Origin of the sequence: Nocardioides halotolerans DSM 19273, from assembly GCF_000422805.1 — a bacterium.
GTDB classification, from domain to species: domain Bacteria; phylum Actinomycetota; class Actinomycetes; order Propionibacteriales; family Nocardioidaceae; genus Nocardioides; species Nocardioides halotolerans.
Genome location: NZ_AUGT01000028.1, coordinates 1 through 57410, shown reverse-complemented (window position 1 = coordinate 57410; position 57410 = coordinate 1). Strand labels below are relative to the sequence as shown.

Sequence of the window (57410 nt, the reverse complement as noted above, 5' to 3'; positions counted from 1 at the left end):
CTTCAGCTCCACGCAGAGCCCGTGCGGGAGGCCGATCGAGCGCACCGGGTCGGGCGTCGTGCGGATCTCCCACTCGTAGGCCTTGGTGAACACGAAGTCGGGCCCGATGGGGAAGCCCCACTCCTCGGCGTTGCGCAGGCCGAGGTCGAGGTAGCCCTTGGAGTCGCTCTCGAGGTAGAGCCCGTGGCGAGGCACCCGGATGATCGACTGCACGTCGCCGACCTGCCAGCCCAGGTCGCCGATCGAGACCTCGCCCTCGGTGGTGAGGACCATGTCGCCGTCCCACTTCCAGGAGTAGCGGGTCTGCACCTGGGCGAAGCACCAGTTGTAGAAGTAGGCCAGCGAGTGCACCGAATGCTCCGGCTGGGCGAGGTGCTCGGCACCCGCGCGCGCGACGCTGAAGGGGTACGTCGCCTGGCTCAGCTTGTCGGCGAGCCCGGCTGCGGCGGCGGTCTCGGCGGTCACCTCGGGCGTGCCGTCGGTCGAGCCGTTGTCGACGACCAGCACGTGGTCGCAGGCGCGCAGCAGCGGCGGCAGCACCCACGGCATGCTGCGGGCCTCGTCCTTGACGCGGAGCACCGCGGTCGCTCCGGGCCGGAGGCCGCCCGGCCTGGTCCACGGCCAGGCGATGTCGAACTCGGCGTGCCCCTCGAGGTTCTGGATGCCGGTCGCGCTCACTGCGTCAACCACGGTCACTCACCGGCGGGCCGCTCGCGGCCGGCCATCCGGCGCAGCCCGCGGCGCACCGACGGCGGGATCGCGGCCCGCACGCCGTGGGGGATGAGGTCGGCACCGCGCGGCTCGACCGCGGCACCGGCCCCGCGCTGGCGCTTGAGCCGCTGCTCGGCCGCCACCACCGAGGAGCGCGAGATGGCCGCGGACTCCTCGTAGAGGTCGACGTACGCCTCGCGGAGCTGGTCGAGCGCCTCGTGCACGGCGGGGGTGTCACCTCCCGGGTCGGCGAGCTTGTTGAGCTCCTCCCACGTGGCGGCGGTGAGCTCGTGGAGCTGCTTCGGGAGGTTGAGGTCCTCGAGGGTCTGGCTCATCCGGCGCAGCCCGGGGTCGACGAACCGGTGGCCCTCGCGGATCTGCTCGCTGTCGGCGTGCAGCACGTGCTGGAGCTGCAGCGTCTCGGCCACGTGCATGGAGGCCTTCACCCAGTCGTCGAGCAGGTCGCCGTAGCGGACGAAGACGCGGCCGCCGTCGGCGACCGACTCGCGGGTGCCGCGCTCGGTGTGCAGCATCATGTTCAGCCAGCTGGCGGCCAGGTGGGCCGAGCCGAGCCGGTTGGCGTAGTAGGTCTGCTTGCTGCCGACCACCTCGCTCGGCGGCCGGAGCATCGTCGCGAAGACAGGCGTCGCGCCGGTGCGGACCGCGGCGACCCGCCACAGGCCGAGGAACCACCCCAGCCGCGGGTCCTTCACCACCAGCTCGGTGCTGACCCGGAAGTGGCTCTCGAGCCACTCTGCGGTCGCGATCCGCTCGTGCTCGCGGGTGGCGACCCGGCCGGTCTCGAACCACGCCTCGGGCCGGGAGTCGCTGACCTGGACCAGCGCCTCCTTGAGCAGCCGGTCGTGGTGGTCGACCACCCAGCGCGGCTCGCCGAAGCCCTTGGGGTTCGTCTCGTCGGCGACGACCTCGGGCTGCGGCACGTGCAGGCCCATGATGCGCATCAGCCCGGCCATCGTGGAGGTGCCGCTGCGCCCCGCCCCGGCGACGAACAGGACCTTGCGCGGGTACGTCGACGCGTCGGTCAGGCTGAGCTCGGTCACGGCGCGCAAGCCTATCCGTCACGGGCGCCGATGGCGGGATCGCTCCGCCCGGTCGGGGGGGTAGTCCGTGACGTTGGGGCCCCGGTTGTGGATGAACTGGGGCCCCAGCGTCACGGACTACCCCCGGACTAGCGTGGCGTCCATGTTCGCGAGGGGCCGACCGTCGCTGCTGAGCGTGGTCGTGCCGGCGTACGACGTCGCGGCGTACCTCCCGGCCTGCCTCGACTCGGTGCTCGCGCAGGCCGGCACCCTCGGGCGCACCGCGCTCGAGGTCGTCGTCGTCGACGACGGGTCGCCCGACGACTCCGGTGAGATCGCGGAGGGCTACGCCGCGCGGGACCCGCGGGTGCGGGTGGTGCACACCGAGAACCGCGGACTCGGCGCCGCCCGCAACGAGGGGCTGCGGCACGTCGGTGGCGACCTGCTCGCGTTCGCGGACTCCGACGACGTGGTGCCGCCCGGCGCCTACGCCACGCTGCTGCGCCAGCTGACCCGCACGGGCGCGGACTTCGTGACCGGCTCCGTGGCGCGGTGGGAGGTCGGGCCGGAGGGCGAGGCGCTGGTCGAGCCGCCGTGGATGAGGCGCCTGCACCGGCAGCGGACCGACGTGGTGGTCGACGACCTGCCGGAGATCCTCGGCGACGTCTTCGCCTGGAACAAGCTCTGGCGCACCGACTTCTGGCGTGCGACCGGGCTGGCGTGGCCCGAGGGCGTGCGCTACGAGGACCAGCCCGCGACGACGCTGGCCTACCTGCGGGCGCGGAGGTTCGGGATCGTCCCGGAGGTCGTCTACCACTGGCGCATCCGCACCGACGGCACGTCGATCACCCAGCAGCGCTCCTCGCTGCGCGACCTGGCCGACCGCTGGTCGACGAAGCTCGACTCGCTGCGCTCGGTCGAGGAGTACGGCGCGCCGAAGGTCACGGCGGTGATGCGCGACCGGGTGCTGGCCGGCGACCTGCACCGCTACTTCGCGGAGATCCCAGGCTGCGACGACGAGTGGTGGGACCTGCTGCGCGAGGGTGTCCTGTCGATCTGGGGCTCCCGCTCGCTCACCCACAGCGGCCTGCTGCCGGTCGACCGGCTGGTCGGCTGGCTGGTCGAGCAGGACCGCCGTGACGACGCTGCCGCGGTGGTGACCTACGCGCGCGAGCTCGGCCGCCCGGTCGACCGGGTCGAGACCCCGGCCGGGCGGCGGATCGACGTACCGGTCATCGACTTGGCGACGGTGGCTCCCGAGGCGCTGGCGTTGCGGGAGCATGAGCGCTGACGTGCGCGGCAGTTTTGTCCGGGAAGCGGCAGTTTCGTATGGGAAGCGGCAGTTTCACCGGGTACCCGGTGAAACTGCACCTGACCGGCTGGAGTTCCTTACGGGAAGGGCCAGTTTCACCGGGTACCCGGTGAAACTGGCCCGCCCGTGAGACGTGACTAGAGCAGCCCGTTCTCGCTGAGGAAGTCGGCGGCGACGTCCTCGGGCTTCTCGCGGTCGACGGCGACCCGGCCGTTGAGCTCGGTGAGGTTCTCCGTCGTGAGCGCGGCCATCAGCGGGCCCAGGACGTCGGCGATGTCGGGGTGGGCCGTGAGGAACTCGGTGGAGACGGCCGGCACGAGGTTCTGGGCCGGCTGGATGTGCTTGTCGTCCTCGAGGACCACGAGGCCCTGGGACTCCAGCGTGCCGTCGGTCGTGCTGGTCTCGCCGAGCTCGGACTCGCCGCTCAGCACCGACTGGTAGGTCTGGTCGCTGGCGTAGCCGAGCGGCAGTACCTCGGTGATGTCGATGCCGTACTGGTCGGACAGGCCGCCCTCGCAGTCGAGCCGGCCCTCGCAGTCGGGGGCGGCGGCGAGCTTGACGCTCACGCCCTCGAGGTCGGAGAGCTTGGTGACGCCGTTGGAGTCGGAGTAGTCCTGCGTGACCATGAACGCGTTGGTGTCGGTCGCGGCCGACTGGTCGAGCAGGGTGATGCCGGCCTCGTCGAGCAGGGCCTTGCCCGCCTCGGCGAGCTCGTCGCCGTCGCCCGCCTCGAACGGCGAGGCGTTCTCGCCGTTCTTCTGGCTGTTGAGGAAGTTGACGATGCCGCCGACGTACTCCGGCACGACGTCGACGCCGCCCGGGAAGTCGGCCATGTAGCCGTCGCGCGAGTCGACGAGCTTGGTCGTCACGTCGTAGCCGGCGCTTTCCAGGAGCTGTTCGTACATCGAGGCGACCAGCGCCGCCTCGGGGAAGCTCTGCCCGGCCAGCGTGAGCGGGCCGCCGGCGGCGGTGTCGCCACCGGTCTCGGAGGTCTGCGCGGACGGGGACGTGGTGGCGTCGTCGTCCTTGGCCCCCCCGGAGCTGAGGTCGTCATCGGCGCACGCCGTGGCGAGGAGGAGGGTGCCGACGGAGAGCACCGCGGCGAGAGATCGTCTGATCGACCGTTGCATGGTCATCGTGTCCTTCTGTGTCCCGTGGCCGACGGCCACGCGTGTCCGGAGGTGCAGGAGCGGTGCTGGGCTGTGCTGGGCCGGCGTCCGAGCGTCAACCGGCCTCCACGGCAACGCTAGAGCCCGTCACCGACATTCCGGGGTCACGGTTGGGTGACGATCCGTGGTGCGACGGTGCCACGAGACGCTGCAGGCCCGCCGCGAGCAGCTCCAGCACGAGCGCGACGAGGCCCACCACGACCGCGCCCGCGATGCCCTTGCCGTAGTTGGTGCGGAAGAACCCGTCGGTGATCACCCGGCCCAGCCCGGGGCCGGCCACCAGCGCGGCGATGGTGGCGGTGGCCCAGACCTGGACGAGCGCGAGGCGTACGCCGCTGGCGATCAGCGGGAGCGCGAGCGGGAGCTCGACCCGGAAGAACTTCTGCGCGCCCGTCATGCCCATGCCGTCGGCCGCCTGCTTCACGTCGGCCGGCACCTCGCGCACGGCGACGTAGGAGTTGGTGATGATCGGCGGCAGCGCGAACAGCGCCAGCGCGAGCAGCGTGGCCAGCCCGGCCCGGCCGTACGGTCCGAACTCGCGGACGCCCGGGAAGTCGGCGGTCACGAACAGCGCCAGCAGCGCGAACGTCGGCACCGCACGACCGATGTTGCTGATGTTGATGGCCAGGAAGCCACCCCTGCCGAGGTGCCCGAGCCACAGCGCGAGCGGCAGCCCGACGACCATGGCCATCAGCAGCGCCGTGACCGTGAGCAGCAGCTGCTGCTCGAGCAGGTGGAGCATCCCGCGGTCGCCGGTCCAGTTCGCGGCGGTCGTGAGGTAGTGCCAGGTGTCGCGGAACGCGGTCATGTCTTCCGGGGTCCCCGCGGAGGCGAGAGAGCCTCCGCGCGCAGCGCCCCTTTCGAGCGCCTTCCTGGGGTGATCATGCGCGCACCCCCCTGCTCCACGGGGTGAGCAGCCGCTGGGCGGCGACGATGACCACGTCGAGCACGACGGCGAGGACGACGCACAGCACCGAGGCGGTGAACAGCTCGGCGCGGAAGTTGGAGTTGACGCCGTCCTTGATGAGGTTGCCGAGGCCGCCGTACGCCACCAGGGAGCCGATGGTGGTGAGCGCGACGGTCGAGACGGTCGCCACCCGCAGCCCGGCCATGATCACCGGGATCGCCAGCGGCACCTCGACCCGGACCAGCAGCCGGGTGGCGCCGTAGCCGAGCCCGCGCGCGGACTCCACGACCTCGTCGGGCACGCCGCGCAGGCCCTCCAGGATCGCGCGGACCAGGATCGTGAGCGCGTAGAGCGCCAGCGCGATCACCACGGTGGTCTTCGAGAGCCCGGTGAACGGCACCATCAGCGGCAGCAGGGCCAGCGACGGGATCGTGTAGATCGCGGTCGCGAGGCCCACCACCGTCGACTCCAGGCGGGTGAAGCGCCGGGCGACCAGCGCCAGCGGGAATGCGATCACCAGGCCGAGCAGCACCGCGAGCGCCGTGATCTGGAGGTGCTCGACCGTCGCGTGCTGGATCTCGGGGCGGAAGTCCTCGACGTACTGCCGGCAGATCCACTCGTTGGTCAGCCGGCTGTAGCAGCTCGGGCCGTCCGCCGGAGCGGCCGCGAGCGCCGCCGCCGCCGGTAGGGTCACGCGCATGGAGGCTACCCCTTCGGGTGTCCGGTCCGGCCGGGCGATGATCCGCCTGTCGGGTGTCGGCAAGACCTACGACGACGGGACCGTCGCCGTCCACGAGCTCGACCTCGAGGTCGCCGAGGGCGAGCTGGTCGTCCTGGTCGGCCCGTCGGGATGCGGGAAGTCGACGACCCTGAAGATGATCAACCGCCTGATCGAGCCCACGACCGGCGCCATCGAGATCGACGGTGCCGACGTGACCCGCTCCGACCCGGTGAAGCTGCGCCGCGGGATCGGCTACGTGATCCAGCAGATCGGGCTGTTCCCGCACCAGACGATCGTCGCCAACGTGATGACCGTGCCGCTGCTGTACGGCGAGTCGCGGTCGGTCGCGCGGCAGCGCGCACACGAGCTGCTCGACCTCGTGGGGCTCGACCCGGCGACGTACGGCGACCGCTACCCGCACCAGCTCTCCGGTGGGCAGCAGCAGCGGGTCGGCGTGGCCCGCGCGCTCGCCGCGAACCCGCCGGTGCTGCTGATGGACGAGCCGTTCGGGGCGGTCGACCCGGTGGTGCGGATCCGGCTTCAGGACGAGTTCCTGCGGCTGCAGTCCGAGCTCGCCAAGACCGTCGTGATGGTCACCCACGACATCGACGAGGCGGTGCGCATGGGTGACCGGGTCGCCGTGTTCGCGACCGGTGGGCGGCTGGCGCAGTACGGCACGCCCGCCGAGCTGCTGGGCCACCCGGCCGACGAGTTCGTCGAGGACTTCGTCGGCGCCACCAAAGGCCTGCGGCGGCTGACCGTCACCCAGATCGACCCCTCGCACCTCGAGTCCATCGACGGCGTCAGCACCGGCGACCTGGCCGACACCGTCGACGTCACGGCGACGCTCGAGGAGGCGCTGACCATGATCCTGCGCAGCGACAAGGGCGTGGTCGGCGTGCGCGACGGAGCGCAGTTCGTCGGCGTGCTGACCCCCAACGGGATCCACAAGGCGCTGCGGGCGTCGCTGGCCGAGCCGGCCGCCTGAGCCGTCCCGGGGTAACTCGGCGGCCGCCTGAGCCGTCCCCGGGGTAACTCACCGTTCGGTCGGCTTCCCGACCGTCCTGCCGGTGCACAAGCTGACCGAACGGTGAGTTACCCCGGACGCGCAGGGGCGACCCGGGCAGCCGGGGACGACCCGGCGACCCCGGGGCGACTCACGCTTCGCGGGCGGCCCGCTCCCCGGGCGCCAGCACCACGGCCTCGACCCCCGAGCCGGCGAGCGCGGCGGCGAAGCGCGGGCCGGGCGACACGAACAGCCGCTCGTGGTTGGTGCGGGCGACGTGCTGCAGGCCGGCGGGCCAGAACGTGCCCCAGTGCACCGGCACCGCCCAGCGCGCGCCCACGCGGCGTACGGCGACCGCGGCCTCGTCGGGGTCGAGGTGACCCTCCTCCAGCGTCGGTCCCCAGCCGCCCGCGGGCACCAGCGCGAGGTCGACCGGGTCGACGTCGGCCATGTCGTCGCGGAGCTCGGTGTCGCCGGGGTACCAGCACGCGCCCGCGTCGTTGCCGAAGCGGAAGCCGAGCGCGGGCGGCCGGTCGCGCGACAGGGGGTGCCGGCGCCCGTCGTGGGTGGCGGCCAGCACCTCCACGCGTACGCCGGCCCGCTCGACGACGTCGCCGGGCTCGACCAGCAGCAGGCGGTCCCCCGCCAGCCGGGCGAGCAGGCGCTCCGCCCCGCGCGGGGCGACGATCGGCACGTCGGCCCCGTAGCGGGCCAGCGAGGCCCGGTGGCAGTGGTCGTGGTGCAGGTGCGAGACGAGCACGAGGTCGGCCTGCGCCGCCGCCGCGCCGGGCGCCGCGCTGTGCCGGACCAGGTGCAGCAGCCGGTCGGTGAGCAGCGGGTCCGTGACGACCCGGCTGCCGCCCAGCTCCACGGTGGCGGTCGAGTGGCCCCACCACGTGCAGGCGATCACCCGACGGTCACGTCACGGTGCCACGACTCGGTGACGTACGACGTCTCCCAGCCCATGCCCCGGTAGAGCCGGTCCGCGCCGGTCGGGGAGTCGGCGTCGACCTCCAGGCCGACGTTGTCGCGGCCGCGCGCGGCGGCGTCCGCGATCACGGTCCGCAGCAGGCCCTTGGCGACGCCCCGCCCGCGCGCCAGCTCGACGACGCCGATGTAGGCGACGTAGGACCCCGACCCCGACTCGGTGCCGACCAGCGCCCCCGCAGGCTCTCCGTCGACCTCGGCCAGCCACCAGTGGTCCCAGCGGTGGCCGGGGTCGAGCCGCAGGCGGAACAGGAACTCGTCGAACGTCTCCGGCTTGGAGTTGAAGTGGTCGGTGAACGCCGCCTCGAGCACGTCGTGCACGGCACGCAGGTCGGCCTCGATCGGCTCGCCGCCGTCGCGCTCGCACTCGACGCGCCGGACCACCACGCCGTCGCGCTCCCAGCGCGCGGGGTCCTCGACCAGCCCGACCTCGTCGGGGGTGACCGGTCGCGTCATCTGCCACCAGGTGCGGACCTTGGTGAACCCGGACGCCGCCAGCCACCGGTGCTGGCGCTCGTCGTCGGCGTACGCGCCGGTGTCGATCTGCTGCACCTCGAGACCCCGGGCGGCGCCGACCTCGCGGGCCTGGCCGACCGCCCACTCCACCAGCACGTCGGAGCACGCCCGCCCCACCTGCTCCACGAGCCCGCGCTCCACGACGTGCGTGAACAGCATCCGGCCGCTGGCCCGGTCGTGCACGCTCCCCCACGCCCGGACCACGCCGGCCCCGTCGCGGACGACGACGTTCTGCCGGGTGCGCAGCCCGTGCTCGGACACCTCGACGAGCACGTCGGCCTTGCCGGCCCCGGCCCACCCCCGGCCCGCGCTCTCGTGGGCGCGCAGCAGCTCGGTCAGGCGGCGTACGTCGCCCGGGTCGTCGGGGTCCGGCGTGCCGACCCGCCAGCCGTCGGGAAGCCCGGGCGGCGGCTCGACGAGCGCGTCGGGGTCGGGCTCGAACCGGCTCTCGTCGGGCATCACGACCCGCCATCCTGCCGCACGCGCTCCGTTGACCCGGCGCGAAGTTCGCGCCGGGTCAACGACTCAAGCGTGCTTGCGGAGGTTCTCGGCGGCGTGCCAGGCACTCGTGACGGTCTCGAGCTCGGCGCGCAGGGCGAGCACCTCCTGCTCGAGCTCGACGACGCGGAGCTGGGCGATGGCGGCACGCTCCTCGGCTCCGCTGAGGCGCACCTGGAGGCTCGCGGCACGGCGGCCCTCGGCGTTGCGCTTGCGGGTCGAGGTGGCGGCACGTCGCTGCGAGAGCGACAGCGCCAGCTCGAGCTCGTCGAGCGCCTGCTCGCGCTCGGCGAGCCGGGCGCGCACGTCCTCGACGTACGACGCGTGCTCGGCGGTGCGCTCCTCGGTGAGCGCGTTGTAGGCCGCGGCCTGGGCGGCCCGGTCGCGCGCGGCCTCGACCCTCGACTCGACGAGCTCGCTGTAGGTGATCCGGGTGGCCGCGGCTCCGAGGAGCACTCCGAGGCCGGCGGCGAGGGTGACCAGGAGCCACGACCCGCTCAGGGCTGCGCCGGCGACGGCCAGCGCAGCGAGCACGATCAGGCCCACGGCAGTGGTCACGCGGACGGACCGCTGACGCCTCCGTGTTGCCTGTGTTACTGGTGGGGAAGCCATGCAGGCAGGCTATTGCCCTTTCGGGCCCTGGCGGACGCGACACGCACGTTCGAGCAGGAGGGCTCCGACGACCGTCAGCACGCCCGCCACCACCGCGACGGCGCACCGCAGGATCCGCTGGGCGGCCAGCTCGGCGGGATCTCCGACCCAGCTGAGGGCGTAGCCGGCGTACCCGCCGGCGGCCAGCGCACCCACCAGCGCGCCGGCGCGGCCCAGCACCAACCGGTTGACCGCGCGGTGCGGCTCCAGCCGCTCGCGACGCACCTGGACCGCCCGGTGCGTCTGCCACCAAGTGCTGCCGATGACCACGGCCACCAGCCAGAGCGCGGCCGGCTGGGCCCACGAGATCACCGGCGCGGTGTCGGCGAGCCGCTCGGACACCGGGTGCCAGAGCCAGCCCAGCACCAGCCCGGCCACCGCCCAGCCCACCACGACGGCGAACGCCAGCGGCCGGAGCGTGCCCTCGGGCTCCGGAGGCTCGGGAGCGTCGTCCGGGTCGTCGGGCTCGGGGCCGAGAGGGTCTCTCGTCACTCCAGCTCGAGCACCAGGTCGTCGCGCCGCGCGATCCCGCTCTCGCCGACCGCGGACAGCAGTTCCGCCACCCGGCCCCGGTCGGGGAACTCCGCGTCGGGGTCGACGTCGAGCCATGGCCGGAGCACGAACGCCCGCTCGGCGGCCCGCGGGTGCGGCAGCCGGAGCTGGTCGTCGTCGGCCCGCCGGTCGCCGACCACGATCAGGTCGACGTCGAGGGTGCGCGGCGCGTTCTTGACCTCGCTGCGCTCGCGGTCGAAGGCGTCCTCGATCGCCAGCGCGCGGTCGAGCAGCCGTGACGCGGCGAGCGTCGTGTCGGCCATGACCACGGCGTTGAGGAACATCTCGGACCCGTCGGGTGCGTCGACCGGCTCGGTCTCGTAGACCGGCGAGACGCTGGTGACCCACACGTCGGGGGTGTCCGCGAGCGCCCGGACGGCGCCCTGCAGGTTGTCCATCCGCTCGCCGAGGTTGGACCCCAGCGACAGGACGGCCCGGCGGATCGGGCGCATCTCGCCGGTGAGCGTGTCGGCGTCGATGATGTTCGGGTTCGGCGTCTCGGTCACGGGCGGCCCTCCTGGGTCCGGGTGATCGTCAATGCGACGTCCGAGAACGTCGCGTCGATGGGTGCATCCGGCTTGTGGACCGTGACGCGCACCCATTGAACACGGCTGTCCAAGAGGCAGACCTCCGCGATCCGGTGGGCGAGCGTCTCGATCAGGTCGACCGGATCCTGCTCCACGGCGGCTTTGACCGACAACGCGAGACTTCCGTAGTCGACGGTCTCTGACAAGTCGTCCGACGCCGCCGCGGAGGCGGTGTCGAGGCCCAGGACGAGGTCGACGACGAAGGCCTGTCCCTCGCGGCGCTCGTGCTCGAAGACGCCGTGGTGGCCCCAGCACTCCAGCCCGGTCAGGGCGAGCTCGTCCGTCAAGGTGTACGGCGTCGCCGCGATGTGCGTGCGATCGGTGCGCGGAGCACTGAGATCTCCCGTGGGGGACACCTGCATCTAGCCCTCCTCCCGAGCGGTGTCGAGTGCGCGAAGCACTCTCAGGGCGTCGCAGGTGGACCTTACGTCGTGCACCCGCAGCCCCCACACCCCCTCCTGCGCGAGCAGCACGCTGAGCGCCGTCGTCGCGTCGTCGCGGCCGTCGATCCCGCGCGGGGTGCCGTCGGGGTCGGCCAGCAGCGTGCCGAGGAACGACTTGCGGCTCGCGCCGACCAGGAGCGGGTAGCCGAGGGCCTTGACCGGCCCCAGGTCGGCGAGGAGCTGCCAGTTGTGCGCGCCGTGCTTGGCGAACCCGAGCCCGGGGTCGAGCACCAGCCGCTCGGGGGCGACCCCGGCGGCCAGCACCGCCTCCACCCGCCGGGCGAGCTCGTCGCGCACGGCGGCCACCACGCCTCCGGGGTTGTGGTACGTCGCGAAGTCGGTCATGTGGTCGGCGTGCGCCCGCCAGTGCATGGCGACGTAGGTGACGTCCGACTCGGCCACGACGCGGAGGATCTCCGGGTCCGCCAGACCGCCGGAGACGTCGTTGACGATCCGCGCGCCCGCCGCCACCGCGGCGGCGGCGACCTGAGACCGCATCGTATCGACCGACACGGTCGCGCCGTCCGCCGCCAGCGCGGTGATCACCGGCACGACGCGGTCGAGCTCCTCCTCGACCAGCGGCCGGGTCGCGCCCGGCCGGGTCGACTCGCCGCCGACGTCGAGGATGTCGGCGCCGTCGGCCAGCAGCCGCCGGCCGTGCGCGATCGCGCTGTCCGCGTCGGCGTACAGACCGCCGTCGCTGAAGGAGTCGGGCGTGACGTTGACGACGCCCATGACCACCGGCGGGTCGCCGCTCATGCCTGCTCCGTCGCAGCGGGTCGCTCGCGCCCGACCCGGCGGCGGTGCACCGACAGCTCCTGCCGGGCGCGCCACAGCACGGTCGCGCAGTCCTCCGCGCCGGCGAGGGCCTCGTCGAGCTCCGGGACCACCGCCTCGCGCCGGCTGATCGCGGCGTACCACTCCGGCGGCGCCTGGTCGCGCCAGTCCTCCAGCGCCCCGTGGGGGTCGACGACCTCCACTCCCTCGCCTGCCGCCGCGCCGCCCAGCCACGCAGCCTCCTCGGCGGCGAGCCGCCCGAAGTCGGCGGGCAGCGCATAGCGGGGCGCCAGCGACTCCTCGTCGCGGTGGGCGAAGCCCGCCCCGCGCCACCGCTCGAGCAGCGCGCGACCCGGGCGCGAGGTGCCGAGCGCGAGGCCGGCGCGGTTCATCCGCAGCACGACCTCGGTGTCGGTGCCCAGCGAGGCGTTGCGGGCGCCCTGCCCGGCGGCGCGCTCCGGGTCGGGCAGCCCGAGCGCCGCCGCGAGACCAGCGGCGAGGTTGGGCTCGGGAGGCACGGTGCGGACCAGGCGCACGACCCGGCGCGCGGCGGGGAGCAGGCCGGCAAGGTCGCGCAGCCGGCCGGGCCGCAGGGCGGCGAAGTCGAGCACGTGCACGCCGGCGTCGGCGGGGTACTGCGCCATCCCCTGCTTGACCAGGGTCTGCCAGCCCGAGCACCAGCGATGCACCGGCCGGGTGGCGGTCAGGACGACGGTCAGCTCGTGGCCGCCCAGCGCCTCGACCAGCCGCGGCCGGTCCTCCTCGACCGCGCGGTCCAGGCTCTCGCTGGACAGCAGCAGCGTGCCGGTGCCGCGCCCGGCGGCGTCGGCCACGACCTCGGCGAGCCCTGGCCCCCGGTCGCCGCCCAGCGCGTGCCGCGTGCGGGCCGCCTCGAGGTCGGCCGCGCGCCCATCGGTGAACGCCGCGAGCAGCGGGCGGAACAGCGCGTGGTGCCCGGGCGGCCCCGACCCACGGCGCGGGTAGGACACGTCGGGGTGGTCGGCGTAGGCGGCACTCCAGGCCGCCTGCACCGACGTCGTGCCGGACTTGTGCAGTCCCGCGTGGAGGATGATCCGCACCCGGCGACCCTATTGGTCCCGGTCCCCCGCGAGCACCGCTCGGAGGAACTCGCCCTCGCGCTCCGGGCGGTAGACGAAGTCGGAGTGGAAGCTCTCGCGGCTGAAGTGCCCGTCGACACGCGGCACCAGCGGCTCGCACACCACGACGTCGAGACGGTGGCCGAGCAGCATCGACATGAGGTACTCGTTGTGGGCGGGATAGGCCTCCGAGACCACCAGCACGACGTGCTTGGGAGCGCCGGCGAGGGCGACGTGGAACATCGCGCTGCCGGCGTAGCCCGCCACCACCTCCGCCCGGCGGACGAGCTCCACCTGGTCGGCCAGCGGGTGGTCCTCCATGAACACGACCTCGAAGCCCGCCGACCTGAACTCGGCCTCGAGCTCGGCGGCGTTGACGCAGGCTCGCTTGGTGCCGCGGCGGCCGAGGAAGACCCGGCTGGGCCACGGGCCCGCGCCGGCCTGAGCCGACAGCGCGACGCTCAGTGCGTCGTAGGTGTCGAGCATCGCGGGGTGGACGTACGCCGGGCGGCTGAACATCGGCGTGCAGCCGACCAGGCGCTCGACCCGGACCGGGCCGGTCGCGACGTGTACCGCGCCGGCCGGGACGCCGCCCGCCGCGAGCAGGTCGCGCTGCCACTCGGCGAGCTCACCGGAGTCAGCGAAGAGGAGCGCCCCGAGCGACGGGTCGTCCTGCCGCGCGCGCTGCCAGCCCCAGAGGTGCGAGACCTGCTCGCTGACGGCGTGCCCGAAGTGCCACCCGAGGTGGTTGTCGAGGTGGAACCACCGGCCCGGGAGGAGCGGCGGCTCGGCGTCGGGCAGCGGCGACCGGGCGAAGTCGGCGCCCAGCTTGTCGAGCGCGACGTTGCGGCGCCGACGGTCCTCGACGGTCGTGAACGTCTCCGGCAGGACGACGTGCCGACCGACCACGACCTGCTGCGGGAGGCAGACGGCGTTGGGGTACTCGCGGAGGAACATCGGCGGGGCGTCGTAGTGGTCCGGCGTGGGGTTGGCCGGCATCGGGCCGCTGGTCCGGAGGCGGCCGCGCACCGGCCAGCTCGCGCCGGGCACCACGTCGAGCACGCGGCCGCGGCCGGGGTCGAGGGCCAGCAGGTCGCTCGTCTCGGCGTCGCCGACGATCGCGCAGGCGTCGTCCTCGGCGGTGACGGCCTCGACCCGGCCACCGGCGGTGCGGCGTACCCAGACGCCCCCTGGCCGGACGTGCGGCAGCAGCCGGGCCGCGCGCCCGTCGCTCCCGCGCGGCACGAGGTCGGCCACGGCGTCGTAGCGGCCCTGCGCCGCCAGACGGACGTGGAGGCGGGTGCCCCCGGACCGGACGTCGTGCCGCACGACGCAGCCCGGCCGCCACGCCTCGATCGCGGCCACCGCCGGCCGCTCCTTGCCGTCGACGAGCACCGCGACCCGCGTCGCCGCCAGGTGTCCGATCGACCGCTCCAGCTCCGCGAGCACGGGGTGCTCAGTCGAAGGCATAGCCGAAGGCGCGCAGGTCGGTCTCGAAGAGGTCGGCGACCCGCTGGCGCATGGCGGGCGTGAAGTGCGCCCGGAAGTCACCCCCGCCGCCGGCGTTGCGCTGGTCGAGCTCGGGCTCGAAGCCGAGCCGCTCCCCGACCCTCGCGATGTCGTCGGACAGCGTCTCGGTGCGGCCGATGAAGTCGACCCGGCGCTCGCCGTCGCGCAGGTAGTCGAGCTGGGGGCGGCGCAGCCGGTCGAACCGCTCGGTGCCATCCATGACGAAGCTCTCGAAGTCGGGGCAGTGCTCGAGGACCCCCGCCCAGAAGTCGTTGCGCTCGATCCGGGTGGCGACCCACGTGTTGCCCCGGTCGGCGGCCGCCTTGCGGCGCTCGATCATCTGGTACCACGACCACAGCCGCGCCCACGGGTTGCGGACGAACCCGAAGGACCAGTGGTCCGTTAGCTCGGGGTGGGCGCGCAGGGCGTCGGCGTACGTCGCGTGCTTGGCGCCCGGCAGGCCGGTCACCTTGCGGACGTCGGGCACGTGCCGGCGCAGCAGGTGCTCGATGCTCTGGCCGCCGGTCTTCTGGACGTGCACGAACAGGACGCGCTGCGCCTCGGACGCCATCATCGGCCGCGACCGCGGAACAGCCTGGCGACCAGACCGTCGTCGTCCTGCTGCTCGGATCCCTGCCCGGACCCGAGCCTGGCCTCGGCGCTCCGGCGCCGCTCGCGCTCCTCGCGCAGCCGGCCGCGGATCTTGTCGGCGCCGGCGGCGGTGCCACGGCGCTCGCGGTGCCGGGCCTCGTCGAGGGAGACCGCGACCGCCTCGGCGTAGTGCGCGTCGTAGAGACCTCGCAGCTCGTCCATCCGGGCCGCGGCCGCGGCGTCGCCGGGGTCGGCGACCAGCAGGCCGAGCTGCTGCCACGCGTCGTCGGCCAGGTCGCGCAGCCAGTCGGGGAGCACGATGTCGTCCCAGGTCAGGGTGGACCGGCGCATGCCCGGGTCGAGGAAGGCGTCGAGGCCGCGCTCCTCGGCCAGCGGCAGGTCGAGGGCGAGCTGGGTGTCGACCCGCCCGAGCGCGGTCCGCCAGTCGGCGAGCAGGTCGTCGTAGCGGATGAAGGCGCGGCGCGCGCCCCGCGAGCGGGCCTCGGTGACCAGCGCGACGTTGAGCCAGGCCGCGGTGTTGGACGTCTCCTTGACCCGGCGCTCGGCGTCGGTGCGCCGGCCCTCGCCCCAGGTGCGGTCCTGGGAGCCGACGACCTCGGCGGGGTGCCGCAGCGCGGTGAGGATCCGCAGGTCGCGGCCGGCCTGCTCGGCCGCGCGCAGCCACAGCGGCAGCACCCAGGCGGCGTGGGGGTCCTTGACGACGACGTGCGGCTCCTTCTGCCGGCCCAGCCAGTCGCGGAGCTCGGCCTCGACCGCGCCGTCCTCGAGCAGCGCGGCGACCCGCGCCTCGGCGCGCGGGCTGCCGTCGCTCGGGCGCACCAGCGCGCTGCGCATCAGGCGCTTGTGGAACTCGATGACCCACCGCGGCTCGAAGTGGCCCTTGGCGTTGCGCTCGGAAGCCGGGACCTCGGGCTGCGGCACGTGCCAGCCGAGGTGCTTCAGGCTGCCGGCCAGGGAGCTGGTGCCGCTCCGCATGGAGCCGGTCACGAGCACCACCGTGTGGCCGGACTGTTCGCTGGTCATCTCAGCGGAAGCCTAGGACGTGTCTATGTTGGGCCGGTGATCGTCTCCCACGAGCACGGGTTCGTGTTCATGAAGACCCGCAAGACCGCGGGCACGTCCGTCGAGATCGCGCTGTCGCGGGTCTGCGGCGCGGACGACGTGATCACGCCCGTGATCGACGAGGACGAGGAGCTCCGCCGCGCGCACGGCGGCCGGGGTCCGCAGCACTACGAGTCGCCGCCGCACCTGGAGCGCAGCGCGTTCAACCACATGCCGGTCTCGATGGTTCGCAAGATGCTGGGGCGCAAGAAGTTCGAGTCCTACCTCTCCTTCGCCGTCGAGCGGAACCCCTGGGACGCCGTGGTCTCGCTCTACCACTGGCGCAACCGCGACGCCGCGCCCGGCGCGGAGGTGCCGTTCGGCTTGTACGTCGCCTCGGAGGCGGTCACGACGTTCGCGACGAAGAACCAGCGGATCTACCGCATCAAGGGCGAGGTCGCCGTCGACCGCGTGCTGCGCTACGAGGCGCTCGACGCCGAGCTGGCGGTGCTGTGGTCCGAGCTCGGCCTCCCCGGCGCACCCGACCTGCCGCACGCCAAGGGCGGCACCCGGCCGCGCGCGGCGTCGTACCGCTCCTACTACGACGACGCGTCCCGCGAGCGGGTGGCCGAGCTGTTCGCGGCGCCGATCGCGGAGCTGGGCTACGAGTTCTGAGGTGCGTCGTTTGGCGTCGAGTGACCCCAGGTGGTCCCCGGGAGCGCTCCCAGACGTGCAGAACGGGTCACTCGACGGGAGCCGACCCGTCCACCACCGGCATCGGCAGCCCGTCGGGCACGTCGTCAGGCGACGCGAAGTGGTGGTTGACGTACTCGTTGGCGCCGCGGAACCAGCTCACCAGCGCCTCGCGGTGCTGGTCGGGCACGCCGGCGTCCTCGAGCGCCCGCGCGAAGCACTCGACCGCGCGCCGGTCCATCTCCGCGTGGGGGCCGTTGCCGCTGTGCCGACGCACGACATCGGCCTCGGTGCCCATGGACGCCGAGAACGTCGTCGGCCCGCCGAGGACCTCGGCCCAGTACGCCGCCAGCCGCTCGGTGTGGTCGTCGCGGAACCCGTGGCGAAACGCGTGGCTCACCACCGGGTCGGCGAGCACCCGCTCGTGCCAGTGGTGCGCGACCGCCAGCACGGCGTCGGCCCCGCCCATCGCGTCGTACAGCGTGGTCATGATGGCCAGCCTCGCCGAGGTGGCGGTGGGTGGGCAACGGGTGTGCACAGGGACGGACGTTGCTACGCCATCGCCCCGCTGTGGAGACCGGTTGCTCACCCACCGCTCCCCCTGACGTGCGGCGGTCGACCTTCAGCCGTTGCGGTGGATGAGCGCCATGGCCTCGTTGCGGGTGGTGGCGTTGGTGCGGAAGGAGCCGCGGACCGCGGAGGTGATGGTGCGGGCGCCGGCCTTCTTGACCCCGCGCATGGTCATGCAGAGGTGCTCGGCCTCGATCACCACGATCACGCCGCGGGCCTGGAGGATCTCCATCAGGGCGTCGGCGACCTGGGTCGTCAGCCGCTCCTGGACCTGAGGGCGCTTGGCGTAGACGTCGACGAGCCGGGCCAGCTTGGACAGGCCGGTGATCCGGCCGGTGCCGGAGGGGATGTAGCCGACGTGGGCCACGCCGGTGAACGGCACCAGGTGGTGCTCGCACATCGACCAGAGCTCGATGTCGCGGACCAGCACCATCTCGTCGTGGCCGAGGTCGAAGACGGTGGTCAGCACGTCCTCGGGTGCCTGGCGCAGCCCGGCGGTCAGCTCCTCGTAGGCGCGTGCGACGCGGGCCGGGGTGTCGCGGAGCCCCTCGCGGTCGGGGTCCTCGCCGATCGCGATGAGCAGCTCGCGGACGGCGGCCGCCGCGCGCTCGTGGTCGAACGCCGGTACGTCGGCAGGCGCGCGGGAAGCCTCGGTCACGTCGGTCCGGAGCCGCCAGGTGCAGGAGGCGTGGGGGCCTCGCCGCCGCCGACCGGGGGGGCGCCGTGGACGTCGCCGCCGGCGCCGGGCGGGGTGACCACGACGCCACCCTCGCTCTCGGGGCCGGAGCCGTTGGCGCCGTTCGACCCGGGTGCGTAGCCGTTGACCGCCGCCCGCGCCCGGATCTCCTCGGGGATCTCGACCGCCGGGATCGTGGAGGGACGCCGGTCGGGCGAGCCCGTCCACGCGGGCCGCTCGGGGCGGCGCCGCAGCGGCTCGAAGACCTTCGCGATCTGCTCCTTGTCGAGCGTCTCCTTGTCGAGCAGCTCGAGGACCAGCGCGTCGAGGACGTCGCGGTTCTCCTCGAGGATGTCGAAGGCCTCCTGGTGCGCCGTGTTGAGGAGCTTCTTGGTCTCCTCGTCGACGATGCCGGCGACCTCCTCGGAGTAGTTGCGCGCGTGGCCGAGGTCGCGGCCGAGGAACGGCTCGGAGTTGGAGTCGCCCAGCTTGATCGCGCCGAGCCGCTCGGTCATGCCGTACTGGGTGACCATCGCCCGCGCCACCGACGTGGCCTTCTCGATGTCGTTGCCGGCACCCGTGGTCGGGTCGTGGAAGATCAGCTCCTCCGCTGCCCGGCCGCCGAGCATGTAGGCGAGCTGGTCGAGCATCTGCGAGCGCGGCTGGGAGTACTTGTCGGAGTCGGGCAGCACCATCGTGTAGCCCAGCGCCCGCCCACGCGGCAGGATCGTCACCTTGTGCACCGGGTCGTTGCCCGGGAGCGCCGCCGCGACGAGCGCGTGGCCGCCCTCGTGGTAGGCCGTGATGAGCTTCTCCTTCTCGCTCATCAGGCGGGTGCGGCGCTGCGGGCCGGCGATCACGCGGTCGATGGCCTCGTCGAGGGTCTCCATCGTGATCTGCTTCTGGTTGGTGCGCGCGGTGAGCAGCGCGGCCTCGTTGAGCACGTTGGCGAGGTCGGCGCCGCTGAAGCCGGGGGTACGCCGAGCGACCGAGATCAGCTGGACGTCCTTGGCGAGCGGCTTGCCGCGCGAGTGGACCTTGAGGATCTGCTCGCGGCCGGCCAGGTCGGGCGCGTCGACCTGGATCTGCCGGTCGAAGCGGCCCGGGCGCAGCAGCGCCGGGTCGAGGACGTCGGGACGGTTGGTGGCCGCGATGAGGATCACGCCGCCGCGCACGTCGAAGCCGTCCATCTCGACCAGCAGCTGGTTGAGCGTCTGCTCGCGCTCGTCGTGGCCGCCGCCCATGCCGGTGCCGCGGTGGCGACCGACCGCGTCGATCTCGTCGATGAACACGATCGCCGGGGCGTTCTCCTTGGCCTGCTCGAACAGGTCGCGCACCCGCGAGGCGCCGACGCCGACGAACATCTCGACGAAGTCGGAGCCGGAGATCGAGTAGAACGGCACGCCGGCCTCGCCGGCCACGGCGCGGGCGAGCAGCGTCTTGCCGGTGCCCGGGGCGCCGTACAGCAGCACGCCCTTGGGGATCTTGGCGCCGACCGCCTGGAACTTCGCGGGCTCCTGGAGGAACTCCTTGATCTCGCCGAGCTCCTCGATCGCCTCGTCGCAGCCGGCGACGTCGGCGAACGTCGTCTTCGGCATGTCCTTGGAGATCAGCTTGGCCTTGGACTTGGCGAACTGCATGACGCCGCGGCCGCCGCCGCCCTGCATGGAGTTCATCAGCCAGATGAAGATCACGATCAGCACGATGATCGGCAGGATCGAGAACAGCAGCGAGCTCAGCAGGCCCGGCCGCGAGACGTCGACGGTGACCTTCTCGATGTTGCCGTCGCGGAACTGCTTCTGGGCGGCGTTGAACAGCCCGCGCTGGGTGCCGCTGAGGTACTTCGTGGTGACCTCGCGCCCGCCGTCGCGGTCGACGCTGTCGTCGAGCGTGGCCTTGATGACCTGGTCACCGTCGACGAAGGTGATGTCCTTGACCTCGCCGCTGGAGATGTACTCGCTCATCTGCGACGAGCTGATCTCGTCGCCGCCACCTGAGCTGATCAGGAACTGCATGGCGATGAGCACGCCGACCACCGCGACGACGATCCAGATCAGTGGACCCTTGAAGATGCGCTTCACGGACTTCTCTCAACGACGGACACCTGGAGGTACGACGGTACAGACCGCCGCGAATGTCAAGTGTCTCAGGTGACTCGCGATCCGGCGAGGCGACGACGACCCGTTCGCTGAGCGCGGACGGATCCTCAGGCTGCGTTCAGGCTCGCGCCTCAGCCAGCCCCAGCCGGCCTCAGGCGGCCTCAGCCGGCCTCAACCCCCGTAGACGTGGGGGGCGAGCGTGCCGATGTCGCGCAGGTTGCGGTAGCGCTCGCGGTAGTCGAGGCCGTAGCCGACGACGAACTCGTTGGGGATGTCCCAGCCGACGTACTTCACGTCGACGGGCATGGTGAGCGCCTCGGGCTTGCGCAGCAGGGTGCAGATCTCGACGCTGGCGGGGTCGCGCGAGCCGAGGTTGGACGTCAGCCACGACAGGGTCAGGCCGGTGTCGATGATCTCGTCGACGATGATCACGTCGCGGCCGCTGATGTCGGTGTCGAGGTCCTTGAGGATCCGCACGACGCCGCTCGACTTGGTGCCGGAGCCGTAGGACGAGATCGCCATCCAGTCCATCTCGACGTGCCGCGAGAACGAGCGCGCCAGGTCCGCCATCACCATCACCGCACCGCGCAGGATCCCGACGATGAGCAGGTCCCTGCCCTCGTAGTCGGCCTCGATCTGACGGGCGAGCTCGCCGAGCCGCTCCTGGATCTGGGCCTCGGTGTAGAGAACCTCGACGAGATCGGACTCCACGTCGGCTGCGTGCATGGCGGTCAGCCTTGCACAGCCGTCGGCCGGAACCGCAGCCGACCGTTCCGTCCCCCGGAGGAGAGGTACGCCGTCACGTGACCGGGCAGCTGGGTCTCCGCGCCGCCGGTGTGGGAGGCCACCAGGTGGCCGAGGGCGGCGACGTGGACGTGGAACAGCTCGGCGCCCGTCGCACCCGCGTCGAGCGCGGCCAGCCGGAGCACCCGCGACCGGGTCGCCCGGGGCAGCTCGGCCAGCGCCGCGACCTCGATGCCCTCGGGGTCGACGAGGTCGGCGTACGCCTCCTCGGCGAGCCGGTCGAGGAGCTCCATGTCGGCGCGCAGCTGGTCGGCGGTGCGGGCCAGGGCACCGGTCACGCCGGGCCCGAGCTCGTCCTCGAGGAGGGGGAGCACCTTGCGGCGCACGCGCACCCGGGCGTACGCCGGGTCGAGGTTGTGCGGGTCGTTCCAGTACTCGATGCCCTCGACCTGGCAGGCGGTCACCGTGTCGGTGCGGGTCACGTCGAGCAGCGGCCGGCGATAGGGGCCGAAGCTGCGCCGCATGCCCGCCAGCGAGCGCCCGCCCGAGCCCCGGGTGAGACCCAGCAGCACGGTCTCCGCCTGGTCGTCGAGCGTGTGACCGAGCAGCACCCCGATCGCGCCGAAGTGCTCGGCCAGCTGGTCGAGCACGGCGTACCTCGCCTCGCGGGCCGCGGCCTCGGGCCCCTGCCCGCCGCCCTGCACCTCGACCCGCGCCGTCGCGGTCTCGTCGGCTCCGAGACCGGCCATCTGCTCGACGACCCGCGCGGCGTGCGCCGCCGAGTCGTCCTGGAGGCCGTGGTCGACGGTCGCCCCGATCACGCGCAGGCCCAGCTTGTGGCCCTCGAACACGGTCGCGGACAGCAGCGCCAGGGAGTCGGGCCCGCCCGAGCAGGCCACCAGCACGGCGGCCTCCGGGGCCGGCGCGCCGCCCGGTTGCTCGGCGAGCAGAGCCGCGAGGGTCCGGCGTACGGCGACCCGGACCGCCGCCAGCGACGGGTGGAGGCTCACGCTCGCGCCGCCTCCGCGCGGGGGTAACTCACCGTTCGGTCAGCTCCCCTGCCGTCGTGACGGTGCACAAGCTGACCGAACGGTGAGTTACCCCGACGGGTCCGAGCCACGGTCACGTCCGCAGCACGCGCGCCATCCAGGCGTCGGGATCGGAGATCTCGGCACGGGTCGGCAGGTGCTCGGGCTGCTCCCAGACCACGTTGAAGCCGGACATCCCGGCCTTGTCGGCGACCGAGCGGACGAACGCCGCGCCGTCGCGGTACTGCGCCATCTTGGCGTCGAGCCCGAGCACCCGGCGAAGGAAGCGGTCGAGCACGCCGACGCCCTTGCGGCGCTCGGTGAACTTGGCCCGGATCTGGGCGACGGACGGGATGACGGTCGGGCCCACGCCGTCCATGACGACGTCGGCGTGGCCCTCGAGCAGCGACATCACGCCGGTGAGCCCGTCGAGCAGCGCCTTCTGCTCCGGCGTCCCGACCACGTCGAGGAGGCTGCCGCCGCCGGAGCCCCCCGAGCGGGCGTTCCTGAGCCCCTCGAGCACCCGGCCGAGGCCGTCCTCGAGCAGGCCCGAGGGCTCCATGGTCTCGGCGAACTCCTGGATCTTGCCGAACAGGTGGCCGCGCATCCACGGGACGGCGGTGAACTGGACTCGGTGGGTCTCCTCGTGCAGGCAGACCCAGAGGCGGAAGTCGTGCGGGTCGGCCCCGAGCTCGCGCTCGACGTGCACGATGTTGGGGGCGACGAGCAGGAGCCGGCCGTCGGGCTCGTGGAACGGGTCGAACTGGCCCAGCACCTTCGAGGCCAGGAAGCCCAGCACCCCGCCGACCTCGGCGCCGGTGATCTTGGAGCCGACGGCCGCGCTGAGCCCGGTCGGCGGCTTCTTCTGCGTGAGCTTGTCGACGACGGGCGCCAGCAGGGTCGAGAACGCGTCGGCGTTCGCCTGCACCCAGCCGGCCCGGTCGACGACCAGCACCGGCGCGGAGTGCTCGCGCGCGGTCAGTCCGGTGAACTCGCGCACCAGCCCGGTCGACCGCTCCGCGCCCGCCCGGAGCTCCTCGACGATGGCAGGTGCCTCGTCGCGCCCGACGCTCGGCCCCTCGCCGGCGAGCCGGCCGCCGATCCGCACGGCGAGGTCCCAGTCGACCATCTCGGCTCGGTCACCCGCGCCGCCGTCGGCGCGATAGGCCTGCGTCATACGTGCCAACCTAACCGGCGGGCCGAAGCCCGGTGCCGCGTCAGGGGCAGCCGAGCCCCTCGCGGTACCAGTCCGGGACCTTTCCTGCGGCCACGCCGTCGCCCAGCTCCCAGACCACCTCGGGGTAGTCGCCCTCGGCGTCCATCTCGACGAGGATCGGCCACTGCCGCGAAGTGCCGAGCACCCGGGCCGCCTCGTCCGCGAGCGCCGGCTGGTGGTGGGTGACGGCGTTCTCGAACGCTTCGATCCAGGCACACGCGTAGGCGCCGGCCACCTCGACGCCGAACTGGTAGCGGTCCTCCGCCTCGCCGTCCACGAACGACGCGAACCGGCCGGGCGGGAGCGCGGCTCCGGAGACGCCCTCGATGTCCTGCAGGATCCGTTCGGCGGTGGCCTGCCGCTCCGCCACGGTGACGTAGCCGTCGGGGAGCGAGGCGTCGAACTCCGCGTCCGTGGTCAGGCGGAGCTTGCCGAGGAGCGCGAGGTAGCCGGCGCGGTCGACACCGTCGGCGCGCAGCTCCATCCAGCGGCCGTTGACGACCTCGCGGATGGCGGTGTGGTCGGTTGGGGAGTAGGCCCACATCTGGGCGGGCCGGCCGAGCACCTCGATCGGGTCGCCGGGCGCGGGCGGGTCGACGATGTACTCGCGGTCCCTCACGTAGGAGTCGTAGTCCTTCGCGGCGTACGTCGTGATCTCGAGCGAGGCGTCGCCGTTGCTCCAGCGCACGCCGTCGCCCAGCCCGTCGTAGTGCCACCCGGGCGCGTCGAGCACCACCGCCTGGCCCTCGCCGAGGCCGAGCCGGGCGGCCATGGAGGTCTCGCGGCCCGGCGGCTCGGTGGTGCCGTGCTGCTGCCACCACACCGTGCCGCCGGCGAGGCCGGCGACGACCGCCGCGGCGGCCAGCGGCGCCGTCCAGCGGGTACGGCGCGAGGCGCGCGGGGGCGTGGCTTCGGTCCGGCGGTCGGGTGCGACGGTGGTCATGATCTCCTCCAGGAGCTCGGCCCGCCCGGACCCGAGCGGGAGCCTGGAGACCGCGTCGTCGGTCAGCTTCGGGATCATGGCTAGCGCTCCTTCCGGGTGAGCTCGATCGGTCTGTCGGAGTGGTGATGTCCGGGCGGTCCCGGGTCGTTGCAGGCGTCGTTGCACGCGTGGCCGCAGGGATCGTGGCCCAGCAGCTCGCGCAGGCGGGTCCGCGCGCGCGAGAGCCGGGGTCGGACGACGGCGCCGCTCAGCCCGAGCACCTCGGCGATCTCGCGCGACTCGAGCCCCTCCCACAGGTGCAGCTCGAGCACCTCCTGGTCGCGGGCGCTGAGCCGCCCCATCGCCGCGGTGACGTCCTCCCGCTGCACCACCTCGTTGCTCGCGTCGGGGACGTGGGCGCTCAGCTCGCGGCGGAGCCGTTCGCCCAGCGCGGTGCGGCGGCGCTCACCGCGGCGATGGTTGGCGAGCACCCGGCGGGCAACGCCGTACAGCCACGGGCGCACGTCCGGGCCTTGCGGCGCGTACGCCAGCCTCCGCCACGCGACGAGGAACGTGTCGGCGGTGACGTCACCGGCGTCCGCGGCCCGCTCGACGCGGCGCAGCGCATAGCCGAGCACCGCGTCGAAGTGGGCGGCGTACAGCTCCCGGAACGCGCGCTCGCGCTCGTCGAGACTCGGTCGCTCGGGAGGAGGGCCCACGTCAGTCACATGTCCGGCAGCGCGGGGTGCGTTGCACGGTCATCGGGTCATCCTCCCGCACGGCGCACCGGCCCGGGATCGCGCGAAGACCGGCCCGCACGGGGCACCGTGTACCCATGACCAGCACCGCCGCCGCACCGGGGAGGGGCTCGCACGCGCGCTCGTCCTCGACGCGGCGCACGGCCGCCCTCGCGGTGCTGCTGGCCGTGGTGTTCACCGCCGTGGCGTGGCTGCGGCTCGACGGCACCACGCGCGGGACCGGCTGGGCCGACGACCGGCAGTTCGTCCAGGACGGGGTGGAGCAGGGCCTGTGGTCGAGCCTGTTCGACCCGTACGCCGGCTACCTGCACGTCGTCCCGCGCCTGGTCACCCAGGTGGTGCTCTGGGTGGCGCCGTTCCCCGACGTCGTCATCGGGATCACGCTCGCGTCGTGCGTGGTGGCCGGGCTGGTCGGCGCCCTCGTGTTCGTCTGCAGCGGCTCGGTGGTCGACCACCTCGCAGCCAGGCTGGTGCTGGCCGCGATCACGGTGCTGGTGCCGGCGGCGCCGATCGAGGTGGCCGGCAACGCGGCGAACCTGCACTGGTACTTCCTGTGGCTCGCGCCGTGGCTGCTGATGGCCGCGCCCACCCGGTGGCTGAGCGGCTTCGCGCTCGGCGTGGTCGCGCTCCTCGCCGGGCTCACCGAGATCCAGGTCGCGATGTTCGTCCCGCTGGTGCTGGTCGACGCGCGCAGCAGGTACCGCCTCCCGGTGGTGGCCGGGCTGTTGCTGGGGGTGGCCGCCCAGGTCGTCGCCACCGTGACCAGCCCGCGCACCGAGCCCTACGGCCGCCCGCCCGACCTCCACGACCTCGTCCAGGCCTACCCGGTGCACGTCGTGGTCCCGGCGTGGCTGCCCAAGTTCCACGGCATCCGGGCCACGGCCTTCGACACCTGGCCGATGGTGGTGCTCGCCTGCGTGCCGTTCGTGCTGATCGCGGGCGCGCTCGTCGCCACGACGATCGTCCGGCTGCGCCGGGGGCGACCGAGCGCTCGGCGCGACCTGGTGGTGGTCGCCTTCTGCCTGGTCGGGGCCGTGGTGCCGTTCGTGATCGGCTACTGGCTCAACCACGTCGCGCAGCCGGGCACCGTCACCCTGCACCGGCTCGGCAAGCAGGCGCCGCTGCGCTACGGGCTCGTGTCGACGATGTTCCTCCTCGCCACCGCGGTCGTCGGGGCCGACCGCCTGCCCACGCGGCTCCCCTGCCGCCGGCTGGTGGTGCCCGCTCTCGTGGTCGCGGTGGCCGTGCTCTGCCTTGCGCACTTCGACGTCGGCCGGACCTACCGGTCGCACGGACCGGCGTTCAAGCCCGGCTACGAGCGCGCCAGCGCCTCGTGCCGCGCGGGTGCGTCGTTCGGCGCGATCTACTTCGCGCCCAAGTCGCACTTCTGGCTGCTGCGCCTCGACTGCGAGGACTTCCGGAGGGTCGAGGGCGGCTAGGCCGTGGCCTAGACGATGCTGCCCGGCACGTACGCCGCGGCCTCGGGGTGCCGGCTCGTCACCTCGGCCACCCGGCGGACGACCTCCTGGGTCTGCGCGACCGCCGCTCCGGTGAACGAGATCGGCTCGGCGACGAGGACGTCGAGCTGGTCCTCGGTCAGGCCGAGCCGGGCGTCGGCGGCGAGGCGGGCGAGCACGTCGTTGTCGGCGGCGCCCTGCCGCAGGTCGAGCGCGACCCCGACCGCGGCCTCCTTGATGGCCTCGTGGGCGACCTCGCGGCCCACGCCGTTGCGAACCGCCGCCATCAGCACCTTGGTGGTCGCGAGGAACGGCAGGTAGCGGTCGAGCTCGCGCTGCACCACCGCCGGGAAGACCCCGAACTCGTCGAGCACGGTGAGGAAGGTCTGGAACAGGCCGTCGGTCGCGAAGAACGCGTCGGGCAGGGCGACCCGGCGTACGACCGAGTCGGAGACGTCACCCTCGTTCCACTGGTCGCCGGCCAGCTCGCTCACCATCGACAGGTGGCCGCGGAGCACCACGGCGAGGCCGTTGACCCGCTCGCAGGAGCGGGTGTTCATCTTGTGCGGCATCGCGGACGAGCCGACCTGGCCCTCCGCGAACCCCTCGGTGACGAGCTCCTGGCCGGCCATCAGCCGGATCGTGGTGGCGAGGTTGGACGGCGCCGAGACCAGCTGGACGAGCGCCGAGACGACGTCGAGGTCGAGCGAGCGCGGGTAGACCTGACCCACGCTGGTCAGCACCCGGTCGAAGCCGAGGTGGTCGGCCACCCGCTGCTCGAGCTCGGCCAGCCGGTCGCTGTCGCCGCCGAGCAGGTCGAGCATGTCCTGCGCGGTGCCCATCGGGCCCTTGATGCCACGGAGCGGGTAGCGCGTGAGCAGCTCCTCGAGCCGCTGCAGCGCGATGAGCAGCTCGTCGGCGACGGTCGCGAACCGCTTGCCGAGCGTGGTCGCCTGCGCGGCGACGTTGTGGCTGCGGCCGGCCATCACGAGCGTCTCGTGCTCGGCCGCGAGCCGAGCGAGCCGGGCCAGCGCCGCCACGGTGCGGTCGCGCAGCAGGACCAGCGACTGGCGGACCTGGAGCTGCTCGACGTTCTCGGTGAGGTCGCGGCTGGTCATGCCCTTGTGGATGTGCTCGTGTCCGGCCAGGGCGCTGAACTCCTCGATCCGCGCCTTCACGTCGTGGCGGGTCACCCGCTCGCGGGCGGCGATCGAGTCGAGGTCGACCTTGTCGACGACGTCCTCGTAGGCCTCGACCACCCCGTCGGGCACGTCGACCCCGAGGTCGCGCTGCGCCCTCAGCACCGCGATCCACAGCCGCCGCTCGAGCACGATCTTGTGCTGGGGCGACCAGATCTCGGCGAGATCGGCGCCGGCGTACCTCGTGGCGAGGACGTTGGGGACGGTCACGGCTCCATTCTCCCGCATGGAGCCGACCCGGCCAGTTTCACCGGGTACCCGGTGAAACTGGTCCTGGCCGGGTGGAGTTCCTTACGGGAAGCGGCAGTTTCACCGGGTACCCGGTGAAACTGCCGCCGCGCCGGCGATGTCGGTGCGGTGCTGGGCGCCCGCGAAGGAGATGCGGTCGACGCCGGCGTACGCCGTGGTGCGGGCGGTCGCGACGTCGGGGCCGGTGCCGACCACGGCCAGCACGCGGCCGCCCGCCGTGACGAGCTCACCCTCGTGCAGGGCCGTGCCGGCGTGGAAGACGTGGACGCCGTCGAGGGACTCGGCGGCCTCGACGCCGGTGATGACGTCGCCTGACGACGAGGTCACGGGGTAGCCGCGGCTGGCCATCACGACGGCCACCGCCGCGCCGTCGGCGAACACCGGCGGCGGCACCTCGGCCAGCCGGCCGGTGGCGGCGGCCAGGAGCAGCTCACCGAGCGGCGACTCGAGCAGCGCCAGCAGCGGCTGGGTCTCCGGGTCGCCGAACCTGGCGTTGAACTCCACGACCTGGAGGCCTCGGGAGGTCAGGGCGAGGCCGGCGTAGAGGAGCCCGGTGAACGGAGTGCCTCGACGGGCCAGCTCGTCGACCGTGGGCTGCAGGACGGTCGCGACCAGCTGGTCGACGAGGCCTGCCGGCGCCCACGGCAGGGGGGTGTAGGCACCCATGCCACCGGTGTTGGGGCCCTCGTCGCCGTCGTGGATGCGCTTGAAGTCCTGGGCCGGCTGCAGCGGACGGACGGTCGCGCCGTCGGCCTCGTTCCAGCCGCACAGCGCGAACAGCGAGACCTCCGGGCCGTCGAGGTACTCCTCCACCACCAGCCGCTCGCAGGCCGCCGCGTGCGCGAGCGCCTCCTCGCGCGACTCGGTCACCACGACGCCCTTGCCGGCCGCGAGGCCGTCGTCCTTCACGACGTACGGCGCACCGAGCTCGTCGAGCGCGGCGGCAGCCTCGTCGAGCGTCCGGCACACGAACGCCCGGGCCGTCGGGACGCCCGCGGCGTCCATGACCTCCTTGGCGAACGCCTTGGAGCCCTCGAGCTGGGCGGCCTGCGCCGACGGCCCGAACGCCGCGATGCCGGCGGCGCGGACCGCATCTGCCACGCCGGCCACCAGCGGGGCCTCCGGACCGACCACGACCAGGTCGACGCCCAGCGACGCGGCGAGCGCGGCGACCGCCGCGCCGTCCAGCGGGTCGACCTCGTGGAGCGTGGCGACCGCGGCCATCCCGGGGTTGCCGGGGGCGGCGTGCACCTCGCTCACCCCGGGGTCGCGCGCCAGCGCCCACGCGAGGGCGTGCTCGCGCCCACCGGTCCCGATCACGAGGGTCTTCACGGGTGAAGGCTAGGAGGTCGGACTAGGAGGTCGGGCTAGGAGGTCGGGCGGGCCCTCCGGGACACGGACTCGGAGTAGGCGCCGGTCCGGTAGCGCAGGATCGGGTCGTCGGAGAGCTCGATGCCGTCGACCACCCGGGTCGGGTCGAAGACGGTCGGCACGCCGCCGACCTCAGGGTCGGGCAGCTCGCCGGTCACCTCGATCCGGCCGGCGAGGAGCTCGCGGCAGCCCTTCCACTCCGAGGTCGCGGAGTGCGGGTCGTGGCCCCCGCCCGCCACCTGGACCCACAGCTCGTGGACGACCGGACCACGGCGCAGCCGGGCCGCCATCTCCTCGGCCAGCCGGTCGCGCCCCGCGAAGTCCTCGTCGAGGCGGTCGGCCTTCGACGCGGTCGCCCGCAGGACGTAGCGCACCCACGACCTGCGCCCCTCGGCGTCGAGCCAGCCGTAGGCGTGGATCGGGTAGAAGGTCACCTCGGCGAAGCTGACGGGTGAGCTGACCGCGCGGGCGCGGGCCCCGGCGAGGAGCGCACCGAGGGTCCCCGGGTGCCGCGCGAGGAACACCGGCAGCCGCAGCGGCGCCAGCCTGGGGTTGGCCGCCGCCTCGGTGAGCTGCACGAAGACCTCGGGGTCGTCGGTCGGGAATCGCGGCGAGGTCTGGCCGAGCAGGTCGGTGGCGGTGCCGTCGGGCTGGCGGAACTTGACCGCCATGCCGCGGATGTCGGGCGCGGGGTCGGGGACCCGCGCGTTCCCGCCGGCGTTCGACCACCGGACCACGACCTCGTGCGGCCGGCCGTCGAGGTGCGCCGCCCGGCACAGGGTGGTCGCCTCGGGGGTCGCGGTGAACGTGCCGGTGTAGAACCGGCCCTTCGCGTGGAGCGTGCGGTGCCCGTCCGGCCCACCGAACGTCGCACGGAGCCGGTCGACGGCCCGCTGAGGGCTCAGGGGGGTCACCACGACGCCAATCTAGTGACGCGGGTCGGGCCGGAGACGCCGAGCGCCCCGGCCCGCACGTGGCGGACCGGGGCGCTCGTGAGCAGCTGGGCTGCGAGGACTACTTCTTCTTCTTGTGGTTCTTGACCTTCACGACCACCGACGCCTCGGAGGTGAGGGTCGAGCCGGTCCCGGCGAAGACCGCCGTGATCGTGTGCTTGCCCTTGGCCAGCGTGGAGGTCACCTTGATCTTGACCATGCCGTTGGCGCCGAGGACGCCGGTGCCGATCTTGGTGTCACCGTCGAACAGGTCGACCGTGCCGCCGGTCGCCACACCGGTCGAGGTCACGGAGACCTTGCCGCGGACGTGCTTGCTCTTGGTCGTCACCTTGCGGGGGCTCACCTTGAGCGTGGTCGTCGAGGCGGCCTTGGTGACCGTCACGGTGACGGTGCCGTGGGTGCTGCCGCCGTTGCCGTCGGTGACCGTGTAGCCCAGCACCTTGGTGCCGACGAAGTCCTTCGGCGCCGCGTAGGTCAGCTTGTTGCCGGCCACGGTGCCGTCGGTCGAGGTGAAGGTGAGGGCGTCACCGTCGGGGTCGGTCGCCGCCAGCGTCACCTGGACGCTGGTGCCGGCCGCGGTCGTCGCCGCCTGGTCGGGCGCGACCGGGGCGCGGTTGGCGCCGGAGAAGGTGAACCGGCTCAGGCCGACGGTGATCGAGTTGATGACGCCGTCACCCTGGACGCCCGAGCCGAGCGACCAGCCGGCCAGCACGATCTTGGCGTTCGGGAAGTTGGCGCGCCACTCGGAGAGCAGCCCGTGGTTCTCCGAGCCGGAGCCGCCGGTGTGCGACGGGGCGCCGTCCTTGACGAACTGCGCCGAGCCGTTGCTGAGCCACCAGTCGTGGCCGTAGATGGTCTCGCCCACGAGGATGCCGTCGGACGTGCCGTCGCCGTTGAAGTCGGTGACGAGCTGGACGCTCGGCTTGGTGCCGCTGTAGTAGGTGTGGTCCATGCTCGGCTCACCCGCGTCGGCCAGGGCCACCGGCGCCGGGAAGTAGCCCGCCGCCTTGTCCTGGGAGGTGTTGCTGTCGGTGTGGACCCGGACCCCGCCGATGGCGCGGAAGTCGTTGTGGCCGCCCGGGCGCGTCTCGGACAGGTCGACGTCGCTCTCGTACTTCACGATGGTGGTCGGCTCGTCGGACTTCACGAAGTAGTAGGGCTGGCCGCCGATGACGAAGGCGTGGATGACGCCGTCGCCCTTGACGCCGGACCCGAGGGACCAGCCGGCCTGGATCACGTCGGCGTTGGGGAACGCCGTGCGCCACTCGGCGAGGGTGCCGTGGTTGTCCGAGCCGAAGCCGCCGGTGTGCGAGGGTGCGGCGTCCTTGACGAACTGGGCGGCGGCGTTGTTGAGCCACCAGTCGTTGCCGTAGAGGACCGAGCCGTCGGGCTTGGTGGGCTCACCGACGAGGATGCCGTCGATGGTGCCGTCGTTGTCGAAGTCGACCTTGAGCTGCTTGCCGGGGACGACGGTGTTGGCGCCGTTGGGCGTCCAGGTCATCGACGGCTCGCCGATGGCGGCCAGCGGCTTGTGGGCGTCGAAGTAGCCCGCGGCCTTGTCGGTGGAGGTGGCACCCTCGGTCCAGACCCGGACGCCCGAGCCGTCGGTGCGGAACTCGTTGTGACCGGTGGCGCGGGTGTCGGTCAGGTCGACCGTGTGCGAGGCGACCGCGACCTCGTCGGCGGCGTGGGCCGACGGCGCGGCCAGGAACAGGCCACCCGTGACGAGCGCGCCGACGGCGGTGCCGGCGCTGAGACGGCCGAGCCGTCGATGGTGGTGAGACATGACTGATGAAGCCCTTCGAGGAGGAGGGATGAGACCTTTCCGGCTCCCTCACCGGAAGGTCGGCCGCCCGAGCGGGCCGTAGCGAAGGTAACTGTTGTCGCCGACAACGACTAACCAACGACGGCCCCTTGGGTCGAAATGACCCAGGTGGGCTACGTCGCCTGGCCCGTCTCGGGGGTGCGGTGGTGCGGGCGCGCGGGCTAGAGGAGAGCGTGGACGACGATCGTCGCGTCACGGGCCGGGCCGACCCCGATCGCCGAGATCCGCGCGCCCGAGAGCTCCTCGACGCGCTCGACGTAGGCCCGCGCGTTGGCCGGCAGGTCCTCGACGGTGCGCGCCTCGGAGATGTCCTCCCACCAGCCCGGCAGGTACTCGTAGACGGGGACGGCGTGGTGGAAGTCGGACTGGTTGACCGGCATCTCGTCGTGGCGGGTGCCGTCGACGTCGTAGGCCACGCAGACCGGCACCTGCTCGAGGCCGGTGAGCACGTCGAGCTTGGTCAGCACGAAGTCGGTGACGCCGTTGACGCGCGCGGCGTAGCGCGCGATGACCGCGTCGTACCACCCGCAGCGCCGTGGCCGGCCGGTCGTCGTGCCGTACTCCTGGCCGACCTTGCGCAGGTGCTCGCCGGCGTCGTCGTCGAGCTCGGTCGGGAACGGCCCCTCGCCGACCCGCGTCGTGTACGCCTTCACGATGCCGATCACGCGGTCGAGCCGGGTCGGCGGGATGCCCGAGCCGGTGCACGCCCCGCCCGCCGTCGCCGACGACGAGGTCACGAACGGATAGGTGCCGTGGTCGACGTCGAGGAGCGTGGCCTGGCCGGCCTCGAGCAGGACGGTCTCGCCGCGGTCGAGCGCCTGGTTGAGCAGGAGCCCGCTGTCGACGACGTACGGCGCGAGCCGGTCGGCGTACGACGCCAGCTCGTCGACGATCTCGTCGACCTCGGGCGCGCGGCGGTTGTAGACCTTGGTCAGGATCTGCCCCTTGAGCTCGAGGACGCCCTCGACCTTGGCGCGCAGGATCTTGTCGTCGAAGAGGTCCTGGACGCGGATCCCGATGCGGTTCATCTTGTCGGCGTAGGTCGGCCCGATCCCGCGGCCGGTGGTGCCGAGCCGGCGCGAGCCGAGGAAGCGCTCGGTGACCTTGTCGAGGGTCTTGTTGTAACTCGCGATCACATGGGCGCTCGCGGAGATCCTGAGCAGCGAGGTGTCCACCCCGCGCTCCTCGAGCCCGTCGATCTCCTCGAAGAGCACGCCGAGGTCGACCACGACGCCGTTGCCGATCACCGGCGTGCAGCCCGGGGTGAGGATCCCGCTGGGCAGCAGGTGGAGGGCGTACTTCTCCTCCGTGTCGCCCAACCGGATGACGACGGTGTGGCCGGCGTTGTTGCCGCCGTTGAACTTCACGACGAAGTCGACGCGGCTGCCGAGGACGTCGGTCGCCTTGCCCTTGCCCTCGTCGCCCCACTGGGCGCCGATGATCGCGATGGCTGGCACGTGTCGAAAGGATAGTGTCACCGCCGATGGATCCCCTTCTCGTGATCACCAACAGCGACGCCGGCACCGCCGACGACGAATCGCTGCAGACGGCCCTGGGCGTGCTGCGCGCGCACACCTCGGTCGAAGTGCAGGCGACCTCCGACCCGGGCGAGCTCAACAGCGCCCTGCACCGCGCCGGCTCGCGGCGGATCGTGGTCGCGGGCGGTGACGGGAGCCTGCACGCGGTGGTGACCACGCTCTACCGCCGCAACGACCTCAAGAACGCCGTGCTCGGCATCCTGCCGCTCGGCACCGGCAACGACTTCGCCCGCGCCAACGACATCCCGCTCGACATCGAGGAGGCCGCGCAGGTCCTCGTCGAGGGCAGCCCGCGCCCGATGGACCTCATCGTCGACGAGGTGGGCGAGATCGTGGTCAACCACGTCCACGCCGGCGCGGGCGCCCAGGCCAGCCGGCGCGGCGCGAAGTGGAAGGACCGGCTGCACGCGATCGGCGTCGGCAAGGTCAACCTCGGCAGGCTCGGCTACCCCATCGGCGCGCTCTCGGCCGCGGTCAAGCCGCCGTTCATCCGGGTGCGGGTGGAGGTCGACGGCGAGGTCGTGGTCGACCTCGACCAGCCCGTGCTCATGGTCGCTGTCGGCAACGGCGCCAACGTCGGCGGTGGCACGGAGCTCACGCCGTACGCCGACCCGGGCGACGGCAAGGTCGACGTGATGGTCTCGCGCGCGATCGGCCCGATCGCCCGACTCGGCTACGGCGCGAAGCTGGTCAGCGGCCGGCACCCGGAGCGCGACGACGTGACCTACCTGCGCGCGTCGACGGTGTCGGTGTCGGGCGAGGAGTTCTGGTGCAGCGCCGACGGCGAGATCTACGGGCCCGAGCGGCACCGCTCGTGGCGGGTCGAGCCCGCGGCGTACTCCCTGGTCGTGCCCCGATAGCGTTTGCGGGTGCCCAGGACCACCGACGGCGAGCCCCACGACTGGGTGACGCGCGCCGCTGACGACGCGATCCGGCACGCCGGCGAAGGTGCGTCCCTCGTCACCGTGTCGTCGGGGGCGAGCCCGTCGGGCCGGGTCCACCTCGGCAACCTGCGCGAGTTCCTCACCGTGCACTTCGTCGCCGAGGAGCTGCGCCGGCGCGGCGTGGCGACCCGGCACCTCCACGTGTGGGACGACTACGACCGCTTCCGCAAGGTGCCGGTCGGCGTGGACCCGTCGTGGAGCGAGCACATCGGGCGGCCGTTGACGAAGGTGCCCGACCCCGAGGGCTGCCACGACTCGTGGGCCGCGCACTTCAAGCAGCCGCTGCACGACGCGCTGCACGACATGGGCGTCGAGATGGACGAGGTGTCGCAGACCGAGCGCTACGAGTCCGGCCTCTACCGCGACGCCGTGCTGACCGCCGTCGCCGCGCGCGACCGGATCGAGGAGGTGCTCGCGCGGCACCGCACCAAGGCCGCCGCCGCCACCGACCCCGCCGCCGCGGAGAGCGAGCAGGAGGCCGCTGCGCTGGCGGAGTCGGTCGCGTCGGACGACGACGAGCCGGTCGGCAGCGGCGACCTGGCGCGGTTCCCCTACAAGCCCTACTGCCGCGACTGCGGCCGCGACACGGTGACGCTCACGTCGTACGACGACGCGACCCACGAGCTCGCCTACAGGTGCGACGTCAACGGCTACGAGGGCACCACCAACCTGGCCACGGACTTCGAGGGCAAGCTGGTCTGGAAGGTCGACTGGCCGATGCGCTGGGCCTTCGAGCACGTCGACTTCGAGCCGGCGGGCATGGACCACGCGACGCCCGGCTCGTCGTTCACGGTCGGGCACACGCTCGTGGAGGACATCTTCGAGATGCCCCGGCCGGCGTGGTTCGGCTACGGGTTCGTCGGGTTCGCCGGCGTGCAGAAGATGTCGTCGTCGGCCGGCGGCGCCCCGACCGCCGCCGAGGCGCTGCAGGTCCTCGAGGCGCCAATCCTGCGCTGGCTCTACGTGCGCCGCAACCCGCGCCAGACCTTCAACATCGACTTCGGCCCCGAGGTGCTCCGCCTCTACGACGAGTGGGACGCCCTGGGCCGCAAGGCCGCCGACCCCGCACGGCGCGACGCGCAGGTGCTGGCCTTCGAGCGGGCCTCGGCCACGGCCTCGGCGGGCCGGCTGCCGACGCCGGAGCGGGTCGAGTCGTTCCGGCTGCTCTCCTCGGTCGCCGACATCACGAACGGAGACGAGGCCCAGATCAGCCGCATCGTCGGCGCCCCGGTCGAGAGCCTGGAGCCGCGGCTCTCCCGGGCGTGGACGTGGATGCGCGAGTACGGCGACCGCACCACGATCCGCGACGTCCCCGACGCCGACCGGCTCGCGAGCCTGACCGACGACGAGCGCCGCTGGCTGGCCGAGCTCCTCGACCGCCTGCCCGAGCCGCTCGACCTCGAGTCGACCACGACGCTGGTCTACGGCGTGCCGAAGCTGGCTCGCGGCCTCGGCCTCGACGACCCGCCGACCGACGAGGTCAAGGCCGACCAGAAGGCGTTCTTCCGCCTGCTCTACAACCTGCTCGTCGACGCCGACCGCGGCCCGCGCCTGCCGACGCTGTTCGTCGCCCTCGGCTCCGACCGGGTCCGGTCGCTGCTAACCCCGCCTGCCTGAGGGCGGGCCTACCGGCGTACCTGGGTCGAGTCTGGCGGGGTCGGGCTGTCAGGACGACCTTGCCGGGGTAACTCACCGTTCGGTTCGCTCCCATGCCGTCCTGCCGGTGCACAAGCGAACCGAACGGTGAGTTACCCCGAACGACCCGGCCGGCCCCGAACGACCCCGACGGCCCCGAACAAGCCCGCCAGGCCCGAACAAGCCCGGACGACAGCAACGCGCTCATCCACAGATCGGCTCAGGGGCGGGTGCCGGACCAGCACTCCGGGGCAGGACACCGCCATGAAGAACGCCAAGGCCCGAGCCATCATGGCCGCCAACCACGGGCTCATCACCCGCACCCAGGCCCTCGACGCCGGGCTCTCACCCCTCGACATCCGCCATCTCCTGCACGCCGGCATCCTGGTCGTGGTGCGGCGCGGGGTGTACGCCGACGCGGAGATCTGGAACGCCCTCGACGAGCACGTCGGGCGCCCTCGGCTGCAGACCCGCGCTGCGCTGGCGACCATGCGCCGGGCCTGGGTCGTCAGCCACGACTCGGCGGCGCACGAGCACGGCCTGGAGGTGCTGCGGCCGCCCGATCCGCACGTGCACATCACCCGACCGGGCACCACGGGAGCCTGGACCAAGTTCGGGGTGAAGCACCACCTGGCGAGGTTCAGGGACGAGCAGGTCGTCGAGGCCAGCGAGCTGCGGGTGCTGGACCTGGCGAGGACCGCCGTGGACATCGCCCGGGAGCACGGGACGCCGTACGGCGAGGTTGCGTGCGACTCCGCCATGCGCATGGGCGTCACCCGCGCCGCGCTCGAGGAGGCGGTGGCGCCGATGACGTACTGGCCCTACTCCCGCGCCGCTCGCGCTGCCGTCGACTTCGCCGACCCTCGGGCCGAGAGTCTCCTGGAGACCTTGGCGCGGATCCTGGTCAAGGCCCTGTCCGTGGGCGACGTCGACCTGCAGTTCCCGGTCGAGGTCGACGACGGGCGGGTGATCTGGGGCGACATCCGGGTCGGGCGCCACATCTTCGAGGCGCACGGGAAGATCAAGTACCTGCCCCCGTCCCTCGGCGGCGTGGCGCACCGCGCCGCCGCGGAGGTCGTGTGGGACGAGAAGAAGCGCGAGCGCAAGCTGCACCGCCAGGGCCTCGGCACGTCGTCGATCCTGTTCGAGGACTACTGGAACCCCCGCCGCAACGAGGTGCTCGCGCGCATGCGCGCCGAGTACGACGACACGGTGGCGCGCTTCGGCACGGAGCTGCCGGAGCACCTGGTGCGCAACGCCCGGGAGCTCCGGTCCCGGTTCGGCGTCCGTCGGCTCCGGGGAGCGTGAGCGAACCTCCGGGGTAACTCACCGTTCGGTCCGCTTGCGTGCCGGCAGGACGGCATGAGAGCTGACCGAACGGTGAGTTACCCCGACTCGGGGCCCGCGAGCAGCACGTCGTAGGCGGCCGGGCTCGAGTCCCGCAGGAAGTCGCGGCAGCGCTCGTACTCGCTCGTCTCCCCGATCTGCCTCGCGGCGAGCGCGAGCAGCGCGAGGCACGTGAGGAAGCCGCGGTTGGGCTCGTGCTCCCACGGGACCGGGCCGTGGCCCTTCCAGCCGTTGCGGCGGAGCAGGTCGAGGGAGCGGTGGTAGCCGACCCGGGCGTAGGCGTAGACCGTCACCACGTCGCCGTCGCGCTCGCGCTCGGCGGCCGCGAGCGCGGCCCAGGCCACGGGCGAGGCGGGGTGGCGGCGTACGACGTCGGTCGGCGCGGTGCCGGAGTCGAGCTCCGCCTGGGCCGGGTCGACGGGGAGGTGGGTGGGCGGGGGGCCGGCCATGAGGTCGGCGCCCAGGTCAGGAGGGGTCACGGAGCCATTGTCCCCGTCAGGGTGTTGGCTGAGGTCATGACCCAGCCGTCCCCGCCGGTCGAGCCCGTCGAGGAGAAGGACCCCTGGCCCGCGCTGTTCGCGCTCTGCCTCGGCTTCTTCATGATCCTGGTCGACTCGACGATCGTGTCGGTGGCGACCCCGGCGATCATCAGCGACCTCCACGCCGACGTCAACGACGTGGTGTGGGTGACCAGCGCCTACCTGCTCGCCTACGCCGTGCCGGTCCTCATCACCGGCCGGCTCGGCGACCGGGTCGGGCCGAAGAAGATCTACATGACCGGTCTCACCGTCTTCACGCTCGCCTCCCTGTGGTGCGGGCTCACCGGCTCGGTCGAGATGCTGATCCTCGCGAGGGTGGTGCAGGGGCTCGGGGCCTCGATGATGACCCCGCAGACGATGGCGATCATCACCCGCATCTTCCCTGCCGTACGCCGCGGCAAGGCGATGGCCCTGTGGGGCGCGACCGCGGGCGTGGCGACGCTGGTCGGCCCGATCGTCGGTGGCGTCCTGGTCGACGGTCTCGGCTGGGAGTGGATCTTCTTCATCAACGTCCCTGTCGGGATCATCGGCCTGGTCCTCGCTGTCCGGCTGGTGCCGACCCTGGAGACGCACAGCCACCGGTTCGACTGGCTCGGGGTCGCGCTCAGCGGCGCCGGCATGTTCCTGCTGGTCTTCGGCATCCAGGAGGGCCACCAGTACCACTGGTCCACCACCATCTGGGCGCTGATCGTGGCGGGCGTCGTGGTGTTCGCGGCGTTCGTGCTCTGGCAGGCGCGCAACCGCCAGGAGCCGCTAGTGCCGCTCGGGCTGTTCCGCGACCGCAACTACTCCCTGGCCAACGTCGCGATCTCGGTCATGGGCTTCGCGATCACCGCGATGGCGATCCCGATGATGCTCTGGGCCCAGGTCGTCCGCGGGCTGAGCCCGACGCGGTCGGCGCTGCTCCTGGTGCCGATGGCGGTAATGACGATCCTGCTGGCCCGGCCGGTCGGCAACCTGACCGACCGCACCCACCCGCGCAACCTCACGGGGTTCGGGTTCGCGGCGACGATCGTCTCTCTCGTGTGGCTGTCCTTCGAGATGACGCCCGACGTCTCGATCCTCGCCATCATCGGCCCGATGGTGCTGCTCGGCGTCGGCAACGCCTTCATCTGGGCCCCCAACTCCGCGACGGCGACCCGCAACCTGCCGATCCCGCAGGCCGGCGCGGGGGCGGGTGTCTACAACGCCACCCGCCAGGTCGGCGCCGTGCTCGGCTCGGCGGCCATCGCGGTGCTGATCGACGCGCGGCTCTCGGCCGAGGGGCTGCCGCCGTTCGAGGGCACCGGCGGGGGCGGGCGGCTGCCGTCGTCGTTCGCCGACGGCTTCAGCCAGGCGATGGCGACCTCGATGCTGCTGCCGGCCGCGGTGCTCGTGCTCGGCCTCGTCGCGGCGCTGCTCCTCGAGCGGCCGCGCCACGACGGCTACGCCGGCCCGGGGGCTAGTGCATCCGCTTCGGCCGACGCCGGATCCGCACCAGCAGCGTCAGCAGGCTGAGCATCATCACCGGCCCCCAGACGAACGCCCCGCGCAGGGTGAACGGCGCGGTGGTCGTGAAGGGTCCGGCGGCGCTGTCCTGACGCGGCGGGTCCGAGCTGGGCGTCGGGGTCTCCTCGGCGCCCGGCGAGGCGGAGGAGGTCGGCCCGGGCGTGGGCTGCGCCGACGGCGATGAGGGGAGTGGAGGCCGGTTGGTCGGCTCGACCACCGACGTCGCGGTCGGGGTGGACTCCGGCGTGCTCGGCGGCGGGGCCGGGGGCTCCGGCGCCGACTCGGTGGGAGTCGGGGGCGCCGTGGGGGTCGGCTGGGTGGTCGGCTGCGACGTGGGCGGCGGCGTCGTCGCGGCCTTCTTCACCCGGTTGGTCACCGTCACGCCGAGCTCGTGGCGCTTCGCGGCGACCAGCACGTCGGGCGTGATCTCGGGTGCGGCCCAGGCGCGCAGCGGCGCGGGCGGGAAGTCGAGCCGCTCCACGACGGAGCAGACGGCGCCGGACGGGATCTCGTCGGACAGCACGCGCGGGGCGTTGCCGGCCCGCATCCGCCACGAGTGGTCGGGCGGGGTGACGTCGACGTCGCCCAGCAGGCACGCGAACTCGCCCTCGAAGAACCGGTCGTGGTCGACGATCGCCTCCGGGTCATCGAGCACGACGGCGAGCTTGAGAGACGTGAGGTGCACCGGGTCGGCCCCGCAGGCGAGCCGGGGGTCGGCGGGGTAGGGGTAGGCGTGCAGCTCGCCGGTCCCGGTGTGCACCAGGTCGCCACCCACGAGGACGCGGCCGTTGGTGCCGGCTCCGGACAGCGTCGTGGTGCTGGGGGCAGTCGGGACCAGGAGCGACCCGGGCAGCTGGGCCCGCCCGCTGACGTCGACGGTGGCCGCGGACGGCGCGTTCCACAGCAGGTGCGTGGCCAGGCTCGCGAAGTACGGGTCGGCCTGCGGGTCGACGGGCGACCCGTCGGGCGAGCGCAGCTCGTCGATGTCGAGGCGGACGGCCGTGCCGGTGAGGTTGACGACCACCGCGGCGTCCTGGGGGACGTCGCGCAGCTGCAGGGCCCGGCCGCCGTCCTCGGGCGTGGGCAGGGAGGACCCGTCGACCGTGAAGACCTGGACCGGGGAGACACCGTCGCCGACCAGCGTGAGGGTCTCGTCGGTGACCTCGACGGCACCGGTCAGGGGGAAGCCGGCGTAGCCCGCCGACATCGGGGCGAGCTGCGCGGCGAGGTCGAGGTAGGGACCGGTCGCGCCGGCCACCGCCTGGTCGATGCTCTCGCCGTGCGGGTCGAGGTCGGTGCCGTCGACCACTCCACCACCGACGACGACGTCGCCGCCGAGGCCGGCGCCCACGTCGAGGTGGGTGCCGGCGGTGGCGCCGAGGTTGCCGCCGACCACCAGCATGTCGCTGCCGGCGTACGGCGGGACCTGCGAGCCGAGCGCGGTGACGCCGATGGCGTAGCTGCCCGGCTCGGTGCGCGCGAAGAGCGCGTCGCCGAGCGCGACGACCGTGCCCTCGGCGCCGGTGGCGGTGCCGGTGACCTGGAGGTTGCCGCCCACCAGGACCGAGACGTTGCCGTCGAAGCCCCCCGACGGGGGTCCGGCGTGCAGCGCCGGCCAGGCAGGCGGGCAGGCGTCAGGGGCGAGGGCCGGAGGGCTCGTCGCCTGCGCTGCTGTCGCTGCCTGCACCCCCCCGAACGCCGCTGACGCAGCAACAAGGCATGCGGCAGCAAGAGTCCCCGAGAAGGTGTGGCGGCATGGGGTCGCCACACAGCGAGCCTTACATCCGCCGAGGCGTCTTCGCAGCAGAACCGCAGAACTCGTCGAAACTGGTCGACGGGACGGCGGGATCACCGTCCGATCATGACACCCCGGGGGGTATCAATTCACGTCGGGCTCAGCCGATCGAGTGACCTGCGGCACGCAGGTGCTCGCAGGCCTCGACCACCCGCGCGGCCATGCCCGCCTCCGCCGCCTTGCCCCAGGCACGGGGGTCGTAGGCCTTCTTGTTGCCGACCTCGCCGTCGACCTTCAGGACGCCGTCGTAGTTGCTGAACATGTGGGCGGCGACGGGCCGGGTGAAGGCGTACTGCGTGTCGGTGTCGACGTTCATCTTGACCACGCCGTAGTCGACCGCCGCGCTGATCTCCTCGGCGGTCGAGCCGGAGCCGCCGTGGAAGACGAGGTCGAACGGCCGCGAGCCCTCGGGCAGGCCGAGCTCCTTGACGACGGCCTCCTGGGCGTTCTTGAGGATCTCGGGGCGGAGCTTGACGTTGCCCGGCTTGTAGACGCCGTGCACGTTGCCGAAGGTCAGCGCGGTGAGGTAGCGGCCGTTCTCGCCGGTGCCGAGCGCCCGCACCGTGGCGATGGCGTCCTCGGGGGTGCTGTAGAGCTTGTCGTCGATCGCGCCCTCGACGCCGTCCTCCTCGCCGCCGACCACGCCGACCTCGATCTCGAGGACGATGTTGGCCTTGCGGCAGGTCGCGAGGAGCTCCTCGGCGATGGCGAGGTTCTCGTCGAGCGGCACCGCCGAGCCGTCCCACATGTGCGACTGGAACAGCGGCTGCTCGCCGCGCGCCACCCGCTCGACGGAGATGTCGAGCAGCGGCCGCACGAAGCCGTCGAGCTTGTCCTTGGGGCAGTGGTCGGTGTGCAGCGCGATGTTGACGGGGTAGTTCTTCGCGACCTCGTGGGCGTACGCCGCGAACGCGACCGAGCCGGCCACCATGTCCTTCACCGTCGGGCCGGAGAGGTAGTCCGCACCGCCGGTCGACACCTGCACGATCCCGTCCGCGCCGGCCTCGGCGAACCCCTGGAGCGCGGCGTTGAGCGTCTGGGACGACGAGACGTTGATGGCCGGGAACGCGTAGTTGCCCTTCTGGGCCGCGTCGAGCATCTCGGCGTACTTCTCATGGGTGGCGATCGGCATGACCAGAACCCTAGTCGTGGCCAGACCCCGCTCTCGAACCGTGGACACCGCCCTTCCTCGCCGCGGGGTAGTCCGTGACGCACGGGCCCCTGTTCGTCCACCAGAGGGGCCCACACGTCACGGACTATCCCTCCGGGGGAGGGTCACCCGCGCCAGGCGTCCACGCCGGACAGGTCGGCATGAGCCCGCACCCACGCGTGCATCGCGATCGCAGCGGCGGCCGAGGCGTTGATCGACCGCGTCGAGCCGAACTGCGCGATCGAGAAGGTCGCGTCGCACGCCTCGCGGGCGGGGCCGGAGAGGCCGGGACCCTCCTGCCCGAACAGGAAGCAGACGCGGCGCGGCACGTCGGTCGTCTCCAGGGGCAGCGACCCGGGCAGGTTGTCGATCCCCCAGAGCGCGACCGGCCCGCCCGGCTGCTCGCGCAGGTGGGCGGCGAGCGCGGGCACGTCCGGGTGGTGCACGACGTGCTGGTAGCGGTCGGTGACCATCGCGCCGCGCCGGTTCCAGCGCCGGTTGCCCACGATGTGCACCTCGCGGGCGAGGAACGCGTTGGCCGAGCGGACGATCGTGCCGATGTTGAAGTCGTGCTGCCAGTTCTCGATCGCGACGTGGAAGTCGTGGCGGCGCAGGTCGAGGTCGGCCACGATCGCCTCGAGAGTCCAGTAGCGGTAGCGGTCGACCACGTTGCGGCGGTCGCCCTCGGCGAGCAGCGCTGCGTCGTACTGCTCACCCTCCGGCCACGGGCCCTCCCACGGACCCACGCCCACCTCGGCCGGGCCGTGCGGCATCGGGTCGTACGGCGCCCGCTCGTCGTCGGCGCGATCAGGATCCACGACGTGACAGTAGACAGCGCCCCGGCGCCGCGGAACTGCGTCGTCGCGTGTCACCCCGGCAGGTACCGTGTGCGCCGTGACCGTGCTCCCGGACCTTCACGTGATCGTGGAGCCGATGCTGCTCGGCATCAAGTGGCTCGACCCCGCCTGGCTGCTCGCGGAGTTCGGCGGCGCCTTCCTCTGGGTGAGCCTGGTCATCGTCTTCGTCGAGTGCGGGCTGTTCTTCCCCTTCCTGCCCGGTGACACCCTGCTGTTCGCCCTCGGGCTCTTCATCGCCGGCGGCGACTACCACGTGCTCGGCATCGACAACAAGGCCGCCGGGCTCACGATCGCCATCACGCTGCTCACGGTCGCGGCCTTCGTGGGCAACGTGGCCGGCTACGAGATCGGGCGACGGATCGGCCCACCGCTCTACCAGCGCGACGGACGGTTCATCAAGCGCGCCCACCTCGACAAGACCAGCGCGTTCTTCGAGCGGCACGGCAACAAGGCGCTCGTGATCGGCCGCTTCGTGCCCTTCGTCCGGACCTACATCACGGTCGTGGCCGGCGTCACGCAGATGCAGCGGCGCCGCTTCTTCGTCTGGAGCGCGGTCGGCGCGGTGCTGTGGGTGATCAGCATCGTGCTGCTCGGCTACTTCCTGGGCGAGACCTTCCCGGCGCTCGGCGAGAACATCGACTACGCCGTCCTGGCGATCCTCGCGTTCTCGGTCGTGCCGTTCACCTACGAGTACGTCAAGCACCGCCGCAACGCCCGCCGCCGCGAGCAGGAGCGGAGGGCCGCCGAGGCCGCATCGGCCGGAACCCCCAGCGGCGACCCCGAGGTGGAGCAGGCCCAGGCCTGACCGTCAGGTCAGCACGTGGACGCCCCTCACGCAATGGGGGCGGCGGGAGCGCAGCGACCCGGTAGTTCCGAGCGAAGCGAGGCGCCCCGCGATCGGCCTCCGGGCCGTGGCGCCCGCGCGGAGACGAAACTTGCGGGTTGAAGTCGCAATGGGAGCGTGGGAGCGCAGCGACCCGGTAGTTCCGCGCGAAGCGCGGCGCCCCGCGATCGGCCTCCGAGCCGTGGCGCCTGCGCCGCAGCGAGCGCCAGCGAGCCAGGCGCCGCGAAGCTGGCGCCACGGGCTGGGGGCCGAAGCTCGCGGGGGTATTCAGCTGGCGGCCGAAGCTCGCGGGGGTATCAGGACCGAGTGGCGTCGAGGTCGGCCTTGGTGAGCACGGGGCGGACCTCGAGCCCGACGTCCGCCAGCGGGTTCTCCCCCGCGGGGCTGCGGTCGATCGCGCACACGACGACCTCGACGACCGCGCCGGCCTCGCGCAGGGCGCGGGTCGCGTCGCGCACCGCTCCCCCGGTAGTGATCACGTCCTCGACCAGCGTGACCCGCCGGCCGGCGACGTCCGGACCCTCGGCGAGCTTGCAGGTGCCGTACTCCTTGGCCTTCTTGCGCACGAACAGCGCCGGCAGCCCGGTCCTGCTGCTGAGCACCGTCGCGATCGGGATGCCGCCCATCTCGAGCCCGCCGAGCAGCTCGGTGCCCTCGGGCACGAGGCCGACCATCGCCTCCGCCACCCTCGCCAGCAGCGCCGGCGAGGTCTCGAAGAGGTACTTGTCGAAGTACTCGTGCGACACCTGCCCCGACCGGAGCGTGAACGTGCCGGTCAGCCGGCACGCGGCGTCGACGTCGGCGGCCAGGCTCACATCGGAGGTGGCGTCGGAGGTCGCGTCGGAGGTCGCGTCGGAGGTCACGGCGCCATCCAACACGATCGGTGCGCGCGACCACCGCCTACCGTGGCACTCGTGACCTCGCTCCCGCTGGCGGCCCGGCTCCGGGGCATCCCGCCGACGATCTTCACCGAGATGTCGGCGCTGGCCGTGCGCACCGGTTCGGTCAACCTCGGGCAGGGGTTCCCCGACGTCGACGGGCCGCCCGAGGTCATCGCCGAGGCGGTGCGGTCGCTCGAGCACGGCGCCAACCAGTACGCGCCCGGTCCCGGGCGGCCCGAGCTGCGGCAGGCGGTCGCCCGGCACCAGCAGCGCCACTACGGCATCGAGCTCGATCCCGACCGCGAGGTCGTCGTGACGACCGGCTGCACCGAGGGCATCGCCGCAGGGCTGCTCGGCCTGGTCGACCCGGGCGACGAGGTCGTGGTGCTCGAGCCCTACTACGACTCCTACGTCGCGATGATCCAGATGGCGGGCGGCGTACGCCGGCCGGTGACGCTGCGCGCGCCCGACTTCCGGCTCGACGTCGACGCGCTGCGCGCCGCGGTGACGCCGCGGACCCGGTTCGTCCTGCTCAACAGCCCGCACAACCCGACCGGCACCGTGCTGACCACCGAGGAGCTGCAGGCGGTCGCCGACGTCGCGGTCGAGCACGACCTGGTCGTCATCACCGACGAGGTCTACGAGCACCTCACCTTCGACGGCGCCCGGCACGTCCCGATCGCGACGCTGCCGGGGATGTACGAGCGGACTTTGACGCTGTCGAGCGCCGGCAAGTCCTACTCGTTCACCGGCTGGAAGGTCGGCTGGGCGACCGGTCCGGCGGCGCTCGTGGGCGCGGTCCTGGCGGCCAAGCAGTGGCTCACGTTCACGTCCGGGTCCCCGCTGCAGCCGGCCGTCGCGCTGGCCCTCGACGCGGCCGGCGACTTCCCCCTCGAGCTCGCGCGTGACCTCCAGGGCCGCCGCGACCTGCTCGTCGACGGCCTGCGCGCGGCCGGCCTCACGGCGTACGTCCCCCAGGGCACCTACTTCGCCACCGCCTCGGTGCGCGACCTCGGGTGGGACGACGGGATGGCGTTCTGCCTCGCCCTCCCGGAGCGGGCCGGCGTCGTCGCCATCCCCGAGCAGGTCTTCCACGACGACCAGACCGACGCGAACGGCGGGCGCCACCTGGTGCGGTTCGCGTTCTGCAAGACGCCCGAGGTGATCGAGGACGGCACCGCGCGGCTGGCCGCGGCCGGCCTGACCGCCTGAGCCTCACCCGGACGCGCGACCTGGGGCCGAACCTCGGGTGTGCTCCCGATGTGGCAGCGCCCCTCCCCTGCCTACCGTCGAGGTGCACCGGCGAGCCAGAAAAGGGGGTGCACGAGATGGACGTGGCCACGCTGTCCGGGACGCTGTCGACCGCGGTCTTCGTCGGCTCGAGCCTGCCCATGCTGGCGAAGGCGCTACGCACCCGCGACGTGTCCTCCTACAGCCGCGGCAACCTGATGCTGGCGACCGTCGGCAACGCGCTCTACTCCGTCTACGTCGCGAGCCTGCCGTGGGGACCGGTCTGGCTGCTGCACCTCTTCAACGTGACCGTGACGGCGTTCATGCTGCTCTGGCACCTGCGCTACGCGCGCGACGACCGGTCCGACAGCCACGCGCGGGCCTCCGGCCTCAGCAGCAGGGCCAGCACCGCGGCGCACGCGGCCACGGGGACGGCGAACGCCAGCGACGACACCACGCCGATCACGCTCAGCGCGGCCGCGGCACCCGCCGAGATGCGCAGGGCGATCGCGGCCCAGCGCACGCGGCGCCACACGAGGACGGCCAGGACGATGGCAGCGGCCGCCCAGACGAGCATCCCGGCCGAGACGGCGTAGAGGACCGCCTCGAGCTCGCCGTCGCTCATCCCGCGCGCGGCGAGGTCGGGGTCCTGGCGCTGGAGCTCGTCGATGAGCGGCTGGGAGTCCGCGACCATGGAGACGATGGTGGCCGCGAACAGCAGCGCAGCGCAGGCCGAGAACGACCAGGTGACCACGCACGCCCACCGCACCGCGCCCGGGCGTCGCCCGACCCTCGCGGAGTGGGGCGCCGGACCGGCGGCGTACGGCGTCGGGTGCAGCGGGGGCGCCGTCGGCGGCGGGAGGTCGAGGAGCGCGTCACGCCCCGAGGCCGGTTCGGTGCCGTCGAAGGGCCGGTCGGGCAGCGGGCGCGGCGAGGCCGGCGCCTCGCGGGTGATGCCGTCGAACCAGTCGCGCGCCGGCTGGAACCACAGCATCAGGATGGCCGCGGTCACCATCGCCGAGGCGAACCCGCCCTGCTGCACGAGGCCCGCCACGAACAGCGGCCCCGCCAGCACGGTCAGCGCGATCCGCGCGCCCTTCGAGCGGCGGAGCACGTGCCACCCGAGGATGGCGGTCGCCGTCGCGGAGGCGGCGGCGACCATCAGCAGGACCCGCATCGCGGTCAGCACGCCCTCGACGTCGAGCCCGAAGAAGTCGCCGCCCCGGTCGGCGACGCGCCGCTCGACCGCCTCGCGGGTGTCGAGCGAGTGCAGCGAGGCGACCTCGCTGAAGGCGAGCAGCACGACCAGGACCGAGCCGCCCATGACCAGCCACCCGGCCAGGGTCACCTGGGGCGGGCGGGTCGGAGTCGGCTCGCTCATGGCCCCAAGTGTCCCTGCCCGCACGAAACTGGCGCTGACCGGATGGAGCTCCTTGGGGTCAGCGCCAGTTTCACCGGGTACCCGGTGAAACCGCCTCCGCCCGCAGCACCAGCCCGTCGTCGCCGCGGTCGACGGTGACCGAGCCGCCGTCGGTGACCTCGCCGCCGATGAGCATGCGGGAGAGCGGGTCGCCGATGGCCGACTGGATGAGGCGGCGCAGCGGCCGGGCGCCGTACGCCGGGTCGTAGCCCGTCTCGGCGAGCCACTGCCGGGCGGCGTCGGTCACCTCGATGGTGATCCGCCGCACGGCGAGCCGCTGGCCGAGCAGCGCGAGCTGCAGGTCGACGATGCGTGCGAGCTCGGCCTGCGTCAGCGCCTCGAAGACCACGATCTCGTCGAGCCGGTTGAGGAACTCCGGCTTGAACGACGACCGCACGGTCGCCAGCACCGACTCCTTCTTCTTCTCCGGGTCGAGGAGCGGGTCGACCAGGTAGGCCGAGCCGAGGTTGCTCGTCAGGATCAGCAGCGTGTTGCGGAAGTCGACCGTGCGGCCCTGGCCGTCGGTCAGCCGGCCGTCGTCGAGGACCTGCAGCAGGATGTCGAAGACCTCGGGATGCGCCTTCTCGACCTCGTCGAGCAGCACCACGCTGTAGGGCCGGCGGCGCACCGCCTCGGTGAGCTGGCCGCCCTCGTCGTAGCCGACGTAGCCGGGAGGAGCGCCGACGAGGCGGGCCACCGAGTGCTTCTCGGAGTACTCGCTCATGTCGATGCGCACGATCGCCCGCTCGTCGTCGAAGAGGAAGTCGGCGAGCGACTTCGCGAGCTCCGTCTTGCCGGTGCCGGTCGGGCCGAGGAAGAGGAAGGACCCGGTCGGCCGGTTGGGGTCGGCGATGCCGGCCCGCGAGCGGCGTACGGCGTCGCTGACCGCGCGCACGGCGTCCTGCTGGCCGATCAGCCGCTCGCCGATGACCTCCTCCATCCGGAGGAGCTTGGCGGTCTCGCCCTCGAGCAGGCGGCCGGTAGGGATGCCGGTCCAGGCCTCGACGACGTCGGCGACCTGCTCGGCGCCGACCTCCTCGCCGACCAGGGGCTCGAGCTCGGACTGCTCGGTCTCCTCGACCCGGGAGATCTGCTCCTCGAGGGCCGGGATCCGGCCGTAGAGGATCTCGCTGGCCGCCTCGAGGTTGCCCTCACGGGTGAGCTTGTCGGCCTCGATGCGCAGCTGGTCGAGCTGGCGGCGCAGCTCGCCCTCGCCCTCGAGCGAGGTCTTCTCGCGCTCCCAGCGCGCCTCGAGACCACGCAGCTCCTCCTCCTTGTCGGCGAGGTCGGCGCGCAAGGCGGCGAGCCGCTCGACCGAGGCGTCGTCGGACTCCTTCTCAAGCGCGAACTCCTCCATCTTCAGCCGGTCGACCTGGCGGCGGAGCTGGTCGATCTCCTCCGGGGAGGACTCGATCTCCATCCGCAGCCGGGAGGCGGCCTCGTCGACGAGGTCGATCGCCTTGTCGGGCAGCTGGCGGCCGGTGATGTAGCGGTCGGAGAGCGTCGCCGCGGCCACGAGGGCGGCGTCGGTGATGCGGACGCCGTGGTGGGCTTCGTACTTCTCCTGGATGCCGCGCAGGATCTGGATGGTGTCCTCGACGGTGGGCTCGCCGACGAAGACCTGCTGGAAGCGGCGCTCCAGCGCCGGGTCCTTCTCGATCCGCTCGCGGTACTCGTCGAGCGTGGTGGCGCCGATCATGTGCAGCTCGCCGCGGGCGAGCATCGGCTTGAGCATGTTGCCGGCGTCCATCGCGGAGTCGCCACCGGCGCCCGCGCCCACGACGGTGTGCAGCTCGTCGATGAACGTGATGACCTGCCCGCCGGCGTCCTTGATTTCCTCGAGCACGGCCTTGAGCCGCTCCTCGAACTCGCCGCGGTACTTCGCGCCCGCGACCATCGCGGCCAGGTCGAGCGAGAGCACCCGCCGCCCCTTGAGCGAGTCGGGCACGTCACCGGCGACCACGCGCTGCGCGAGCCCCTCGACGACGGCGGTCTTGCCGACGCCGGGCTCGCCGATGAGCACCGGGTTGTTCTTCGTGCGCCGCGACAGCACCTGCACGACCCGGCGGATCTCGGCGTCGCGGCCGATGACGGGGTCGAGCCGGCCCTCCTCCGCGGCACGAGTCAGGTCGACGCTGTACTTCTCGAGCGCTTCGTACGTCGACTCGGCGTCCGGGCTGGTCACCCGGCGGTTGCCGCGCACGGCGGTGAGCCCCTCGCGCAGCCCGGCCTCGGTGAGGCCGGCGTCCTTCAGCAGCTGCTGGGCCGGGCTCTCCACCCCGGCGAGCGCGATCAGCAGGTGCTCGGAGGCGACGTACTCGTCCTTCATCGACTGCGCGAGGTCGAGCGCGGCAGCGAGCACGCGCGTCGTCGCGGCGGAGGCGGCGGGCTGCTGGACCGTGCTGCCGGTGGCGCGCGGGAGCGCGGTCATGACGGACTCGGCCTGGGCGAGCAGCACGCGCGGGTCGACCCCGGCCTTGGTGACCAGCGTGCCGGCCGTGCCCTCCTCGTCGCGCAGCAGCGCGACGAGGAGGTGGACGGGCTCGGTGGAGGTGTTGCCGGCCGTGGTCGCGGCGAGCTGGGCGGCCTCGATCGCCGCGCGGCTGCGGGTGGTGAACTTCTCGGCGCCGAACTGGCTCATGGGTCTGTCTCCTGCGGAGCGTCACATCGGATCGGGGGTGTGCGGGCAGTCGCGCCCGCTCATTCTTCCCAACATCGGCAAAGTTGAGTGCATTCCACTCAACTCTGGCGTCGTTGAGTCCGGACTTCTGTCGCTCGAGTCGTGACTTCTGCCAGTCGAGCCCGGCGGAAGTCCGGATTCAACCGGCGGAAGTCCGGATTCAACCGGCGGAAGTCCCGACTCAACGCTGGCGCCGCCACACGACGACGGCGCGGTTCGGGTGCTCGGTGGGGATGGCGGGCAGGCGGGAAGCGGGCTGCGGCCGCCCGGCGACGGCCTGCCGGAGCGCCTCGCGGGTCGCGTCGAGCTCGGCGACGAGCTCCTCGTTGCGGGCGGCGAGGGCGTTGAGGCGGTTCTCCAGCTCGAGGATCCGGCGCACGCCCTCGATGCCGATGCCCGCCGAGGTCAGCTCGGAGATCTCGCGCAGGAGGTCGATGTCGCGAGCGGAGTAGCGGCGCCCGCCGCCGCCGGTGCGGCCGGGCCGGATCAGGCCCATCCGCTCGTAGGTGCGCAGCGTCTGCGGGTGCAGCCCGGTCAGCTCGGCGGCGACCGAGATCACGAAAACGGCGGCGTCGGGCGACGGCGCGCCGAAGAACGGCTGCCGGTCGCTCATGTTGCGGACCCGTCGAAGAGGTTGGCGCGCAGCGACGGCTCGTTGCCGGCCGCGCGGTAGGCCTCGACGGCCTCGCGGGCGGCGGCATTGAGCGTGCCGGGCACCTGGACCTGCACGGTCGCGAGCAGGTCGCCCCGGGTGCCGTCCTTCTTGCGCGAGCCCTTGCCGCGGACCCGGAAGGTGCGGCCGTTGGGGGTGCCGGCTGGCACCTTCACGGTCACCGGGCTGCCGCCCAAGGTCGGGATCTTGATCTCGGCCCCGAGCGCGGCCTCGTCGAAGGAGATGGGGACGTCGAGGGTCAGGTTGTCGCCCTTGCGGCCGAACAGCGGGTGGGACGCGACCTTCACGGTGACGTAGAGGTCGCCGGCCGGGCCGCCGTTGACGCCGGCGGAGCCCTTCCCCTTGAGGCGGATGCGCTGGCCGTCCTTCACCCCCGCGGGGATGCGCGCCTGGATGCTGCGCGCGGACATGCCACGACCGCTGCCGTGGCAGGTCGGGCACGCCTCGTCGTAGACGAGCTGGCGGCCACCGCACTTCGGGCACGTCTCCTGGAGCGAGAACCCGCCGCCCGCGCCGTTGACCACGAAGCCGGCGCCCTCGCACTCCGGGCAGATGTGCGGCCGCGTGCCCGGCTTGCCGCCGGTGCCGTTGCAGTCGGGGCAGGGCGCGTCGGAGGTGAGGCGCAGCGAGATCGTGACGCCGTCGATCGCGTCGGTGAAACCGATGGTCGCGGTCGTCTCGACGTCGGCGCCCTTGTGGGGCCGGGTCGGCGCCTGGGTCCGGCCGCGGCCGAAGCCGCCGAACAGGTCGCCGAACATGTCGCCGATCCCGCCGCTGGCGCCGCCACGGTCGCGCAGCAGGTCGTCGAGGTTGAACCCGCCGCCGGCTCCGCCGCCGCCCCCGAAGCCACCACGGAACCCCCCGGAGCCGTAGAGCTCCCGCATCTCGTCGTACTTCTTGCGCTTCTCGGGGTCACCGACGACGTCGTAGGCCTCCGCGACCGACTTGAACTTGTCGTGCTTGGCCGTGTCGCCCGGGTTGGAGTCGGGGTGGTTGGCGCGCGCGAGCTTGCGGTAGGCCTTCTTGATCTCCGCGGCGGTCGCATCCTTCTTCACGCCGAGCTCGGCGTAGAAGTCCTTCTGGGCCCAGTCGGCCCGGAAGCCCTCGGTGGTGGCCATGCGCGCACCTCCCTCCTGTTGCTCGTGCTGGTGCTACTGGTCCGGCTGGTCCTGCTGGTCCTCGCGGGGTACGTCGGCCGCAGCCGGGTCGGCGTTCTCCGCCGTCGCGGCGGCCTCGGCGGGCTGGGCCGCGTCGGCAGGCTCGGTGGCAGTCGCCGGGCCGTCCGCCGCCGGGTCGACGACCAGGACCTGTGCGGCCCGCACGACGCGGTCGCCGATCCGGTAGCCCGCCTTGGCGATCACCTTGCAGGTGGTCACCGTGACGTCGGGGTCCTCGCCGATGTGGCTGAGCGCCTCGTGGATCGTCGGGTCGAACGCGTCGCCGACCGCTCCGAACTTCACCAGACCGACGCCGGCGAGGATCCGCTCGAGCTGCTCGGCGACGGCCTTGAAGCCGCCCTCCAGCTCGCCGTGCTCGCGCGCCCGGTCGATGGTGTCCATCACCTCGGTGATCGGCGCCAGCGCGGAGTAGGTGGCGTTCTGCAACACCTGCTCGCGGTCGCGGTCGACGCGGCGCTTGTAGTTGACGTACTCGGCCTGCAGCCGCTGCAGGTCGAGCGTCCGCTCGGCCAGCTGGGCCTCGAGCTCGTCGATCCGCACGTCGCCGGTCGCGACAGCCTCCTCGAGGCCGACGTCGGTCTCGGCTGCCATCGGGTCTTCCGGGGACGCCGGGAAGGAGCCGTCCGCCTGGACGGGCTCCTCCCCGGTCACGTCCTCGCGGGGCGTGTCCGTCACTTGGTCTCGCCCTCGGCACCGTCGCCTGCGGCCTGGCTGTCGTCGGCGGGCTCGTCGACGATCTCGGCGTCGACGACGTCGTCGTCGGACTCACCGGTCGCGCCGGTGCTGCCGCCCGCCGCCGCGGAGTCGGCCTCGGCCGCGGCGTACATCGCCGCGCCCATCTTCTGGCTCGACTCACCCAGCTTGGTGACGCCGGACTGGATCTCCTCGGCGGTCGCCTCGGTGTTCTCCAGCGTCGCCTTGAGCGCGTCGACGTCGGCCTGGACCTCGGTCTTCACGTCGTCGGGCACCTTGTCGGCGTTCTCGGACAGGAACTTCTCGGTCGTGTAGACGAGCTGGTCCGCCTGGTTGCGGCTCTCGACGGCCTCGCGGCGCGCGGCGTCGTCGGCGGCGTACTGCTCGGCCTCCTTGACCATCCGGTCGATCTCGTCCTTGCCCAGCGCCGAGCCGCCGGTGATCGTCATCGACTGCTCCTTGCCCGAGGCCTGGTCCTTGGCGTGGACCTGCACGATGCCGTTGGCGTCGATGTCGAAGGTCACCTCGATCTTCGGCACGCCGCGAGGCGCCGGCGGGAGGCCGGTCAGCTCGAAGTTGCCGAGCGGCTGGTTCTGCGACCACATGGGCCGCTCGCCCTGGGCCACCTTGATCTCGACCGACGGCTGGTTGTCGTCAGCGGTCGTGAAGATCTCCGAGCGCTTGGCCGGGATCGTGGTGTTGCGCTCGATGAGGGTGGTCATCACGCCGCCCTTGGTCTCGATGCCCAGCGACAGTGGGGTCACGTCGAGCAGGAGGACGTCCTTGACCTCGCCCTTGAGCACGCCGGCCTGCAGCGCCGCACCCACCGCGACGACCTCGTCGGGGTTGACGCCCTTGTTGGGCTCCTTGCCGTTGAGCAGCTCCTTGACCAGGTCGGTCACCGCGGGCATGCGGGTCGAGCCGCCGACCAGGACCACGTGGTCGATGTCGGCGATCGCGACGCCGCCGTCCTTGAGGACGGCCTTGAACGGCTCGCGCGTGCGGTCGAGGAGGTCGGCGGTCATCTTCTGGAACTCCGCGCGGGTCAGCTTCTCCTCGAAGTGCAGCGGGCCGGACTCACCGTGGGTGATGTAGGGCAGGTGCACCGTGGTCTCGCTGGACGCCGACAGCTCGATCTTGGCCTTCTCGGCCGACTCCTGGAGGCGCTGCTTGGCGATCTTGTCCTGCGAGAGGTCGACGCCGTTGTTGTCCTTGAACTTCTTGACCATCCAGTCGACGATCCGCTGGTCCCAGTCGTCACCGCCGAGCTCGTTGTCGCCCGAGGTCGCCTTGACCTCGATCGTCGAGAAGCCGTCGTCGTCCTTGCCCACCTCGAGCAGCGAGACGTCGAAGGTGCCGCCACCGAGGTCGAAGACCAGGATGGTCTGGTCGCCGTCGCCCTTGTCGAGGCCGTAGGCGAGCGCGGCCGCGGTCGGCTCGTTGACGATGCGCTGGACGTTGAGGCCGGCGATCTCGCCCGCCTCCTTGGTCGCCTGGCGCTGCGCGTCGGAGAAGTACGCCGGCACGGTGATCACCGCGTCGGTCACCGTCTCGCCGAGGTAGGCCTCGGCGTCGCGCTTCAGCTTCTGGAGGACGAACGCGCTGATCTGCTGGGGGGTGAAGGTCTTGTCGTCGATCGTGACCTTCCAGTCGCCGCCCATGTGCCGCTTCACCGAGCGGATGGTCCGGTCGACGTTGGTCACGGCCTGGCGCTTGGCGACCTCGCCGACGAGGACCTCGCCGTTCTTGGCGAAGGCGACGACCGAGGGAGTGGTCCGGGCGCCCTCGGCGTTCGCGATGACGGTGGGCTCGCCACCCTCGAGGACGGCGACGACGCTGTTCGTCGTGCCGAGGTCGATACCGACCGCTCGTGCCATGGTTGTTGCTCCTTGAGTCCGGGGAATGTGAGTTGAGTCCATGTGACTCAACTTTGCTCACTGGGCTCAACGCTACTCGGTCGCGTGGATGTTCCCGAACCCGGGGAGAAGATCTCTCGACTCCCGACGCCGGGGCCGGACTCGGCGAATCGCCCTCGACGGGCGCGCGCGGCGTCTACCATCTCGGTGAACAGGAGGTGACCGAGTGGGTCGAGCGCGCGCACCCCTCGGGGTCGTGCTCCTGTGGACGGCAACAGCGGTGCTGGTGGTCGCGCATCTCCTGCGCCCGACCGGCCCGTTCGGGGACGCGACGTACCTCGCCGCGATCATCGCCGGGCCGGCCGTGGCCTGGCTCGGCGCCTGGCGCGCGCCCGGACGCCGCCGGATCGCCTTCCTGGTCAGCGCGGGACTCACGGCGTCGGCGCTCGGCGACGTGATCTGGCTGGTCTACAAGTGGGCAGGGCTCGAGCCCGACGTGTCGCTGGCCGACGTCCCCTACTACGCCGGCTACCTCGGGCTCGGGGCCGCGATGCTGGTGATCGTCCTGACCGACCGCGAGGACACGCGGCGCCTCGACCTCGACGCGGCCATCGACGCGCTGACCGTGGTGGTCGTCAGCGTCCTGGTGCTCTGGAGCGTGGCGGTGCACGGCATCGTCACCGACTCGTCGGTGTCGGCGACGACGCGTGCCGTGCTCGCCGGCTACCCGGTCGCGGACGCCGTGCTGCTGGCACTCGTGCTCCGTGTGCTGTCGGTGCGCCGGCACCGCGCCCGGCTGGGCTTCCGCTTCGCCGTCGGCGTCGGCTGCTGGCTCGTCTCCGACCTCGGCTACCTCCTGTTCCTCGTCTCCGAGCGCGTGTCGGCGCTGCTCGACGTGGGCTGGATGCTCGGCGGCATGCTGATAGCCACCTCGGTGTGGCGGCGTCCCGCCGCCGTGGCCCCCGAGCCGGAGCGCGAGCACTCCCGCCCGGCGCTCGGACAGCTCGGGCTGGCGATCCTCCCGCTCCTGGTGCCACCGGTGCTGCTCGTCGTGATCTACGCCCGCGACCAGGAGATCCACCCGATCGACGGGGTCGCGGGCATGCTGATCCTGATCGCGGTCACGTTCGTCCGGATGGCGCGGCTGCTCAGCTCGGAGGCGCGGGCCCGCGGCGAGGTGGCGCTCGCCCGCGACGCGGCGCTGGAGGCGTCGCGGGCCAAGTCGACGTTCCTCGCCACCATGAGCCACGAGATCCGCACCCCCATGAACGGCGTGATCGGGCTCAACGACCTGCTCCTCACCACCCAGCTCGACTCGCAGCAGCGCCAGTACGCCGAGGGCGTGCGCGGCGCCGGGCACGCGCTGCTCGGCGTCATCAACCAGATCCTGGACTTCTCCAAGATCGAGTCCGGGCACCTCGACCTCGAGACGGTCGACTTCGACCTCGTCGCGCTCGTGGAGGGGGTCGCCGAGGTCGTCAGCGAGCCGGCCCGCTCCAAGGACCTCGAGCTGCTCGCCTACTGCTCCCCCGACCTGCCGCCCGCGCTGCGGGGCGACCCGGTCCGCATCCGCCAGGTGCTGTTCAACCTCGCCGGCAACGCCGTGAAGTTCACCGCCGAGGGCGAGGTGGTGGTCCGGGCGTGGCTGGCCGACGGCGACGGCGAGCGCCTCGCGGTCCGCTTCGAGGTCTCCGACACCGGCATCGGCGTGTCCCCCGAGGACGCGACCCGGATCTTCGAGACCTTCTCGCAGGCCGACTCCTCCACCACCCGCCGCTACGGCGGCACCGGGCTCGGGCTGGCGATCTCGCGCCAGCTCGTGGACGCGATGGGCGGCGAGATCGGCGTCGACAGCGAGCCGGGGCGGGGCAGCACGTTCTGGTTCACGGTGCCCCTGGCCCCGGCGCGCGACCCGGAGGTGGTCACCGCGCCGCGGACCGCCGCCGCCCTCGCCGGGCTCCGGGTGCTCGTGGTCGACGACAACGCCACGAACCGCACGATCCTGCACGACCAGCTCGCCCACTGGGGAGTGAAGGTCGACGTCGTCGACGGCGCCCTCGCCGGTTTGGCCCGGCTCGTCGCCGCGAGGGAGGGCGGGTCGGCGTACGACCTCGCCGTGCTCGACCTGTGCATGCCCGACCTCGACGGCCTCGAGCTGGCCCGGCGGATCTCCGCCACCCCAGGCATCGCCGGCACCCGGCTGGTCCTCATGACCTCGGGGCCCGAGATCAGCAGGGCCGAGGCGGCGGCCGCGGACATCGCGACCGCGCTCACCAAGCCGGTGCTGATGTCACGCCTGCGCAGCACGCTGGAGCAGGTCGTGGCGGACGCACCGGTCCGCGCGCACCACGAGCCGACGGCTGCGGCGTCCAGCGGGCAGCGGGTGCTCGTCGTCGACGACAACGAGGTCAACCAGCTCGTCGCGGCCGGGATGCTGCGCAACCTCGGCTACGCGGTCGAGGTCGCCGACGACGGGGTCCATGGCGTGGCCGCGGCCGTGGCGTCGCAGTTCCACGCGATCCTGATGGACGTGCAGATGCCGCAGATGGACGGCTACGCCGCCACCGCCGAGATCCGGCGCCTCGAGGGCGAGAGCCGGCACACCCCGATCATCGCGATGACGGCCACCGCCAGCGAGGAGGAGCGCGGTCGCTGCCTCGCGGCCGGGATGGACGACTACCTCACCAAGCCGATGCGGCGCGCGGAGGTGGCGTCGGTGCTGTCGACGTGGGTGCCGTCGAGCTGACGCAGGTGCCCGCGCTGCGG

The 57410-nt window shown here is 72.7% G+C and carries 51 protein-coding genes (1 of these 51 running past the window's edge); 11 read left to right on the top strand and 40 right to left on the bottom strand.

Annotated elements, in window-relative coordinates:
* On the bottom strand, nt 1-678 hold the 5' portion of the coding sequence (locus tag G514_RS25905) for a hypothetical protein (protein WP_211222100.1). The gene continues 285 nt to the left of window position 1, outside the view; only the first 678 of its 963 coding nucleotides appear in the window; it begins with the start codon at nt 676-678; its stop codon lies off the left edge, out of view.
* Between the two features lie 14 nt (nt 679-692).
* Nucleotides 693-1772, bottom strand: coding sequence for a sulfotransferase family protein (locus G514_RS0109500; protein WP_028651557.1), 1080 nt, complete (start codon nt 1770-1772; stop codon nt 693-695).
* 142 nt (nt 1773-1914) lie between these two features.
* On the opposite strand from G514_RS0109500, the gene G514_RS0109495 reads away from it, so the two are divergent.
* Entirely contained in the window at nt 1915-3042 is a 1128-nt protein-coding gene (locus G514_RS0109495; protein WP_036564336.1) for a glycosyltransferase family 2 protein, read from the top strand.
* A 158-nt stretch (nt 3043-3200) separates the two neighbouring features.
* Here G514_RS0109495 and G514_RS25900 read toward each other — a convergent pair whose 3' ends face one another.
* From G514_RS25900 to G514_RS0109480, 3 genes are all read right to left on the bottom strand, one after another.
* The gene (locus tag G514_RS25900) at nt 3201-4199 is read right to left on the bottom strand and encodes an ABC transporter substrate-binding protein (RefSeq protein ID WP_157544690.1); all 999 of its coding nucleotides are present in this window, start codon (nt 4197-4199) and stop codon (nt 3201-3203) included.
* 88 nt (nt 4200-4287) lie between these two features.
* Nucleotides 4288-5040, bottom strand: a complete 753-nt coding sequence (locus G514_RS0109485) for an ABC transporter permease (RefSeq protein ID WP_028651555.1) — start codon at nt 5038-5040, stop codon at nt 4288-4290.
* A 73-nt stretch (nt 5041-5113) separates the two neighbouring features.
* Nucleotides 5114-5833: an ABC transporter permease gene (locus G514_RS0109480; RefSeq protein ID WP_028651554.1), complete on the bottom strand. Its 720-nt coding sequence runs from the start codon at nt 5831-5833 to the stop codon at nt 5114-5116.
* A gap of 4 nt (nt 5834-5837) precedes the next feature.
* Between G514_RS0109480 and G514_RS0109475 the strand changes: the two genes are divergently transcribed.
* Nucleotides 5838-6848 carry an ATP-binding cassette domain-containing protein gene (locus G514_RS0109475; RefSeq protein ID WP_028651553.1) on the top strand — a complete coding sequence of 337 codons (1011 nt, stop codon included), beginning with the start codon at nt 5838-5840 and terminating at the stop codon, nt 6846-6848.
* 169 nt (nt 6849-7017) lie between these two features.
* On the opposite strand, the gene G514_RS25895 is transcribed toward G514_RS0109475, so the two are convergent.
* The 11 genes from G514_RS25895 to G514_RS0109420 all read right to left on the bottom strand — a co-directional run bounded on the left by G514_RS25895 (nt 7018) and on the right by G514_RS0109420 (nt 16118).
* A complete protein-coding gene (locus G514_RS25895; RefSeq protein ID WP_036564333.1) occupies nt 7018-7776 on the bottom strand; it encodes an MBL fold metallo-hydrolase in 759 nt (252 codons plus the stop codon).
* Complete coding sequence (locus tag G514_RS0109465) at nt 7773-8828, bottom strand: GNAT family N-acetyltransferase (protein ID WP_036564372.1); 1056 nt, start codon at nt 8826-8828, stop codon at nt 7773-7775. The genes G514_RS25895 and G514_RS0109465 overlap by 4 nt, the downstream gene beginning before the upstream one ends.
* Before the next feature lie 66 nt (nt 8829-8894).
* On the bottom strand, nt 8895-9425 hold the full coding sequence (locus G514_RS0109460; RefSeq protein ID WP_245582156.1) for a hypothetical protein: 531 nt from the start codon (nt 9423-9425) through the stop codon (nt 8895-8897).
* A 63-nt stretch (nt 9426-9488) separates the two neighbouring features.
* Nucleotides 9489-10010: a DUF3180 domain-containing protein gene (locus G514_RS25890; RefSeq protein WP_084151946.1), complete on the bottom strand. Its 522-nt coding sequence runs from the start codon at nt 10008-10010 to the stop codon at nt 9489-9491.
* Nucleotides 10007-10576, bottom strand: a complete 570-nt coding sequence (gene folK / locus G514_RS0109450) for a 2-amino-4-hydroxy-6-hydroxymethyldihydropteridine diphosphokinase (protein WP_028651550.1) — start codon at nt 10574-10576, stop codon at nt 10007-10009. Before folK ends, G514_RS25890 begins: the two co-directional genes overlap by 4 nt.
* On the bottom strand, nt 10573-10944 hold the full coding sequence (gene folB / locus G514_RS0109445) for a dihydroneopterin aldolase (protein WP_028651549.1): 372 nt from the start codon (nt 10942-10944) through the stop codon (nt 10573-10575). The genes folK and folB overlap by 4 nt, the downstream gene beginning before the upstream one ends.
* 75 nt (nt 10945-11019) lie before the next feature.
* Complete coding sequence (folP, locus tag G514_RS25885) at nt 11020-11859, bottom strand: dihydropteroate synthase (RefSeq protein ID WP_036564331.1); 840 nt, start codon at nt 11857-11859, stop codon at nt 11020-11022.
* Nucleotides 11856-12956 carry a hypothetical protein gene (locus G514_RS0109435; protein WP_028651548.1) on the bottom strand — a complete coding sequence of 367 codons (1101 nt, stop codon included), beginning with the start codon at nt 12954-12956 and terminating at the stop codon, nt 11856-11858. The genes folP and G514_RS0109435 overlap by 4 nt, the downstream gene beginning before the upstream one ends.
* A 9-nt stretch (nt 12957-12965) precedes the next feature.
* Nucleotides 12966-14444, bottom strand: a complete 1479-nt coding sequence (locus G514_RS0109430) for a glycosyltransferase family 61 protein (protein WP_157544688.1) — start codon at nt 14442-14444, stop codon at nt 12966-12968.
* Nucleotides 14431-15054, bottom strand: coding sequence for a sulfotransferase family 2 domain-containing protein (locus G514_RS0109425; RefSeq protein WP_211222099.1), 624 nt, complete (start codon nt 15052-15054; stop codon nt 14431-14433). The genes G514_RS0109430 and G514_RS0109425 overlap by 14 nt, the downstream gene beginning before the upstream one ends.
* The gene (locus G514_RS0109420; protein WP_028651545.1) at nt 15054-16118 is read right to left on the bottom strand and encodes a sulfotransferase family protein; all 1065 of its coding nucleotides are present in this window, start codon (nt 16116-16118) and stop codon (nt 15054-15056) included. The genes G514_RS0109425 and G514_RS0109420 overlap by 1 nt, the downstream gene beginning before the upstream one ends.
* Before the next feature lie 36 nt (nt 16119-16154).
* Between G514_RS0109420 and G514_RS25880 the strand changes: the two genes are divergently transcribed.
* Complete coding sequence (locus G514_RS25880; RefSeq protein WP_051247215.1) at nt 16155-16811, top strand: sulfotransferase family 2 domain-containing protein; 657 nt, start codon at nt 16155-16157, stop codon at nt 16809-16811.
* Nucleotides 16812-16878: 67 nt separating this feature from the next.
* On the opposite strand, the gene G514_RS25875 is transcribed toward G514_RS25880, so the two are convergent.
* The 8 genes from G514_RS25875 to G514_RS25860 form a co-directional block, all read right to left on the bottom strand.
* Nucleotides 16879-17319: a globin domain-containing protein gene (locus G514_RS25875; RefSeq protein WP_036564329.1), complete on the bottom strand. Its 441-nt coding sequence runs from the start codon at nt 17317-17319 to the stop codon at nt 16879-16881.
* Between the two features lie 132 nt (nt 17320-17451).
* A complete protein-coding gene (gene folE / locus G514_RS25870) occupies nt 17452-18057 on the bottom strand; it encodes a GTP cyclohydrolase I FolE (RefSeq protein ID WP_036564326.1) in 606 nt (201 codons plus the stop codon).
* Entirely contained in the window at nt 18054-20156 is a 2103-nt protein-coding gene (ftsH, locus tag G514_RS0109400) for an ATP-dependent zinc metalloprotease FtsH (protein WP_028651544.1), read from the bottom strand. Before ftsH ends, folE begins: the two co-directional genes overlap by 4 nt.
* Nucleotides 20157-20345: 189 nt before the next feature.
* The gene (gene hpt, locus G514_RS0109395) at nt 20346-20900 is read right to left on the bottom strand and encodes a hypoxanthine phosphoribosyltransferase (protein WP_028651543.1); all 555 of its coding nucleotides are present in this window, start codon (nt 20898-20900) and stop codon (nt 20346-20348) included.
* A gap of 5 nt (nt 20901-20905) precedes the next feature.
* Entirely contained in the window at nt 20906-21928 is a 1023-nt protein-coding gene (gene tilS, locus G514_RS25865; protein ID WP_084151942.1) for a tRNA lysidine(34) synthetase TilS, read from the bottom strand.
* A 112-nt stretch (nt 21929-22040) separates the two neighbouring features.
* Entirely contained in the window at nt 22041-23123 is a 1083-nt protein-coding gene (locus G514_RS0109385; protein ID WP_245582155.1) for a zinc-dependent metalloprotease, read from the bottom strand.
* 40 nt (nt 23124-23163) lie between these two features.
* Entirely contained in the window at nt 23164-24183 is a 1020-nt protein-coding gene (locus G514_RS0109380; RefSeq protein WP_028651541.1) for a hypothetical protein, read from the bottom strand.
* A 2-nt stretch (nt 24184-24185) separates the two neighbouring features.
* Nucleotides 24186-24803 (bottom strand): RNA polymerase sigma factor, encoded by a 618-nt coding sequence (locus tag G514_RS25860; protein WP_084151940.1) that lies wholly within the window; start codon nt 24801-24803, stop codon nt 24186-24188.
* A 116-nt stretch (nt 24804-24919) separates the two neighbouring features.
* On the opposite strand from G514_RS25860, the gene G514_RS0109370 reads away from it, so the two are divergent.
* On the top strand, nt 24920-26281 hold the full coding sequence (locus G514_RS0109370; RefSeq protein WP_028651540.1) for a hypothetical protein: 1362 nt from the start codon (nt 24920-24922) through the stop codon (nt 26279-26281).
* Nucleotides 26282-26289: 8 nt separating this feature from the next.
* Here G514_RS0109370 and purB read toward each other — a convergent pair whose 3' ends face one another.
* The 5 genes from purB to G514_RS0109345 all read right to left on the bottom strand — a co-directional run bounded on the left by purB (nt 26290) and on the right by G514_RS0109345 (nt 33353).
* Nucleotides 26290-27708, bottom strand: a complete 1419-nt coding sequence (gene purB, locus G514_RS0109365; protein WP_028651539.1) for an adenylosuccinate lyase — start codon at nt 27706-27708, stop codon at nt 26290-26292.
* 99 nt (nt 27709-27807) lie between these two features.
* A complete protein-coding gene (gene purD / locus G514_RS0109360) occupies nt 27808-29079 on the bottom strand; it encodes a phosphoribosylamine--glycine ligase (protein WP_028651538.1) in 1272 nt (423 codons plus the stop codon).
* Nucleotides 29080-29114: 35 nt separating this feature from the next.
* Entirely contained in the window at nt 29115-30035 is a 921-nt protein-coding gene (locus tag G514_RS0109355; RefSeq protein ID WP_051247213.1) for a catalase, read from the bottom strand.
* Nucleotides 30036-30132: 97 nt separating this feature from the next.
* Nucleotides 30133-31857 carry an Ig-like domain-containing protein gene (locus G514_RS0109350; RefSeq protein WP_028651536.1) on the bottom strand — a complete coding sequence of 575 codons (1725 nt, stop codon included), beginning with the start codon at nt 31855-31857 and terminating at the stop codon, nt 30133-30135.
* A gap of 200 nt (nt 31858-32057) precedes the next feature.
* Complete coding sequence (locus G514_RS0109345) at nt 32058-33353, bottom strand: adenylosuccinate synthase (protein ID WP_028651535.1); 1296 nt, start codon at nt 33351-33353, stop codon at nt 32058-32060.
* Between the two features lie 26 nt (nt 33354-33379).
* On the opposite strand from G514_RS0109345, the gene G514_RS0109340 reads away from it, so the two are divergent.
* The 3 genes from G514_RS0109340 (at nt 33380) to G514_RS0109330 (ending at nt 37321) form a co-directional block, all read left to right on the top strand.
* On the top strand, nt 33380-34294 hold the full coding sequence (locus tag G514_RS0109340; protein ID WP_028651534.1) for a diacylglycerol/lipid kinase family protein: 915 nt from the start codon (nt 33380-33382) through the stop codon (nt 34292-34294).
* A 9-nt stretch (nt 34295-34303) separates the two neighbouring features.
* Nucleotides 34304-35995, top strand: coding sequence for a lysine--tRNA ligase (lysS, locus tag G514_RS0109335; protein WP_028651533.1), 1692 nt, complete (start codon nt 34304-34306; stop codon nt 35993-35995).
* A 282-nt stretch (nt 35996-36277) separates the two neighbouring features.
* Nucleotides 36278-37321 carry a type IV toxin-antitoxin system AbiEi family antitoxin domain-containing protein gene (locus G514_RS0109330; protein WP_028651532.1) on the top strand — a complete coding sequence of 348 codons (1044 nt, stop codon included), beginning with the start codon at nt 36278-36280 and terminating at the stop codon, nt 37319-37321.
* Nucleotides 37322-37398: 77 nt separating this feature from the next.
* Here the strand turns inward: G514_RS0109330 and G514_RS0109325 are convergent, their stop codons facing one another.
* A complete protein-coding gene (locus G514_RS0109325) occupies nt 37399-37809 on the bottom strand; it encodes a DUF3151 domain-containing protein (RefSeq protein ID WP_036564359.1) in 411 nt (136 codons plus the stop codon).
* A 66-nt stretch (nt 37810-37875) separates the two neighbouring features.
* Between G514_RS0109325 and G514_RS0109320 the strand changes: the two genes are divergently transcribed.
* Complete coding sequence (locus G514_RS0109320) at nt 37876-39396, top strand: MFS transporter (RefSeq protein ID WP_051247211.1); 1521 nt, start codon at nt 37876-37878, stop codon at nt 39394-39396.
* On the opposite strand, the gene G514_RS0109315 is transcribed toward G514_RS0109320, so the two are convergent.
* From G514_RS0109315 to G514_RS25855, 3 genes are all read right to left on the bottom strand, one after another.
* The gene (locus G514_RS0109315) at nt 39341-41074 is read right to left on the bottom strand and encodes a choice-of-anchor A family protein (protein ID WP_169576376.1); all 1734 of its coding nucleotides are present in this window, start codon (nt 41072-41074) and stop codon (nt 39341-39343) included. The genes G514_RS0109320 and G514_RS0109315 overlap by 56 nt on opposite strands.
* A 208-nt stretch (nt 41075-41282) precedes the next feature.
* Nucleotides 41283-42314: a class II fructose-bisphosphate aldolase gene (gene fbaA / locus G514_RS0109310; RefSeq protein WP_028651528.1), complete on the bottom strand. Its 1032-nt coding sequence runs from the start codon at nt 42312-42314 to the stop codon at nt 41283-41285.
* 143 nt (nt 42315-42457) lie between these two features.
* Nucleotides 42458-43105 carry a TrmH family RNA methyltransferase gene (locus G514_RS25855; protein WP_036564350.1) on the bottom strand — a complete coding sequence of 216 codons (648 nt, stop codon included), beginning with the start codon at nt 43103-43105 and terminating at the stop codon, nt 42458-42460.
* A 121-nt stretch (nt 43106-43226) separates the two neighbouring features.
* Here G514_RS25855 and G514_RS25850 point away from each other — a divergent pair, with 121 nt between their 5' ends.
* Nucleotides 43227-43994, top strand: a complete 768-nt coding sequence (locus G514_RS25850; RefSeq protein WP_245582154.1) for a DedA family protein — start codon at nt 43227-43229, stop codon at nt 43992-43994.
* A 335-nt stretch (nt 43995-44329) separates the two neighbouring features.
* On the opposite strand, the gene pyrE is transcribed toward G514_RS25850, so the two are convergent.
* Nucleotides 44330-44896: an orotate phosphoribosyltransferase gene (pyrE, locus tag G514_RS0109295; protein WP_051247209.1), complete on the bottom strand. Its 567-nt coding sequence runs from the start codon at nt 44894-44896 to the stop codon at nt 44330-44332.
* Between the two features lie 51 nt (nt 44897-44947).
* Between pyrE and G514_RS0109290 the strand changes: the two genes are divergently transcribed.
* The gene (locus G514_RS0109290) at nt 44948-46126 is read left to right on the top strand and encodes a pyridoxal phosphate-dependent aminotransferase (protein WP_281167610.1); all 1179 of its coding nucleotides are present in this window, start codon (nt 44948-44950) and stop codon (nt 46124-46126) included.
* Nucleotides 46127-46487: 361 nt separating this feature from the next.
* Here G514_RS0109290 and G514_RS0109285 read toward each other — a convergent pair whose 3' ends face one another.
* From G514_RS0109285 to dnaK, 6 genes are all read right to left on the bottom strand, one after another.
* Nucleotides 46488-47525: a hypothetical protein gene (locus G514_RS0109285; RefSeq protein WP_028651525.1), complete on the bottom strand. Its 1038-nt coding sequence runs from the start codon at nt 47523-47525 to the stop codon at nt 46488-46490.
* Between the two features lie 70 nt (nt 47526-47595).
* Nucleotides 47596-50205, bottom strand: a complete 2610-nt coding sequence (clpB, locus tag G514_RS0109280; protein WP_028651524.1) for an ATP-dependent chaperone ClpB — start codon at nt 50203-50205, stop codon at nt 47596-47598.
* A gap of 220 nt (nt 50206-50425) precedes the next feature.
* Nucleotides 50426-50857: a heat shock protein transcriptional repressor HspR gene (locus G514_RS0109275; RefSeq protein WP_028651523.1), complete on the bottom strand. Its 432-nt coding sequence runs from the start codon at nt 50855-50857 to the stop codon at nt 50426-50428.
* On the bottom strand, nt 50854-52035 hold the full coding sequence (gene dnaJ, locus G514_RS0109270) for a molecular chaperone DnaJ (protein WP_028651522.1): 1182 nt from the start codon (nt 52033-52035) through the stop codon (nt 50854-50856). Before dnaJ ends, G514_RS0109275 begins: the two co-directional genes overlap by 4 nt.
* Nucleotides 52036-52068: 33 nt before the next feature.
* Nucleotides 52069-52770, bottom strand: a complete 702-nt coding sequence (grpE, locus tag G514_RS25845; RefSeq protein WP_245582153.1) for a nucleotide exchange factor GrpE — start codon at nt 52768-52770, stop codon at nt 52069-52071.
* A complete protein-coding gene (dnaK, locus tag G514_RS0109260) occupies nt 52767-54665 on the bottom strand; it encodes a molecular chaperone DnaK (protein ID WP_028651521.1) in 1899 nt (632 codons plus the stop codon). The genes grpE and dnaK overlap by 4 nt, the downstream gene beginning before the upstream one ends.
* Before the next feature lie 205 nt (nt 54666-54870).
* Between dnaK and G514_RS25840 the strand changes: the two genes are divergently transcribed.
* The gene (locus G514_RS25840) at nt 54871-57390 is read left to right on the top strand and encodes a hybrid sensor histidine kinase/response regulator (RefSeq protein ID WP_157544686.1); all 2520 of its coding nucleotides are present in this window, start codon (nt 54871-54873) and stop codon (nt 57388-57390) included.
* The last annotated feature ends 20 nt before the right edge of the window (nt 57391-57410 follow it).

Excerpts from the sequence above, each read along its gene's own strand:
- dnaK (WP_028651521.1), bottom strand. The coding sequence starts at position 54,665 with ATGGCACGAGCGGTCGGTATCGACCTCGGCACGACGAACAGCGTCGTC.
- G514_RS0109325 (WP_036564359.1), bottom strand. The coding sequence starts at position 37,809 with ATGGCCGGCCCCCCGCCCACCCACCTCCCCGTCGACCCGGCCCAGGCG.
- G514_RS0109420 (WP_028651545.1), bottom strand. The coding sequence starts at position 16,118 with ATGACCAGCGAACAGTCCGGCCACACGGTGGTGCTCGTGACCGGCTCC.
- G514_RS0109275 (WP_028651523.1), bottom strand. The coding sequence starts at position 50,857 with ATGAGCGACCGGCAGCCGTTCTTCGGCGCGCCGTCGCCCGACGCCGCC.
- clpB (WP_028651524.1), bottom strand. The coding sequence starts at position 50,205 with ATGAGCCAGTTCGGCGCCGAGAAGTTCACCACCCGCAGCCGCGCGGCG.
- G514_RS0109370 (WP_028651540.1), top strand. The coding sequence starts at position 24,920 with ATGACCAGCACCGCCGCCGCACCGGGGAGGGGCTCGCACGCGCGCTCG.
- G514_RS0109475 (WP_028651553.1), top strand. The coding sequence starts at position 5,838 with ATGGAGGCTACCCCTTCGGGTGTCCGGTCCGGCCGGGCGATGATCCGC.
- G514_RS0109380 (WP_028651541.1), bottom strand. The coding sequence starts at position 24,183 with ATGATCCCGAAGCTGACCGACGACGCGGTCTCCAGGCTCCCGCTCGGG.
- G514_RS0109285 (WP_028651525.1), bottom strand. The coding sequence starts at position 47,525 with ATGAGCGAGCCGACTCCGACCCGCCCGCCCCAGGTGACCCTGGCCGGG.
- hpt (WP_028651543.1), bottom strand. The coding sequence starts at position 20,900 with ATGCACGCAGCCGACGTGGAGTCCGATCTCGTCGAGGTTCTCTACACC.
- G514_RS0109385 (WP_245582155.1), bottom strand. The coding sequence starts at position 23,123 with ATGACGCAGGCCTATCGCGCCGACGGCGGCGCGGGTGACCGAGCCGAG.
- G514_RS25855 (WP_036564350.1), bottom strand. The coding sequence starts at position 43,105 with ATGCCGCACGGCCCGGCCGAGGTGGGCGTGGGTCCGTGGGAGGGCCCG.
- G514_RS0109330 (WP_028651532.1), top strand. The coding sequence starts at position 36,278 with ATGAAGAACGCCAAGGCCCGAGCCATCATGGCCGCCAACCACGGGCTC.
- G514_RS0109430 (WP_157544688.1), bottom strand. The coding sequence starts at position 14,444 with ATGCCTTCGACTGAGCACCCCGTGCTCGCGGAGCTGGAGCGGTCGATC.
- dnaJ (WP_028651522.1), bottom strand. The coding sequence starts at position 52,035 with ATGGCCACCACCGAGGGCTTCCGGGCCGACTGGGCCCAGAAGGACTTC.
- G514_RS0109425 (WP_211222099.1), bottom strand. The coding sequence starts at position 15,054 with ATGGCGTCCGAGGCGCAGCGCGTCCTGTTCGTGCACGTCCAGAAGACC.
- G514_RS0109340 (WP_028651534.1), top strand. The coding sequence starts at position 33,380 with ATGGATCCCCTTCTCGTGATCACCAACAGCGACGCCGGCACCGCCGAC.
- G514_RS25875 (WP_036564329.1), bottom strand. The coding sequence starts at position 17,319 with ATGACCACGCTGTACGACGCGATGGGCGGGGCCGACGCCGTGCTGGCG.
- G514_RS0109485 (WP_028651555.1), bottom strand. The coding sequence starts at position 5,040 with ATGACCGCGTTCCGCGACACCTGGCACTACCTCACGACCGCCGCGAAC.
- folP (WP_036564331.1), bottom strand. The coding sequence starts at position 11,859 with ATGAGCGGCGACCCGCCGGTGGTCATGGGCGTCGTCAACGTCACGCCC.
- G514_RS0109320 (WP_051247211.1), top strand. The coding sequence starts at position 37,876 with ATGACCCAGCCGTCCCCGCCGGTCGAGCCCGTCGAGGAGAAGGACCCC.
- G514_RS0109350 (WP_028651536.1), bottom strand. The coding sequence starts at position 31,857 with ATGTCTCACCACCATCGACGGCTCGGCCGTCTCAGCGCCGGCACCGCC.
- G514_RS25900 (WP_157544690.1), bottom strand. The coding sequence starts at position 4,199 with ATGACCATGCAACGGTCGATCAGACGATCTCTCGCCGCGGTGCTCTCC.
- G514_RS0109465 (WP_036564372.1), bottom strand. The coding sequence starts at position 8,828 with ATGCCCGACGAGAGCCGGTTCGAGCCCGACCCCGACGCGCTCGTCGAG.
- fbaA (WP_028651528.1), bottom strand. The coding sequence starts at position 42,314 with ATGCCGATCGCCACCCATGAGAAGTACGCCGAGATGCTCGACGCGGCC.
- G514_RS0109495 (WP_036564336.1), top strand. The coding sequence starts at position 1,915 with ATGTTCGCGAGGGGCCGACCGTCGCTGCTGAGCGTGGTCGTGCCGGCG.